Source organism: Archangium minus (assembly GCF_044360475.1).
GTDB classification, from domain to species: domain Bacteria; phylum Myxococcota; class Myxococcia; order Myxococcales; family Myxococcaceae; genus Archangium; species Archangium minus.
In genome coordinates this window covers 7,633,599-7,691,269 of the sequence record NZ_CP043494.1, presented here as the reverse complement: position 1 = coordinate 7,691,269, position 57,671 = coordinate 7,633,599, and the positions used below count along the sequence as shown (strand labels likewise).

At 66.8% G+C, this 57,671-nt stretch carries 44 protein-coding genes and 1 tRNA gene (1 of these 45 only partly in view); 24 read left to right on the top strand and 21 right to left on the bottom strand.

Annotation, left to right across the window (positions count from 1 at the left end):
• Positions 1 to 48: 48 nt before the first annotated feature.
• The 7 genes from F0U60_RS31240 to F0U60_RS31210 form a co-directional block, all read right to left on the bottom strand.
• Complete coding sequence (locus F0U60_RS31240; RefSeq protein WP_395805239.1) at positions 49 to 1,038, bottom strand: hypothetical protein; 990 nt, start codon at positions 1,036 to 1,038, stop codon at positions 49 to 51.
• A gap of 149 nt (positions 1,039 to 1,187) precedes the next feature.
• Positions 1,188 to 2,273, bottom strand: coding sequence for a hypothetical protein (locus F0U60_RS31235; protein ID WP_395805237.1), 1,086 nt, complete (start codon positions 2,271 to 2,273; stop codon positions 1,188 to 1,190).
• Between the two features lies 1 nt (position 2,274).
• The gene (locus F0U60_RS31230; protein ID WP_395805235.1) at positions 2,275 to 3,147 is read right to left on the bottom strand and encodes a PEGA domain-containing protein; all 873 of its coding nucleotides are present in this window, start codon (positions 3,145 to 3,147) and stop codon (positions 2,275 to 2,277) included.
• Between the two features lie 7 nt (positions 3,148 to 3,154).
• Positions 3,155 to 4,681 carry a serine/threonine-protein kinase gene (locus tag F0U60_RS31225; protein ID WP_395805233.1) on the bottom strand — a complete coding sequence of 509 codons (1,527 nt, stop codon included), beginning with the start codon at positions 4,679 to 4,681 and terminating at the stop codon, positions 3,155 to 3,157.
• A 28-nt stretch (positions 4,682 to 4,709) separates the two neighbouring features.
• Positions 4,710 to 6,050: a sigma 54-interacting transcriptional regulator gene (locus tag F0U60_RS31220; RefSeq protein ID WP_395805231.1), complete on the bottom strand. Its 1,341-nt coding sequence runs from the start codon at positions 6,048 to 6,050 to the stop codon at positions 4,710 to 4,712.
• A 65-nt stretch (positions 6,051 to 6,115) separates the two neighbouring features.
• Positions 6,116 to 7,123, bottom strand: a complete 1,008-nt coding sequence (locus F0U60_RS31215; RefSeq protein WP_395805228.1) for a serine/threonine-protein kinase — start codon at positions 7,121 to 7,123, stop codon at positions 6,116 to 6,118.
• A gap of 58 nt (positions 7,124 to 7,181) precedes the next feature.
• Positions 7,182 to 7,547: a DUF6184 family natural product biosynthesis lipoprotein gene (locus tag F0U60_RS31210; RefSeq protein WP_395805226.1), complete on the bottom strand. Its 366-nt coding sequence runs from the start codon at positions 7,545 to 7,547 to the stop codon at positions 7,182 to 7,184.
• Positions 7,548 to 8,153: 606 nt separating this feature from the next.
• Here F0U60_RS31210 and F0U60_RS31205 point away from each other — a divergent pair.
• The 7 genes from F0U60_RS31205 (at position 8,154) to F0U60_RS31175 (ending at position 17,087) form a co-directional block, all read left to right on the top strand.
• Positions 8,154 to 9,164, top strand: coding sequence for a DUF2169 domain-containing protein (locus tag F0U60_RS31205; protein WP_395805224.1), 1,011 nt, complete (start codon positions 8,154 to 8,156; stop codon positions 9,162 to 9,164).
• Complete coding sequence (locus F0U60_RS31200) at positions 9,161 to 10,213, top strand: hypothetical protein (protein WP_395805222.1); 1,053 nt, start codon at positions 9,161 to 9,163, stop codon at positions 10,211 to 10,213. The genes F0U60_RS31205 and F0U60_RS31200 overlap by 4 nt, the downstream gene beginning before the upstream one ends.
• A 60-nt stretch (positions 10,214 to 10,273) precedes the next feature.
• Positions 10,274 to 11,512 carry a DUF4150 domain-containing protein gene (locus tag F0U60_RS31195; RefSeq protein ID WP_395805220.1) on the top strand — a complete coding sequence of 413 codons (1,239 nt, stop codon included), beginning with the start codon at positions 10,274 to 10,276 and terminating at the stop codon, positions 11,510 to 11,512.
• Positions 11,509 to 12,270: an SMI1/KNR4 family protein gene (locus tag F0U60_RS31190; protein ID WP_395805218.1), complete on the top strand. Its 762-nt coding sequence runs from the start codon at positions 11,509 to 11,511 to the stop codon at positions 12,268 to 12,270. Before F0U60_RS31195 ends, F0U60_RS31190 begins: the two co-directional genes overlap by 4 nt.
• A gap of 627 nt (positions 12,271 to 12,897) precedes the next feature.
• The gene (locus F0U60_RS31185) at positions 12,898 to 14,925 is read left to right on the top strand and encodes a kelch repeat-containing protein (RefSeq protein WP_395805216.1); all 2,028 of its coding nucleotides are present in this window, start codon (positions 12,898 to 12,900) and stop codon (positions 14,923 to 14,925) included.
• A 117-nt stretch (positions 14,926 to 15,042) separates the two neighbouring features.
• On the top strand, positions 15,043 to 16,200 hold the full coding sequence (locus F0U60_RS31180; protein WP_395805214.1) for a right-handed parallel beta-helix repeat-containing protein: 1,158 nt from the start codon (positions 15,043 to 15,045) through the stop codon (positions 16,198 to 16,200).
• 38 nt (positions 16,201 to 16,238) lie between these two features.
• Positions 16,239 to 17,087 (top strand): MOSC domain-containing protein, encoded by an 849-nt coding sequence (locus F0U60_RS31175; protein ID WP_395805212.1) that lies wholly within the window; start codon positions 16,239 to 16,241, stop codon positions 17,085 to 17,087.
• Here the strand turns inward: F0U60_RS31175 and F0U60_RS31170 are convergent.
• The gene (locus tag F0U60_RS31170; RefSeq protein ID WP_395805210.1) at positions 17,063 to 22,780 is read right to left on the bottom strand and encodes an AAA family ATPase; all 5,718 of its coding nucleotides are present in this window, start codon (positions 22,778 to 22,780) and stop codon (positions 17,063 to 17,065) included. The two genes, F0U60_RS31175 and F0U60_RS31170, sit on opposite strands and share 25 nt — an antisense overlap.
• 277 nt (positions 22,781 to 23,057) lie before the next feature.
• Positions 23,058 to 24,713 (bottom strand): hypothetical protein, encoded by a 1,656-nt coding sequence (locus F0U60_RS31165; protein ID WP_395805208.1) that lies wholly within the window; start codon positions 24,711 to 24,713, stop codon positions 23,058 to 23,060.
• 98 nt (positions 24,714 to 24,811) lie between these two features.
• Here F0U60_RS31165 and F0U60_RS31160 point away from each other — a divergent pair, with 98 nt between their 5' ends.
• From F0U60_RS31160 to F0U60_RS31150, 3 genes are read left to right on the top strand one after another with little or no spacing between them, the layout of a single operon-like run.
• Complete coding sequence (locus tag F0U60_RS31160; protein WP_395805206.1) at positions 24,812 to 26,119, top strand: hypothetical protein; 1,308 nt, start codon at positions 24,812 to 24,814, stop codon at positions 26,117 to 26,119.
• Positions 26,120 to 26,167: 48 nt separating this feature from the next.
• Positions 26,168 to 26,305, top strand: coding sequence for a hypothetical protein (locus F0U60_RS31155; protein WP_395805204.1), 138 nt, complete (start codon positions 26,168 to 26,170; stop codon positions 26,303 to 26,305).
• Position 26,306: 1 nt separating this feature from the next.
• Positions 26,307 to 27,200 (top strand): alpha/beta fold hydrolase, encoded by an 894-nt coding sequence (locus tag F0U60_RS31150; protein ID WP_395805202.1) that lies wholly within the window; start codon positions 26,307 to 26,309, stop codon positions 27,198 to 27,200.
• A gap of 60 nt (positions 27,201 to 27,260) precedes the next feature.
• Here F0U60_RS31150 and F0U60_RS31145 read toward each other — a convergent pair whose 3' ends face one another.
• The 5 genes from F0U60_RS31145 to F0U60_RS31125 all read right to left on the bottom strand — a co-directional run bounded on the left by F0U60_RS31145 (position 27,261) and on the right by F0U60_RS31125 (position 30,752).
• Positions 27,261 to 28,295, bottom strand: a complete 1,035-nt coding sequence (locus tag F0U60_RS31145; protein ID WP_395805200.1) for an aldo/keto reductase — start codon at positions 28,293 to 28,295, stop codon at positions 27,261 to 27,263.
• A gap of 194 nt (positions 28,296 to 28,489) precedes the next feature.
• Complete coding sequence (locus tag F0U60_RS31140) at positions 28,490 to 28,648, bottom strand: DUF1427 family protein (RefSeq protein WP_395805198.1); 159 nt, start codon at positions 28,646 to 28,648, stop codon at positions 28,490 to 28,492.
• On the bottom strand, positions 28,645 to 29,085 hold the full coding sequence (locus F0U60_RS31135) for a XapX domain-containing protein (RefSeq protein ID WP_395805196.1): 441 nt from the start codon (positions 29,083 to 29,085) through the stop codon (positions 28,645 to 28,647). Before F0U60_RS31135 ends, F0U60_RS31140 begins: the two co-directional genes overlap by 4 nt.
• An 18-nt stretch (positions 29,086 to 29,103) precedes the next feature.
• Positions 29,104 to 30,012, bottom strand: a complete 909-nt coding sequence (locus F0U60_RS31130; protein ID WP_395805194.1) for a DMT family transporter — start codon at positions 30,010 to 30,012, stop codon at positions 29,104 to 29,106.
• Positions 30,012 to 30,752 carry an iron-containing redox enzyme family protein gene (locus F0U60_RS31125; RefSeq protein ID WP_395805192.1) on the bottom strand — a complete coding sequence of 247 codons (741 nt, stop codon included), beginning with the start codon at positions 30,750 to 30,752 and terminating at the stop codon, positions 30,012 to 30,014. The genes F0U60_RS31130 and F0U60_RS31125 overlap by 1 nt, the downstream gene beginning before the upstream one ends.
• A 601-nt stretch (positions 30,753 to 31,353) precedes the next feature.
• On the opposite strand from F0U60_RS31125, the gene F0U60_RS31120 reads away from it, so the two are divergent.
• Positions 31,354 to 31,938, top strand: coding sequence for a Uma2 family endonuclease (locus tag F0U60_RS31120; RefSeq protein WP_395805191.1), 585 nt, complete (start codon positions 31,354 to 31,356; stop codon positions 31,936 to 31,938).
• On the opposite strand, the gene F0U60_RS31115 is transcribed toward F0U60_RS31120, so the two are convergent.
• A complete protein-coding gene (locus F0U60_RS31115; protein ID WP_395805189.1) occupies positions 31,931 to 36,319 on the bottom strand; it encodes an AAA domain-containing protein in 4,389 nt (1,462 codons plus the stop codon). The genes F0U60_RS31120 and F0U60_RS31115 overlap by 8 nt on opposite strands.
• 41 nt (positions 36,320 to 36,360) lie before the next feature.
• A complete protein-coding gene (locus F0U60_RS31110) occupies positions 36,361 to 37,389 on the bottom strand; it encodes an AraC family transcriptional regulator (RefSeq protein ID WP_395805187.1) in 1,029 nt (342 codons plus the stop codon).
• Between the two features lie 207 nt (positions 37,390 to 37,596).
• Here F0U60_RS31110 and F0U60_RS31105 point away from each other — a divergent pair, with 207 nt between their 5' ends.
• The 3 genes from F0U60_RS31105 to F0U60_RS31095 all read left to right on the top strand — a co-directional run bounded on the left by F0U60_RS31105 (position 37,597) and on the right by F0U60_RS31095 (position 44,236).
• Complete coding sequence (locus F0U60_RS31105) at positions 37,597 to 38,799, top strand: hypothetical protein (RefSeq protein WP_395805185.1); 1,203 nt, start codon at positions 37,597 to 37,599, stop codon at positions 38,797 to 38,799.
• Positions 38,800 to 39,110: 311 nt separating this feature from the next.
• Positions 39,111 to 41,084, top strand: a complete 1,974-nt coding sequence (locus F0U60_RS31100) for an Ig-like domain-containing protein (protein WP_395805184.1) — start codon at positions 39,111 to 39,113, stop codon at positions 41,082 to 41,084.
• Between the two features lie 206 nt (positions 41,085 to 41,290).
• Positions 41,291 to 44,236, top strand: coding sequence for an FG-GAP-like repeat-containing protein (locus tag F0U60_RS31095; RefSeq protein WP_395805182.1), 2,946 nt, complete (start codon positions 41,291 to 41,293; stop codon positions 44,234 to 44,236).
• A gap of 55 nt (positions 44,237 to 44,291) precedes the next feature.
• Here the strand turns inward: F0U60_RS31095 and F0U60_RS31090 are convergent, their stop codons facing one another.
• A complete protein-coding gene (locus F0U60_RS31090) occupies positions 44,292 to 44,714 on the bottom strand; it encodes a hypothetical protein (RefSeq protein ID WP_395805180.1) in 423 nt (140 codons plus the stop codon).
• A gap of 296 nt (positions 44,715 to 45,010) precedes the next feature.
• Here F0U60_RS31090 and F0U60_RS31085 point away from each other — a divergent pair, with 296 nt between their 5' ends.
• Complete coding sequence (locus tag F0U60_RS31085; RefSeq protein WP_395805178.1) at positions 45,011 to 47,377, top strand: PKD domain-containing protein; 2,367 nt, start codon at positions 45,011 to 45,013, stop codon at positions 47,375 to 47,377.
• Positions 47,378 to 47,457: 80 nt separating this feature from the next.
• Positions 47,458 to 47,691: an SMI1/KNR4 family protein gene (locus F0U60_RS31080; protein WP_395825532.1), complete on the top strand. Its 234-nt coding sequence runs from the start codon at positions 47,458 to 47,460 to the stop codon at positions 47,689 to 47,691.
• Positions 47,692 to 47,968: 277 nt separating this feature from the next.
• Here the strand turns inward: F0U60_RS31080 and F0U60_RS31075 are convergent, their stop codons facing one another.
• Positions 47,969 to 48,145: an AbfB domain-containing protein gene (locus tag F0U60_RS31075; RefSeq protein WP_395805176.1), complete on the bottom strand. Its 177-nt coding sequence runs from the start codon at positions 48,143 to 48,145 to the stop codon at positions 47,969 to 47,971.
• A gap of 22 nt (positions 48,146 to 48,167) precedes the next feature.
• The gene (locus F0U60_RS31070) at positions 48,168 to 49,160 is read right to left on the bottom strand and encodes a hypothetical protein (RefSeq protein ID WP_395805174.1); all 993 of its coding nucleotides are present in this window, start codon (positions 49,158 to 49,160) and stop codon (positions 48,168 to 48,170) included.
• A gap of 130 nt (positions 49,161 to 49,290) precedes the next feature.
• Here F0U60_RS31070 and F0U60_RS31065 point away from each other — a divergent pair, with 130 nt between their 5' ends.
• From F0U60_RS31065 to F0U60_RS31050, 4 genes are all read left to right on the top strand, one after another.
• Complete coding sequence (locus tag F0U60_RS31065) at positions 49,291 to 49,875, top strand: TetR/AcrR family transcriptional regulator (RefSeq protein WP_395805172.1); 585 nt, start codon at positions 49,291 to 49,293, stop codon at positions 49,873 to 49,875.
• A gap of 619 nt (positions 49,876 to 50,494) precedes the next feature.
• On the top strand, positions 50,495 to 51,343 hold the full coding sequence (locus F0U60_RS31060) for a helix-turn-helix transcriptional regulator (protein ID WP_395805170.1): 849 nt from the start codon (positions 50,495 to 50,497) through the stop codon (positions 51,341 to 51,343).
• Positions 51,344 to 51,519: 176 nt separating this feature from the next.
• Positions 51,520 to 52,545 (top strand): aldo/keto reductase, encoded by a 1,026-nt coding sequence (locus F0U60_RS31055; RefSeq protein WP_395805168.1) that lies wholly within the window; start codon positions 51,520 to 51,522, stop codon positions 52,543 to 52,545.
• Between the two features lie 211 nt (positions 52,546 to 52,756).
• Positions 52,757 to 53,746 (top strand): aldo/keto reductase, encoded by a 990-nt coding sequence (locus F0U60_RS31050; protein ID WP_395805165.1) that lies wholly within the window; start codon positions 52,757 to 52,759, stop codon positions 53,744 to 53,746.
• 161 nt (positions 53,747 to 53,907) lie between these two features.
• Here F0U60_RS31050 and F0U60_RS31045 read toward each other — a convergent pair.
• A tRNA-OTHER gene (locus F0U60_RS31045) sits at positions 53,908 to 53,996 on the bottom strand.
• Complete coding sequence (locus F0U60_RS31040; RefSeq protein ID WP_395805163.1) at positions 53,954 to 54,469, bottom strand: OmpA family protein; 516 nt, start codon at positions 54,467 to 54,469, stop codon at positions 53,954 to 53,956. Before F0U60_RS31040 ends, F0U60_RS31045 begins: the two co-directional genes overlap by 43 nt.
• A gap of 203 nt (positions 54,470 to 54,672) precedes the next feature.
• Between F0U60_RS31040 and F0U60_RS31035 the strand changes: the two genes are divergently transcribed.
• From F0U60_RS31035 to F0U60_RS31020, 4 genes are all read left to right on the top strand, one after another.
• A complete protein-coding gene (locus tag F0U60_RS31035) occupies positions 54,673 to 55,476 on the top strand; it encodes a hypothetical protein (RefSeq protein WP_395805161.1) in 804 nt (267 codons plus the stop codon).
• Positions 55,477 to 55,546: 70 nt separating this feature from the next.
• On the top strand, positions 55,547 to 56,701 hold the full coding sequence (locus tag F0U60_RS31030; RefSeq protein WP_395805158.1) for a protoglobin domain-containing protein: 1,155 nt from the start codon (positions 55,547 to 55,549) through the stop codon (positions 56,699 to 56,701).
• A 23-nt stretch (positions 56,702 to 56,724) separates the two neighbouring features.
• Positions 56,725 to 57,447, top strand: coding sequence for a response regulator (locus tag F0U60_RS31025; protein WP_395805155.1), 723 nt, complete (start codon positions 56,725 to 56,727; stop codon positions 57,445 to 57,447).
• Positions 57,444 to 57,671, top strand: partial view of a sensor histidine kinase gene (locus F0U60_RS31020; protein ID WP_395805153.1) — the 5' end (the start) only. The gene runs 882 nt beyond the window's last position; the window shows 228 of its 1,110 coding nt (coding positions 1–228); it begins with the start codon at positions 57,444 to 57,446; its stop codon lies beyond the right edge, outside the window. The genes F0U60_RS31025 and F0U60_RS31020 overlap by 4 nt, the downstream gene beginning before the upstream one ends.

The window sequence follows — 57,671 nt, the reverse complement described above, 5'->3', positions numbered from 1 at the left end:
CACCTGCGAGAGCTGACGGGGCGTGGGACCCACGCCCCGCCATGGGCCTCAGCGCGTGGAGTAGGACGCGCCGATGATGGCGCAGTCCGTGGACTCGCTACCCCAGCGCAGCTGGGAGGCCACGTTGCCGTCCATGAAGGTCGAGCGGAAGTTCGTGTCCCAGCACTCGTTCATCGTGACGGGGCTGGCGAGATCGCCTCCGGTCGCACGCACGTCCGCGCGGCCCGCGCCCGTGGCCGTCCAGCGGCTCTTGATGCTCCAGCGCTCCAGGGCGATCCGGGTCGGATCGAACCAGTGGATGTTGGAGTCGACGGCGAACTCGAAGGAGCCCTCGCCCCCGGGCACCTGGCTGTAGCGGTAGGCGGCCGTGTCGGGCACGGAGGCGTCGTTGACGAACTCCGCGAGGTCCACGTCCACGGTGACCGCGGCCGTGGGGTTCGGCCGGTTGTAGTGGAAGCTCACCCGGCCCTTCTTGCTGTCCTGGTGCGGCAGCCGCGCGGCCTTGTCGTAGTCGATGTCGAAGCGGCCCTCACCGTAGCCCTTGATGGCCTTGCCGTTCTCGTCCACCGCCACCGTGTGCGAGCCGGTGATGACGGCGGCGTACTCGCTGTCCGCGGCGCCCCGGGCCTTGGCCTCCAGGGTGTAGCGGAAGGCATTGGGCGCGGTGCGCACGGCCGTCAGCTTCCAGGTGGTGCCCTCCCACTCGTTGGTGTGTGGACCCCACACCGCCGTGGTGCCGTCATCCGAGGTCGGCTCGAAGCCCGCCACGAAGTTGAGCGAGCCGAGCGTCCACAGGGTGACGCCGTTGACGGAGAGCACCGTCCCCCCGGTCACGAGCCAGGTGCGAGAGACATCGCCCCGCAGCGTCTGCTCCACGTGGGCCAGGCCCTGGTGGATGCGCTGCGTGCTCTCGGTGGGGACCTCCAGCTTCGCCATCTCCTGGGAGGGCAGGCCGTCCTTGAAGGACACCGTTTCAATCTCGGGGCCGCCGCAAGCGGCGAGGGAGAGCGAAGCCAGGACGCCGAACATCTTCTTCATGGTTTTTCCTCGGGTGGGAAGTTGTGCCGTCCCCATGAGCAAGGGGCAGACCAATGCCAAACCCGCGAAACCACGAGGTGCCCCCGCCGCGCCTAGAGGCCGCACCCTACAGGGGGCACCCGCGCTGTAGGGCGCACCCTACATTCCACCTACTGGCACCAGGTGGCGACGCAGACCTTGTTGTGGCAGGAGCCCAAGGGGCCGCAGTCCACGTCGAGCAAGCAGGCCTCTCCGGGGGCGACGTACTGCTGGCAGACCAGTTGGCCGAAGGCTCCGAAGGCGCACCGGCTCCCGAGGCACAGGGCCAGCTCGGCCGTGCCGTCCGGGTTGAAGCACGTCTGGCCGAGCTCCCTCCATGGGCGGCAGCGCGCGGAGGCGGCCTCGCAGTAGAGCAGGCCACCGCACTCGAAGGCCCCGGGCGTGCAGGGCTCGTCCAGGCCCCGGGCCGGGCGGCACTCGCGCGGGGCGGTCGCGCCCGACTCCAGCTTCACGCAGGCCTGGCCGGGCGCGCACTCGTCGGCGCTCGCGCAGGCGCCGGCCTCCTTGCGCACGACACACACATTGTTCACGCACGCGGCGTTGGCCTCCGGCGCGCAGCGCACCCCCCAGGCACAGGACTCCCCCAGGTTCGCGTACGCGCGGCACACGTTGAGCGAGCAGGTGGAGCCGGGCTGGCACGGGACGCTGCCATCACATCCGCTCCCCGCGGGCACGTAGCGCTTGCACACGCCGGGACAGCTAGCGCTCGTGTCACACCAGCCGTCCTGGCAGTCCATGTTGCCGCCGCAGGAGCCGCCTTCGGCCACCTGGGGCGCCAGGGCATCGCAGCGGGCCAACAGGTTGCCCTGGCTGAACTCCTCGAGCGTCAGCGCGCCACAGGGCAGGTCGCGCAGGCGGCGCACGCACGCGCCGAACTGTTCTGGGAGGAAGCTCTGCCGGCTCGTCTGGACGCTCGCCACCACCGAGGCACACACCGATTCGGTGTCCACCAGCCGCTGGTAGCTGTCCGGCGGCCCGCCGTAGCACTGGTTCGCGCGCCGGGCGAGCGTCTCCATCGCCGTGCGGCAGGACTCCAGCAGGTGCTCCCCGGAGCGGGCGCCCGCCACGCAGTGCCCCTCGGGGGTGCAGCGCTGGGCACTCGGGCACTGCAGGTCGTCCTCGCAGGGCGCGCCGGTCACCTGCACGCTGCAGCCCGCCAGGGCCACCATCATCACCACCGTCAGCCAGGCGCGCACGTCAGAAGCTCCCCTCGAAGAAGAACAGGGCCGTGCCCGCCAGCAGGGCCACGCCCGCGGTACCGGTGAGGATGTTGGAGGCCCGCGCCCGGCCCTGGGCCGAGTCGTGCAGCCGCTGCGCCTCGGCGCGCTCGTGCGGCCGGGCCAGCAGCTCCCGCGAGTCGGAGCGCGCCAGCAGCCCGAGCGTCACCGCCCCCGCCGTCGCCACCCCCGCCGCGCCCGCGGCCACCCACGTCCAAACGCGCTTCCTGGGTTGTCCCGGGTGGCCCTCGACCGCCACTCCGCTCCTCGACAGGGGCGTGAGCATCAACTGGAGCTCGAGGGGCTCACCCGGCCGTAGCTCCACGTCGCGCCGCAGCGGCTGGTAGCCCTCGCGTGTCACCTCGAGCCGGTGCGGGCCCACCTCCAGCTTGTCGCTCCAGGGCGTCACCCCACGCGCCTCGCCATCCACCTGGACTCGCGCCCCCGCGGGCTCGCTGGAGACGGTCACCTGGGGACGGCGCTCCTCTTCGTAGCGCCTCTCCAGCCGGGCGATGAGCGACTCGACGAGTGGCCGATCCTCCGCGTCGGGCACCATGCGCAGGTAGTCGCGGTAGTAGCCAATGGCCCGCTGGAGATCGCCGAGCTTCTCGTAGCACTGGCCCAGGTTGTAGAGGACCACGCCGTTGGCGAGCGTCTGGTAGGCGGCCTCGAAGGCGGCGGCGGCCTCGGCGTAGCGGCCCTCCTGGTAGAGGGCGGTTCCGCGCTCGAAGTGTCTGCGAGCGGCGGCGCGGGCGGGTCCGGGCTCGGTGGCGCTCGCCCCCGTACCTCCCAGGGCGAGCAGCAGCGCGACGAGGAGCGCCGGGAAGGACATGCGGCGGTGGCGAGGGGTCATCGTCGGTTCAGAAGGGGTTGGGCTTGAGGTCCTGGACCTTGCCCTGGGCCTTGCCCGTCCGGGGCTTGTCGGGCCGCACGCGCGGCGGTGGGGGTTGCTTCAGCGTGACTTCCAGCCGCTCGCCCTCGGGCAGGCGAGCGAACACCTCGGGGGCATGGCCCTCCAGGGTGAGGCTCAGCGGGCCGGCGTCTCCGTCCGGGCGCTCCAGCTCCAGGGGCGTGACTCCGAGCACCCGCCCGCTCAGTGTCACCGTGGCGCCCTCTGGTTGCGAGGTGATGGCCAGGCGTGGACGGGCCGGGGCCGGTGGGGGAGCGGACTCCTTCGGGGGCTCCGTGGACACGGGCGAGGAGACAGCGGGGGACTCCACGGCCGGGCCGCGCGAGGTGACCGCCCACAGCCCCACGCCGCCGAGGAGCAGCAGCGCGCCCACGCCTCCCACGAGGAGCCCGCCGCGCCTGCGACGGTGGACCGACTCCAGGCTCCGGGTGGACACCAGGGTGGGTTCGAGGGGCTCGGCCACGGCAGGCGGAGCGGGCGGTGCGACGGGCAGGAGCGCGGGCACGCGGACGGTGGCCATGGCCGGCGTGAGCTGGAGGGGCGAGCGGCCTGGGACGAGGGACTCCAGCCCGGCGCGGAACGTCTCCAGGGTGGGGCGAGCGGCCGGGTCCTTGGCGAGCGCGCTCAGCACCAGCGCGTCCAGCTCCGGTGGCAGGCTGAGGTCCGGGCGGCGCCGGCTGGGGGGCTCGGCGGTGGCCTCCAGGTGCTGCAACATCGTGGCGAAGGTGTTGTCCCCGCGGAAGGGGAGCGAGCCGGTGCAGACCTCGTAGGTGAGCACACCCACCGAGTACACATCCGCCCGGGCATCCACCGTCGCACCCGCCGCCTGCTCCGGGGCCATGTAGTTGGCGGTGCCGAGGATGGCGCCCGCCTCGGTGAGCCCGTTGCCCGGCTGCCCCTGCATCACCTTGGAGATGCCGAAGTCCACCACCTTGACGAAGTCCGCTTGCCCCTGGCGCTGCAGGAGCATCACGTTCTGCGGCTTCACGTCCCGGTGGACGATGCCGCGCGCGTGCGCCGCCTCGAGTGCCCGGCACACCTGCGTCAGGATCGGCACGGCGCGCCACAGCGGGAGGAAGTGCTCGCGCAGCAGCAGCGCCCCGAGGCTCTCTCCCTCCAGCAATTCCATGACGTAGAAGAGCTCACCGGCGGGGGTGCGGCCCAGGTCCGTCACGTTGACGATGTGCTCGTGGCCGATCTGGCTGGCGGCGATGGCCTCCTGCTCGAAGCGGCGGGTGAAGGTGGGGTCTCTCGACAGCTCACCGCGCAGCAGCTTCACCGCCACGCTCTTGCGCAGGCCCAGGTGCTCGGCGAGGTACACCACGCCCATGCCTCCCGCGCCGAGCTGCGACAGCAACCGGTAGCGGCCCTCCAGCACGGCGGGTAGCAGCGCCGCGCCGTCACGGGGACAGTACGAGACGTCCTCCGCGTACTCGCTCTGGCACGTCGGGCAGCGCGGCTTGGGAGCTGGGTTCATGGCACGGGGGGAGGGGAGGTCATGGACGTCAGCGCACCGCGTGCTTGCGTAGCAGCTTGATGACGTGGGCCCGATCCACCTCGGCCTCACGCGCCATCTGGCTCACGTTGCCGCCCGAGGCCGCCAGGCGCTGGCGCAGGTACGTCTCCTCGAAGTGGGCGAGCCAGGCCTCCTTGGCCTCCTTGTAGGGCAGCTCCACGCGCACGGTGGGGGCCCCGGACGGCGCCGCCGGGGCGCTGGCCGCCTGGAGGAACGAGGCATCCAGCGCGCCGGAGAGGGCCACGCTGCGCTCGACGAAGTTGCGCAGCTCGCGCACGTTGCCGCGCCAGGGCAGGGTGGAGAGCTGGTGCAGCGTCTCGGGGCTGGGCGCGGTGAAGGGCCGGGGCGGCAGGCCGAGCGAGCGGAACGTCTCCGTCCACAGGTGCTCCAGCAGGTGCGGCAGATCCTCCAGGTGCGCGCGCAGCGGTGGCACGCGCACCATGCCCACGGCGAGCCGGAAGTACAGGTCCTCGCGGAACTGCCCGCGGTTGACGGCCTCGCGCAGGTCGCGGTGCGTGGCGGCCACGAAGCGCACATCCACGCTCCGATACCCATCCGCGCCCACGCGCTTGACCTGCCGGCGCTCCAGAGCGCGCAGCAGCTTGGGCTGCACGGCCAGGGGCAGCTCGCCCAGCTCGTCCAGGAAGAGGGTGCCCCCGCTGGCGGCCTCGAAGGCGCCTCGGCGCTCGTGGGTGGCGCCGGTGAAGGCGCCCTTCTCGTGGCCGAACAGCTCGCTCTCCACCAGCTCGGCGGGGATGGAGCCGCAGTCCACCACCACGAAGGGGCCCGAGGCTCGCGGGCTGGCCTGGTGGAGCGCCTCGGCCACCAGCTCCTTGCCGGTGCCGCTGTCGCCCTCGACGAGCACCGTGGCGTCCGTGGCGGCCAGACGCGCCAGCTGGGCGAACAGGGCCCGCATCACGGCGCTCTCGCCCACCAGCCTGCCGAAGCGGGGCTCGGGGTGCAGGGGCAACACGTCCCGCGTGGCCACCAGGGAGAAGCGCACCGTGGTGCCGCCGAACGTCAGCGTGGAGCCGTCCGCGACATAGGCGTCCTGTACGCGCACGTGGTCCACCCGCGTGCCGTTGGTGCTGCCCAGGTCCTTCACCCGGTAGCCGCCGCGCTCGCGCACCAGCTCGGCGTGGAAGCGCGACACGGTGGGGTCGGTGAGCACCAGATCATTGCCCGGGGCCGAGCCGAGGGTGAGCTTCTCGGCGGAGCTGCTCACCGTGGTGCCCGCGTCCGGACCGGCCGACACCTCGAGGTTCACCCTCTGGACGGAGAGCCCGCTGGCCGGATTCTGCGCGGGGATGAGCTCGGTACGCCCTGACATGCCAGCCGTGCATAGCACCTTCCGTCCGGGAGGGCACGCGGCGAGGACTCAGGGGCACGCTGGCGTTACGCCTCCTCGTCCCCCTGGCCTTCGAGTAGGGCGGCGGAGAACGGGCTCGCGACCCTCTTCCCAGGCTCGGAGGCCCCCGGGGTACGTCCGGCGGCGAGCGTCTCCGCCACCAGCCCGGCCACGTGCCAGGGCTGCTCCGCCCCGGAGCCGGTGTCCACGTCCAACAGGGCGCGCGCCATGTCTCCCGCGGAGGCGAAGCGCTCGGAGGGGTGGGGGCGCAGGGCGCGCTGGAGGACGCCCGCCAGGGCCGGCCCCGCCTGTTGCAGCAGGTGCTCGGCGGGCTCCAGGCGCGCGTCTCGCACAGCGAGCAGCAGCTGCGCGTCCGTGGCCGCGGCGAAGGGGTTGCGGCCCACCACCGCCTCGTAGAGGAGCACTCCGAGCGAAAAGAGATCGGCCCTCGCGTCCAGGGGGCCGCCGCGCACCTGCTCGGGGGACATGTAGCGCAGCGTGCCGCGCGTGCTGCCGGGCGCGGTGCGCGAGGGCGTGCGCAGCCCCTTGGCGATGCCGAAGTCCCCGAGCTTCACGTCGCCGGTGTGCCCCAGCAGCACGTTGGCGGGGCTCACGTCGCGGTGGACGAGCCCCAACCACTCGCCCCGGGTGTCGCGCAGGCCGTGCACGTGCTCGAGCGCGCGCAGCAGGCACAGGCCCAGGTGCCGCACGAGCGCGGGCGCCAGCGGTCCTCGCGAGGCGAGCGCCCGGGCCAGGTCCACTCCCTCCACGTACTCCAGCACCAGGTAGGGCGCGCCCGCCTCCAGCCCAAAGTCCAGCACCGAGACGACGTGCGCGTGGCCGAAGGTGGCCATCAGCCGCGCCTCCTGGGCGAACATCTGCCGGTAGGCCTCCTGTCCGGCCAGCTCCGGCAGCAAGCGCTTGATGACCACCGGCTTCTCGAAGCCCTCGGGCCCGGGAAGGACGCCGAGGAACACCTCCGCCATCCCTCCGCGCGCCAGGCGGGACACCAGCCGGTAGCGGCCCATCGAGCCTGCCTCTCCTCCCTGCGTCATGGCGCCACTATAGCGGGCTGCCGAGAGGAGCGATCCGTCGGGCCGCTCCACCGAGCGCTCAGTCCTCGACGTCCTGGCAGACCGAGCCCGCGCCACAGACGAGGATCGCGGTGTTGAGGAAGTCCGTCGCACTCGAGCACGAGGTGGTGCCGATGCGCTCCAGGCACGTCTCGAAACCTTTCTCGTTGATGGCAGGGCAGTTGTCCGCCGTCCACGCGACCTGGAAGAAATCGCGGATCTTCACTTCACACTCGCTCCGGTCCTGGAACGTCTTGCCCTCGCCGGAGCCGATTTCCTCACACGCGTCGTAGTAGTCGCAGGCGGAGTCGGTGGCCTGGTCGTGCGCATCGGCGCGGGAGGTCGGGCCACACGCGGGGAGAAGGAGAAGCAGGGACAGCAGGGAGAGGGAGGAAGAGATACGCATAGGGGTGATTCGCGAAGCGGGTTGAGTGTTGAACACGACGACGTGCGCCCCCATGAGCAAGGGGCGGACCAACGCCAAACCCGCGAAACGATGAGGCGGCGGTGTGGGGGTTGTAGGCTCGAGACTACAGAGGGCGCCGGATCTGTAGGCTGCGGCCAACACCGGAGGTGAGGCACTGCGGCCCTGGAATTGCCCACGCAGCGTGGGAGGCTAGCCCCGGCACGGGGGCCAGCTCAGAGCGTGTGGTGTGTGGAGCCCGGAGCAGTGATTGTCAAAACGCCCAGCCCCCTGCCTCGCTGCTCAGTAGACAGGAGGCCTCTCTGGCTGCCCTGCGCGCAGAACCGATACCGTTGCCACACCAGCTCACGCAGTCCGGCACGGGCTGATGCGCCACAGCGCTCGCTCCTGCATGTCTTGGGCTGACAGGGCGCTACGGTGGCTGTCGCACTTCGGTGAGCGCCCCTTCATTCCCTTCGCTCGTCGTCAAGTCTGCGATGACAAGGCTCGGCGAGCATTTACGCTGCACTGAATGCTGCTGAATTCGCGCTTGAAGCGCAGCAGCTCTATGATTGACGCAATTGTCTAGGGCCTCCTATCCTTCGCCTCATGTGGGGGTTTAAGAATCGCACAGCCTACGCTGCGGAGCGAAACTGGACGCGCGACAAGGACGGGGTCCACTGGTGGCTCGTCGCGGTCAAGGCGACGTTCGACATCACACCGGGGGGGCGGCTCATGCTGGCGGACGAGCAACCGCCTCCTGTGCTCATGCCAGAGTATTTCGGCGAACCAGGCCGGTCGAGCTTGCGTTACGACTCGGATCTCCTCGCGATGAAGCCAGGAACAGACGTGCTGGTCATCGCGCACGCGCACGCGCCCCATGGCAGACTTGCTCCGACCGTGCCGGTTTCGCTCCGAGTCGAACGGCTCCACAAGGAGCTGCTCGTCCACGGAGAACGCCTCTACGAGTCGGGGTGGCGCAGCGTGACGGTGACTCGGCCGCGGCCATTCACCTCGCGCCCGATTCGCTACGAATTCGCGTTTGGTGGCTGCGATCTGTCCGACCCGGATTCAAAGCAACATCGCATCGACGAGCGGAACCCCATCGGGCGCGGCTTCGCGCGACGGCCTGCTCACGTCATTGGAAAACTGGCCCACGCTGTCGAGTATCCACGAGGTGAGCCAGCGGAGATGGGGCCGGCGGGGTTCGGCCCGATCGATTCCTCGTGGATGCCGAGGCGCAAGCTCGCGGGAACGTATGACGCACGGTGGGAGCAGACGAAGAAGCCGCTGCTCCCCGATGACTTCGATCCCGCCTTCGCCCTGAGTGCCCCCTCGGACCAGAGGACCGACAAGCCCCTCGTCGGCGGAGAGCGTGTCGAGCTCCTGAACATGACTCCCGAGGGGGCCCTGCGCTTCGAGCTCCCGCGCATTTCGCTCGGCTTCACCACGCGCATTGGCAAACGGCGCGAGCAGCACGGCTCGCGTCTGACGACGGTGCTCGTGGAGCCTGAAGAGAAGCGGCTCTCCCTGGTGTGGCAGAGCGTGCTGCGCGTTCGAGCCCCCGAGGCGGACTATCTCGACGAGACGGAAATCATCGAACAAGGGAGCGCGACGTGACCGCCCAGGTCGAGGTGGTGGCTGTCGCCGCGAGAACACCTGTTGGGCTCACCGCGGAGAGCAGCGCGGCGTCCGTGCGCGCTGGCATCTGCCGGTATGCCGAGTATCCCTTCATCGACCCACGGGGCGAGCCGGTCGTGGTCGCCGCCGACCGGTTGCTCGAGCCCCGGCTCGAAGGCCGAGACCGTCTGGTCGCCATGGCCGGGAGTGTCCTTGAGGAGATCGAGGCCAAGATCGATCAGAAGATTCTCTTCGGGGGCAGACTTAGCGTGCTGCTCGCACTTCCAGAAACCCGCCCGGGGTTTTCCGAGGAAGACGCGGCCTGGGTTGCGAGTTCCCTGGGTACGCGCTTGAGCGCGAAGACGTCTAGCGCACGTGTCGAGATCGCCGGACGCGGGCACGCCGGGGCGATTCGTGCGGTCGAGCAGGCGGTACGGGAGTGCTCCGAGGGCAGAGACAATCTGTTCTTGGTCGTTGGCGTCGACAGCTATCACCATGCGGACACGTTCGTCTGGTTGGAGCACAGCCGCCGGTTCGCGCAGCCGGGGATTCGCGGCGGGTTCACCCCGGGAGAGGGCGCTGGATGCCTCGCACTGATGAGCGCGGGGCTGCGCCGTCGCCTGCGCCTCCCCCAACTGGCCATTGTGCGAGGGGTGCGTACGGCACAGGAGCGGCTCCTTCGGGACAGCGACACGGGGTCGTTCGGCGTCGGAATGACGCAGGCAGTTCAGGGCGCAGTCGCCGGGCTCGACCTTCCGCGCGAGGGGGTCGATGATCTGTACACGGATATCAATGGCGAGCGTTACCGCAGCGAGGAGTGGGGCTTCGTCGCGTTGCGTACGCCATCGGTTTGGAAGTCGCCCGGGTACAAGGCCCCGAGTGACTGCTGGGGAGACATGGGCGCCGCGTTTGGGGCCCTCGGGGGCGTGCTGGCGGTCCGGGCGTTCGCGCGGGGCTACGCGCGAGGCCCACGGGCTCTGGTGATGGCAGGTTCCGATGGTGGGCTGAGAGGGGCGATGCTCCTGCAAGCTCCGCAGCAGGTGTCATGAGGCGGGCTCCGAGGCGCAATGCTGCTACAGGACCCATGGATGTCGAAGGAGTAAGTACGAATGACCAAAGTCTCAGTGAATGCGCCCAAGACTCCGGTGACCGAAGGAAGCAGCGGCATCGCCGCAGCGACGCTCCCCAACGTGTGCAAGATGCCAGGACCGCCAGCGCCATTCGTTCCGACGCCGCTGCCCAACATCGGCAAGAGCGGAACGGACCCGAAGGGCTACTCAAAGAGTGTTACCATTGAAGGGAAGAAAGTCGCTATCAAGGGCGCCACCTTCGGTTCTATGGGCGACGTAGCCAGCAAAGGTACCGGCGGCGGGCTGATCTCCTCGAATGTAGAAGGGCCTACGAGTTTCGTGGGGCCTGGGTCTATGGACGTGAAGATCGAGGGGAAGAATGTCCAGTTGCTCGGCGACCCGATGTTAAACAACTGCGGGCCGAGCGGCAGCCCGGCCAACGCGGCGACGATGATGGGCCTGATCCAACAACCAAGCGGGTTGGTCACGTACGTCACCGGAGAAGAAGAATGCCCTCTGTGTAAGAAAACACATGGTTCTGATGCCGCGCTGGAAGAGACCCAAGCAACGAAGGACAGCGCCAAACGCCTGGTCGATGCTCTCTCCGAGAAAAAGTATGACAATGCTACAATGGTCGGCGTAGTCCAGTGCAAGTGCCCGGAGCGCTATTATGCAGACCACTCGGGGGCCTACGCAGGTAAGACGGAAAATAGATTCCACGCCTGTGTCAAGGATCTTGGATGGCACGGCCCTCTGAGTGAAGATGGTAGAAATGCTGGGAGCGCCCCAGAAAACGAGAATGAGCCCAAGGATCACCCGGTGAAAGCGTTCCTCAAGGATCGCTTCAAGGAGCACAAAAATTACGAGGATTACAAGGTCGCCGTGGACGAAAAATGGGAGGACGCCGCTAAACTCAACAGAAACTACAATGCTAACAAGAGCCTGCCTGCCGCGTACGTGCCGGGCAGTTGTGCTGCACCCAGGGCGCTTGTGCGCATCATGCAGGATAACGGTTATCCTGCCAGCATCAGTGAGAAATGGTTTCACAGACGGGGAAAGAACAATCCGACCGGCGGGAAGGGTGAGGACAAGGCGGACATAGGGAAGATCAAATACGACGAGCAGATCGGTGCGGTTCGTAAAAAAGGAGAGACAAGAAAGTTTGACCATGGCGAGACCGTCCCTCCGTGTGAGGCCTGCAACATCATCCTCCCTATGTTTCTCTGTCCTGAAGGACAGGTAACGAAATGTCAGCATGGTACCAAGGAGACGAAATGACAGAATCAGGAACAGAGGTTGAACTGGGAATAGACAACCTGCTCTTCAGCATCGTGCCAGGACTCGCCGAGCAGTGGCAGGGCAGTACGCCCGAAGAGATTGCGCAGATCGAGCGGATTGCAGGCCGTCCCTTGCCTTCATTCTATCGCTGGTTCCTGAGTCGCATGGGCCGAAGCATGGGTCCTCTGGCATATCCGACCCTAGACTTCTCGGCACAGACCGTACTTGCCTGTTATGCCGATGGGTTGGTCACGCCTCATCCTCGGTTCTTGCTCATCGCATATGAGTCCGATGAAATGATGTCCCAACATCTCTTCTATGACTTCAACGCATCGACGCGAGAGGATGCACTGGTAACAAAGCGCGATGCCGAGGGGGGAGAGCTTTTTGATATGTTTGGGACTCTGCGCGAGATGTTGGCGCGGGATGCTCTCTTCAGGTTCCGAGTTTGCAAAATGCCGCAGCAATGTGAAGGCGCGGTCAAAGGCAACAATCCAGACTTCCTTTCGCGCCTCGACTCGGTCATGAGTAGTCTTGGATTCACGAAGCCGATTTCCACCGGGCGCCGCTGTCGACTGTATGACCGGCCTGATGCGGCCATGATATGCGACGGATTGCCAAGATCAGGGCTTGATAATAGGTTGAATTTCACGCTTGGGAGCGGCAGCGCTGGCACGCTCCGGAAAATCCTGGGTGAAATAGCAACGGAGTCCTCGCTGGAGGTCAAGGTCTTCACCTGGACTCCAGTGCTCCGATGAAGCGCTCTCAGCACAGTTCGGCGAGGACCAAGGTGGGGATTCGAGCAGGAATTCTGTCTGAGATATTCCGCATGGTGCTGGGGTTGCTGAGGTCTCAGCGGTTGCCACCTTTGATGCTCTCGTAGCCCACCTCTCGCCAGTAGAGCGCATCGAAGCGACAGTCCATTTGATAGTACGCAATTGGTACTTGATCGGCCGGTCTCCAGTGAACGCAGGTGAATGCCCGCGTCCAGTACTTTCGGGACTTAGCCGCTCTCCTTCGAGGACCGAGGGGCCTTTCAAAGGTTAGGAAACCGCCGTCCCGACATCGCGGTAGCCCATGCATGGCAGCGCCCGGCCAACGCGGATGGAAGCCTCAAGCGTATCGACGCGACGAACAAGGAGAGCATTGTGGTGTTCGTCATGTCGCGCACGACGACCGGCTGGCGGATTCGCGTCGGCCAGAATACGCGAGTCGCGTGACCGAGACGAACTGCGCGTTGGACCGGAGGCTTTCGCGGGCATTCAAGTACGGCGAAGGCAGAAGGTCCCTCAACCCACCCCCCCTGCACGGGGACGGTCGGTTTGTTCTACAATGCGCGTTGCTTCGCTCCACGCGCGAGCCCTTCCTCCAAAACAGGAAATCCCTTGTCCCTGCTGCGTCTGTCCGCGTTCCTTCCGCTCGTGCTGGCGGTGCTCGCCGGCTGTGGCTCCCCGCCGCCCTCCTCTGGTCCTGCCCCCACCGGCGCGATGCGGCTGACCGTCCAAGCGCCCACGGCCGTGCCCAGCGACGTTTCGCGCGTCACCGTGACGGTTTCCGGCGCCGACATGGCCTCGCAATCCACTGACCTCGTGCTCACCGATGGGGTGTGGGGCGGCGTCATGGGCGACATTCCCGCGGGCTCCAAGCGCACCTTCCTCGCACAGGCCTTCACCGCCGCCAGTGTCTTGCGCTACGAGGGCCGCGCCGAGGACGTCACCGTCACCGCCGGCTCCACGGGGCTCGTGTCCCTCACCCTCCAGGAGGTCTCCGGCGCTCCACCCTTCACCAACGAGGCGCCCGTGCTCGACTCGCTGGTGGCCAACCCCCTCACCGTGGTCCCGGGAGGCACGGTATCCCTCTCGGCCATCGCACATGATCCCAACGCGGGCGACACGGTGAGCTACGCGTGGACGGCGCCCTCGGGCAGCTTCTCCGCTCCGGCCCAGGCGAGCACCACCTGGACGGCCCCTGGCACCCAGGGAGTGGTGCGCCTGACACTCTCCGTGAGCGACTCGCGCGGCGCGGCCCTCTCCGTGTTCCTCGATGTGAGCGTCTCCGCTAGCAGCGGCGCCTCCGAGGTGAAGGTGGGCTTCAACGCCGCGCCCAGGGTGATGGGCCTGACCTCCTCCCAGTCCTATCTGGACGTGGGCCAGCCGACGACCGTTTCCCTCTCCGCCACGGACACGGATGGCGACGCGCTCAGCTACCAGTGGAGCGCCACGTGCGCGGGCAGCTTCTCGGGAGTCACGTCCGCGAGCGCCACCTTCACCCCCTCGGCCCTGCCCACGGCGGCGTGCAACAACTGCCAGTTGAACGTGGTGGTAGGGGACGGCCGGGGTGGACAGAACACGGGCAGCCTCGCGCTGTGTGTCGCCAAGAGCCCGGTCTGGGGCGCCCCTTCTGTCTGGACCCCGACGGGCGCCATGACCCTGGCGCGCAACACGCATACGGCGACGCTGCTACCCAATGGCAAGGTGCTCGTCGCGGGGGGACAAAACAGCAGTGGCATCTCGAGGACGGCGGAGCTGTACGATCCGGCCACCGGCACCTGGAGCCCCACGGGCTCCCTGTCCGCTCCGCGCCAGGTCCATACGGCGACGCTGCTGCCCAACGGCAAGGTGCTCGTCGTGGCGGGATACGGCCCTCCCACCCTGGCGACGGCGGAGCTGTACGACCCGGCCACCGGCACCTGGAGCCCCACCGGATCCTTGTCCAAGGCGCGCTATTGGCATACGGCGACGCTGCTGCCCAATGGCAAGGTGCTCGTCGCGGGGGGCTACAACAGTGGCGCCCACCTGGGGACGGCGGAGCTGTATGACCCGGCCACGGGCACCTGGAGCCCCACCGGCTCCATGGCCACGTCGCGCTACGACCATGCGGCGGCGCTCCTGCCCGATGGCAGGGTACTCGTCTCGACGGGGGACCAGGGCAATGGCAGCTACGTGCTGACCTCCGAGGTGTACGACCCGGCCACGGGCACCTGGAGCGCCACCAGTTCCAACAGCGCGCGCTATCACCATTCGGCGACACTGCTCGCCACGGGCAAGGTGCTCATCACGGGGGGCTACGCGGGGAGCCCCCTGGCGCTGGCGTCGCTGTACGACCCGGCCACGGGCACCTGGAAGTCCACCGGCTCCATGACCGTCGCGCACCGCCTCCATACGACGACGTTGCTCGCCTCGGGCAAGGTGCTCGTCACGGGGGGACAGAGCAGCGGGGGCTATACGCCGGTGGCGGAGGTGTACGACCCGGCCACGGGCACCTGGACGGCCACCAAACCCCTGTCAGCACCGCGTCGTTACCATACGGCGACGCGGCTGCCCGATGGCAGGGTGCTCATCGCGGGAGGCGGAGACCCCAGCAGCGGGTACCTGGCGACGGCGGAGGTGTACGACCCGGCCCTGGGCCCCTGATGCGTACGACGGTTTGCATGGGGGCGTGCGCCACCCGGGCGTCGAGCGTGTCCCTTCTTGTGCACGTCGATGCGAGAGGAGCATGTGGCTCCTCTTGGACGCGCCTATCCGGAGACCATGCACACCTCCTCCCTGTCCTCACACCTGGCCCGAGGTTCCCTCCGTTCGCTGCTGTCGAGGCTCGTCCCATCGCTCGCGGTGGTTCTGCTCCTCCCGCTTCCCGGCCTCGCGGCGCAGGTACCGGTGAGCTGCAACAACACCGTCAGCGACGACGAGACACTGAATGCCGCCGTCGCCTCCAGCTCCGTCGGCGATGAGCTCGTCATCTCCGGGCCGTGCCTCATCAACTCGACCATTCGCCTTCGCGGGCAGCGGGCGTACCGGGGGGGAGAGCCCTCGGGGACGGTCATCCGCCAGGCGAATGGCGCCAACCTCGCGGCGCTGATGGCGAGCGACACGTGGCTGGATGCGCAGACCTACACGGGCGACCCGGTCAGCATCAAGAACCTCACGCTGGACGGCAATGCGTCCAACAACACCGGCCGGGCCACGGATGGCATCGTGCTGATGTCGTGGAACTCGACGGTGGAGAACACCCGCATCAACTTCATGCGCGGCTCCGGCATCCGTCTCACCAACACCAACAGCGCGGGGAAGGCCATCGTCAACACGCAGGTGAACGGGCGCATCGTCCACAACTTCATCAGCGATTCGGGCCTCCATGGGGTGTACGTCCAGGACTCGGGCAACTCCGTCACGGACTGGGACCTCATCGACAACTGGATTGCCGACTCCGGTGCGAGCGCCATCCGCATGGAGAACTCCGCGGGCTGGAAGGTGCGTGGCAATCACCTCTACGGCGTGGGGCAGACGGCCATCGTCGCGCAGCGCCTGTTCGGGACCACCCTCTCCGACAACTACATCGAGGGCTTCGGCGAGGGCGCCACCGCCGGCACGTGGGCGGGCATCGGCGCCACCGTCCAAGGGGACGCGGCGTCGGTCATCTCCGACAACAAGATCTTCAACTTCGGGGGCGAGCCGAACACCGCCTCGCGCTACCACTACCTGTCCATCAGCCAGGTCAACTACGGAGCGGGCTTCGTCTCGGTGACGGGCAACGCCATCCGAGGCATCGGCTCCACGCGCAGCACCGGCCTCAACTACGAGAAGGGCGGCGGCACCTCGCTCACCGTCGTGTCCACGGGCAACCTGGTGACGGGCGTGGCCACCTCGCGGAACGTGGGCACGGGCGTCACCATCACCACGGGGCAGTGATGCCCGCGCGGCGTATCTCAGCCCAGTAGAGGATGCCCATGACTGAAGCAGCCTTCTCCTCTGCCCTCCAACTTGTCAGCCTGTGGATCTACCCCATCAAATCCTGTGCGGGGATTCAGGTCTCGTCTGCTCAGGTCACCCCTCAGTCCGGTCTGACTGGAGACCGGGAGTGGGTCATCATCAACCGTGAAAACCAACAGGTCTGGATGGGTGAGATCCACCGGATGGCACTGGTTCAACCCAGGTTTGAAGGTGAAACCATGGTGCTTCAAGCCCCAGGGGTCGGTGTTCTGAAGGTCCCTTATCATCTGCCAGAGAGTCCCTGTCAGGTGAAGATCTGGAATGATCAAGACAAGGTCAATGAAACATTCTCCGGTCAGGATGCTGGAGACGAAGCCAGCGAATGGCTGACTGCTGTGCTGGGTCAGCCTCTGCGCCTGGTTCGCCTCGGACACAAGGGCCTGACCCGCAGAGCCCTGATGCCCTTGCATGTCCTTTCCCTGGCTTCACTCCGGCGACTCAACCAGCGGCTCGCGGAGCGGGGGCATGCGCCGGTGGAATATGAGCGTTTCCGCCCCAATCTGGTGGTGGAGCATGCAGAGCTTGCACCTTTCGCTGAAGAGGGCTTTTCCAGTTTGCAGTGGAGTGAGGGGGCTCCAGAGATCCAGTTCTCAGGTCACTGTATTCGCTGCATCATGCCCAATGTCAGTCCAAATGATGCCACAGCAGGCCATGAACCGCTGGTTGCGGTGGCTGCTCTCAGCAGGGAGAGACAACAAAAAAAACCCATCTTGGGGGTTTATGGTCGAGCTCTGTCCGAAGGAGTACTGACTGTGGGTTTGCGCGGTAGAGCATGGAGCGCTCACATGGCAGACGCGGGCTCGTAGTCCATGGCTTGACCCGCGCCGAGCCCTTCCGCGCTGTGCGAGGGCCCGGCGCGTGGGAGCTGGACGGTGAAGCGGGTACCCGCGCCTGGCGTGCTGTCGACCCGGATGGTGCCGCCGAGAGCGGAGACGATCTCACGGACGATGTAGAGGCCAAGTCCGAGGCCGCCGTATTCGCGCGCGGAGACGGCGCGCTCGAAGCGCTCGAAGATGTGGGGGAGCTTGTCCGGGGCAATGCCAATGCCGTGGTCCTGGACGGTGAGGAGTGCGCTGTCGCCTTCGGTGCTGACGGAGAGCTCGATGGGCTTGCGGTTGCCAAACTTGATGGCGTTGGCCAGGAGGTTGGTGACGACCTGCTCGATGCGAATCCTGTCCCAGCGGCCAATGACGCGGGGGGGAGCGTTGAGCAGGAGGCGGGAGCTGGAGTGGGCGGAATCCTCGCTGAAGTGCTCGACGATGTCGCGGGTGATGGCGGCGAGGTCGACCTCTTCGAGCTGGAGGTGCATCGGGTTGAGCTGCAGGCGTGAAACGGAGAGGAGCTCGTCGAGCAGTCGCCTCAGGCGGCGCATCTGGCGCCAGGTGTTCTGGAAGACACGGGATGTGACCTCGGGCGACGCGGTGGCAGGGGTGCGCTCGAGCCGTTGCAAGGAGAGCTGGAGGGAGGTGAGCGGTGTGTAGAGCTCGTGGGAGGCGATGGAGAGGAATTCGTCGCGCAGGTGGATGGCTTCCTGGGCATCGCGGAACAGCCGGGCATTGTCGATGGACATGACAGCGCGGCGGGCCAGTTCGTGGGCGAGCGCGAGGTCCGCGGGGCCGTAGCGGTGCTTGCGACTCATGCGGAAGAAGCTGATGGAGCCGATGCTCCCAGCCCCGGAGAGCAATGGCACGGCCATGCAGGAGCGGATGCCCAAGGAGCGCATCAGCTCCCGGTGCGCATCCTCCTGGCTGAAGGTCAGCAGGTGCTCGTCGGAGACCTCCGGGATGAGCTGTGACTCGCGCGTGCGCAAGGCCACCACTCCAGGTGTCTGTGAGCCCCAGCACGACGGATATCTCCGCTCGCTCTCGCGCAGGAGCGCCTCCTTCGGGGGGGTGGCGCAGGTGAGGGCGGCGCAGCGAACCGATTGAGGCTTGTCCTGCATGAGAACCATGCAGCAGTCGGCGAGGAAGGGAACGGCGATTCGGGCGACGCGGGCCAGGGTCTTCTCGTAGTCCAGGGACTCGGCCAGGGCCATGGAGGACTCGGCGAGAAAGCGGACGGCGCTCTCGGCGCGCAGACGCTCCTCGAACAGGAAGCTGTTCTCCAGGGAGATGGCCATTTGCGAGGAGAGAAGCTGGAGGACCTGGACGCGGTTGGGTGCGAAGGCGCGGGTGGCGAGGTTGTTCTCCAGATAGAGCACGCCGACGGAGCTGGCCTTGCGGCGGATGGGAACGGCGAGGGCGGACTTGAGCGCGCGGGATGCGACGTAGGGATCCGAGGCGAAGGGGCTCCTGCTGGCATCGGCGAGGATGATGGCTTCCCCGGAGCTGTAGGCCCGGGCCAGCATGGAGCGGGGGACGTGCTGCGAGGACTGGAGCGGGGTTCGCTCGAGGGAGACGGGCTCGGAGGTGGTGCTGACGGCGCGAACGAAGAGCGCGTCCTCCTCGTGAAGGAGCAGGGCCCCGCGCTCGGCGCCGGCGACTTCGAGGCAGATCGTCATGAGCTTCTCGAGGAGCCTGTCGAGCACCACCTCGCTGGAGAGCGTCTCCGCGGCCTTGAGGATGCTGAGCAGATCGAGCCTGATGCCGCGGGCCTCTTCGCCCTCGCGTGTGGCGGGAAGCTTCCAGGGCAAGGCCTCGCCCAGGGTGAGGTCCGGGAAGGTATCCTCGAGTGCCGCGGACTTGGCCCTGGCGCCCCAGCGAGCGAATCCCCTCATGGCGGCCTGGAGATAGAGGGAAGCGGTCCGGCGGTGACCCAGCGAGCGGTAGAAGCAGCCAGCCAGGTTGTTGGCGAGCGCCTCGTCCTGGGGGAACTCGTTCTGGTGAGCGGCGTCGATGGCCGAGTCGTAGAGAAGCATGGCCTCGCGGTGGCGGCCCTCGAGGCGGGCGAGCTCCGCGGCGACCAGTTGGTGCTTGTGGCGGAAGTTCTCGGGGCAGTCCTGGGCCCACGTGTCGAGGAGGTGCAGGTGCTCCTCGAGCTGGCTCAGGACGGAGTTCTTTTCGGAGGAGGGGGCCTCGGGATGGTACGCCGCGAGCGTCAGCGCCGTGTAGAAGATGTAGTCGATCCCCATGAGGAACGGCCGCACGAGCTGGAAGTTCTCGCCCACGACACGAGACAGTTCCAGGGCATCCGCGATCTCTCCCAGCAGGTAGGACGTCTGGATGCGCAGGACCTGGTATTCGCAGACCACCAACGGACTCTTGCGAATGGACTCGAGGTACTCCTCCTCGGAGAACGTGTCATCGTCGAAGCCAGCCCTCTGGTGCGTCCGCGCCTGGAGGCACCGGATGGCCTGGCGATAGGCGAGGAGGGTGGCCTCCATGTCCCGATGGCCGATCTTCTGGATGAACACCAGACTGTTCTCGGTCTCGGTGAGTGTGACGGAGAGCTCGGTGCCCATGTGGTACTGGATCATCGCGATGAACGTGACGGCATAGCTGCCGAACAGAAACTCATTGCCCGCCAGCCCGAGCGCGATGGCCCGCCGCGTCAGCGGAACACTCGTCCGGTAGGGGGCGCGCCAGTGGTTCAGGAAGCCCGAGAACATCTGCAGACACCGGCACTCTTCCTTTTGATCGCCGTAGCGTCGGCTCAGCTCCACTCCGACCTCACCGAGCATCACGCCGGTGCGGGAGTTTCCTGTGGTTGTCACGAGAACGCTCCCATGGCTCACGTAGGCATGCGTGGAATAGAGACTGTGGCCGCGCTCGAGCGAGAGGTGGACCATCCACGCCTCGAGGAAGAAGAACAGGGGCTGATCGACGAACCAGGCGGCCATGGAGATGCTCGACACGAGCCGCATGAGAGCAATGAGCTGCGGATCCTCCGTGGAGGGCCCGGCCAGGAGCTCCTCCCGGGTGCGGTTCTTCAGGTGTTCGTTCACGGCGGCGGCCTCGTCCGCGAACGCCTGCTCGAGGTTGCGCGGCAGTTCCTCTCCGAGCAGCCGCAGTCCTGCTCTTCCCCAGCGGATCGCCTCTGGGTAGTTCCGGGCGAAGATGTAGGCAACGACGTGGATCTCGTAGAGGCTCAACTCCTCGAGATCCGAGGCGACGTGGGGCCGTGCGGCCTGGATGAGCGCCTCGGCGAATGCATGATCGCCGATGATATGGGCGCACTGCGCCGCTTGGAGGTGGAGCTGGAACGTCAGCTCATGGTGGGACTGCCACGCCTCTGGCGTGAGGAGCGCCAGACCCTGCCGCAAGTAGATGAGCGCGGAGCTGAAGGCGGAGGTCGCCTCGGCCCTGCTGCCGGCCCGGAAGTACAGCCCCGCGAGTTGGAGGCGCTCTGAAGGTTCCAGGAGCCGGCTCGACTCCCTCCCCATGTCGAAATGGTCGACCACCTCGAAGATTCGCTCGTCGAGTTCCTGCTCGGAGATGCCCTTCAGCAGCTGGTGTCCCACCCTGCGGTGGATGCGGCGACTCTCCTCGTCGGAGAGCAGCGAATACACGGCCTGCTGGATGCGGTCGTGCGCGAAGCTGTAGGTCGCGCTGTGCGTGGGGAGATGCTGAAGAGTTCCGCTCTTCCCATGCGCGAAGCGGGGGCCCTGACTCTGCGCCACGAGGAGCCCTTCCTGGACGGCGCTCCAGAGGGCCCCGGCCGTGTCCAGGACGGACGTTTCCGCCACGGCTGACAAGAGCCAGAGGTCCACCCGGTCACGGAAGCACGCAGCAACCTTGAGGAGCTGCTGCGTGAGCTCGGGGAGCCGGCGGATGGCTGGGAGCAGCAGCTCGACGACATTCTCGGTGACTTCCACCTGCTCGATGCGTGCCAGCTCCCATCTCCATGCATGCTGTTCGGCGTCGAAGGTCAGGAGCCCGGCCGCGTGGAGGAACCGCAGGAGCCTCTTGATGAAGAAGGGATTGCCCGCCGTCTTGCGGAGCAGGAGCTCCGCCAGGGGCCCGACATTTCCGGGCTCGGCCTGAAGGATATCGCTGCAGAGCTGGGTGAGCGCGGGCAGGCCCAGCGGGGGCACCTCGAGGGTCCGGGGGGCCGCACCCGCGGAGTGCAGTGCCCCGAGGACCTGGGGCAGGGGATGGTCCGGCCCCACCTCCCTGGAACGATAGGCGCCGATGAACAGCACGTGGCGGAGATCCTTCGCCGAGGCCAGGCTTCGAAGCAGATGGAGCGAGCCCGTGTCCGCCCATTGCATGTCATCCATGAAGAGGACGAGAGGACACTCGCGGGTGGCGAAGACCTGGATGAAGGCCTGGAACGAGAGCTGGAATCGGCTCTCCGTGATTCCCTGTGGAGCGGCGGGAGGCTGCTCGCCCAGGATGCGCGCCAGCTCGGGAATGAAGCGGGTCATGACGCCGCCCTGGGGGCCCAGCGCGTCTTGCAGACGCTGACGCCACGAGAGGATGGCAGGGGGAGGCTCGCGGCGCAGGCTGTTGACGAGTCCTCCCAGCGCCTTCTCCAGGGAGGCATAGGGCACGTTGCCGTGGAGTTGGTCGAACTTGCCGAAGAGGAACCGAGCGCCTTGTTCGTGCTGTCTGCGCATCTCGTGGACAAGCGCGGATTTGCCGGAGCCGGCGTCGCCCGTGACGAGGATGACCTCACTGCGACCGCTGCTGACGCGCTTCAGGGCCCTGCGCAGCTGGGACAGCTCCTGCTCGCGTCCGTAGAGCTTGTCGGGGATGACGAGCTCGCGCGCCCTATCATGCAAGGCGAGCACGAAAGGAGCGATGGTGCCGGAGTCCTTCCACTGGCGCTGAGCCTCGCGGAGGTCGAGCTCGAGGGACTCGGCACTCTGGTAGCGCTCCTCGGGCATCTTGGCCAGCAGCGTGAGGACGATGTCGGAGAGGACCTTGGGAACGGACGGGTTGAGCTGGCTCGGGGGAACGGGCGGCCTGGCGAGCTGCGCGTGGATGAGCTCCACGGGGTCCGCCGAGACGAAAGGGGGCACGCCGGTGAGCAGCTCATAGAGGGTGGCGCCGATGGAGTAGAGATCGGCGCGGTGGTCGACGAGCCGGTTCATCCGTCCCGTCTGCTCGGGCGCGATGTACGAGAGTGTTCCCTCCGAGGCTCCGACAATGCCCGTGGCCTTCGTCGCCGTTCCGAAGTCGATCAACGTCAGCGTCCAGGTGTCGGGCCGCACGACGAAGTTGGACGGGTTGATGTCCCGGTGGATGACATTCTGCTGGTGGAGCGCCTGAACGATGCCGACGACCTGGATGGCCAACTCCAGGAAGAGCTCAATCTCCAGCTGCTTCTGACCCAGGTGCTGCTCGAGATCGAGGGGGCCGGCGTCCTCCAGGACGAGCGCTGGGGCTCCCGCCACCTCCTCCAACTTGATGGGCCGCACCACTCCCGGAATTTCCAGTCCGCACAGCAGTGCGTGCTCGTGGAGGAGCGTGGCGGTCGCGTGGGACTCGGAGGGCCCTTGCTGGATCGTCTTGATGACGAGAGGCCTGCCCGAGCGCTCCTCCCGGGCTCGAAAGACAGCGTACTGGCGCCCGTGGTGGATCTGCAGAAGGTCGTGGTAGCCAGGAATGTGGAGCAACGCGCCCCTCCTCCCTCGAACGAAGGGACTTCGAGACGTGCCCCTCTGGCTCAAGATGAAGGTGAGCGGGATTCTCCAGGAGCATCGGGCGGGAGAGCCATCGATCGATCGGATGCTGGACGACACGGACCCGCGTCACTCCCAAGCCGTCACACCGTCAACCCACAGTGCACCCCCTCCCTCGCCCTCCGGGAGAGGGTCGGGGTGAGGGTACCCGGGCCTATACTCCCACCCGTGACCCGGAATAGGGCCACGGGTTCCCAGCACGCGCCGCAACTCAGTGCTGTACCGCGAGCGACTCGCGCATCAGGTACTGGCGAGAGGATTTGATACCCGGCTCGGGCTCGAACGACGGTTCCGGCTCGAAGAGGGGTTCCGGCGCGAGAGCGAGACCCGCGGGAGCGGAGAGAACGCTGCTCACCGTGCCCGCGCTGGCGATGTCGACGAGGGACTCCAGGACATAGGGCTGCGTGGCAAAGGATGCGCTGGGGGTGAGGTATGCGGAGACGTTGACGGCGTACTTCTGGCCAGGCTGCAGGATGCCCGGAGGAACGTCGACGAACGTCGAGGTCGTATGGAGCGTGGCCACGATGTACGGGTCGGTCCGCGTCCCGCTCACGGCGAGCCGGGAGATGCGGACCTGGTAGGCGGAGGGCGTGCCCACGAGGGGGGCCTTCCAGGTGATGCGCGGGGTGAGTGAACCAAGCGTGAGCGCCTGCTGGGCGCTGCGCCCATCCACGGCGAGGTCCCACGGTGGGGTGATGCGCGGGGCGATGGGGCCGGCGGTGGCGACCGACAGCGGCCGTGTATCGGACAGGACGCCATAGAGGCCGCCGGTGGTCGTTCCGGGCAGGAGCGTGGCGGTGACCTGGAAGCGGTGGGAGATGGTGGCCACGGTGCCCCAGCTGAAGGGGTAGGGATTGCCGTAGGTGATGTTCGCGACGAGGTCGGTGATGCCCGAGAAGTTGCCGTACATCAGCTCCCCCGAGTAGCCGTACCAGGAAGTCGAGGACCAGGGCGTGGGCGAGATGCTGAGCCACTGGGCGTAGGGGCGCGACTGCGGGTGCACCTGGACCTGATAGGCCTCGAAGCGCGAGCGCCACCACTCGAAGCGCGCCGTGTACTGGGGCGCCGGCTGGAACGTGCCGCTCAGGTCGGTGCTGACGGTGGGGCTCAGGGAGAGGGGGCCCGGGGTGAAGAACCTGTCGAGGGTGGTGTAGCTGAAGGTGCCAGCGTCACGGACGGCGAACTGGTTGACGTACAGGCGGTCGCCTCGCGACGCGTCCACGAGATACGGCTCCGTGGAGATCATCGAGGAGTAGTCCATGGGAAGTTTGTCCACGGCCGTCGTGCCCTCGGGGACGTAGGTCGACAGGCTCGCCGCCGAGCCGAGGTTGGAGCTGATGGCCTCCAAGTAGAGGTACTCCTCTCCGGGCTGCCGGGGCCCGATGTTGGACGCGGAGACCGTCACCGGGATGGAGGAGGCGCTCACCCGATCCCGGCGGCCGAGGTCATAGCGGTCGAGGTTCATCGTGCGCGAGAAGGACACGACATAGAAGGTGCCGAGCTGCAGGTAGTAACGGCCTGCGGGAGCGTCGGTGACGCGGAAGGTGCCGTCTGGCGACGTCTGCACCGTGAGTGGACGCGTGCCGCCGTCCGAGAACGTGAAGGCCTTCAGATTGGGCGAGAACGGATCCATGGGCTCGGTGAAGTCGCCGATGTCGACGCGGTAGTGCATGACGCGGCTGCCGCGCACTTCATACGGGTTGCCGCCATCAACACCGCCGTCCGCGGCGAGGCTCGTGTCCTCGGGGAAGACGATGGGGTCACGCTCATCATGGAACTCATCCGCCTGCCCAGCGGCGCCGGAGCCGCAGCCCACCAACGCCAACGAGGACAGCAGGACGGAGAACAACGACCGTTTGAGAGACACGAGGCACCCCCCTTGGAAGCATGAGTGAAGCTCCTGAATCTACTCCGCGCGCCACGATAGGACGAGACGGGGCCTGGAGTGTGTTTCACTGCCTCCCCATGCGCCTCCCATTCCTGACAGCTCTCGTCCTCGCCTCCGTGATGCTCGCCTGTGCCACCCGGGGTTCGACACCCGCGCCTTCGAAGCACCTCTCGCCGCTGGACTCCGCCGCCGAGCAATACGTGAAGCTCGTCCTCGCGCTGGGCCAGCATGACGAGCGCGACGTGGATGCCTATTACGGACCGGAGGAGTGGGCACGGGAGGCCCGCGCCGCGCGGCTGCCCCTGACTGAGATAGGGCAGCGGGCCGCCGCGGTGGCGAAGGCGGTGGAGGCCGTGCCCGTGCCTGGCGATGCGCTCGTGGCGATGCGCCGCCGCTTCCTGCTCACCCAGCTCTTCGCACTGTCCACGCGCGTGCGGATGCTGTCGGGGGAGCAGCTGACGTTCGACGACGAGAGCCAGGCCCTCTACGACGCACGTGCGCCGCACTACCCGGAGTCGGAGTTCGAGGACGTGCTCGCGCAGCTCGACCGGCTGGTGCCCGGGCCCGGTCCCCTGAGCGAGCGGGTAGAGCGCTTCCGCCAGCGCTTCGTCATTCCCGCGGACAAGCGCGAGGCCGTCTACCGCGCCGCCATCGACGAGGCTCGTCGGCGCACGCTCCAGCACGTGGTACTGCCGGCCCATGAGCGCTTCACGCTGGAGTTCGTCACGGACAAACCCTGGGGGGCCTACAACTGGTTCAAGGGCAACGCGACCAGTGTCATCCAAATCAACACCGAGCTGCCGGAGGTCATCCGACGTGCCATCCTGACTGCCGCGCACGAGGGATACCCCGGCCACCACGTCTACAACTCACTGCTGGAGCAGCACCTGGTGCGTGAGCGTGGGTGGGTGGAGTTCACGGTCTACCCGCTCTTCTCCCCCATGTCCCTCATCGCCGAGGGCAGCGCCGACCATGGCGTCGAGCTGGTCTTCCCCGACGCCGAGGCCTATATGCGTGACACGCTCTTCCCACTCGCAGGGCTAGACCCGAAGCAGGCTGGCACGTACATGCGGCTGGAAGCGCTGCTCGAGAAGCTCTCCTATGCGAACAACGAGGTCTCGCGCGCCTACCTCGATGGGCGGGTCAGCAGGGAGGCGGCACGCGACTGGCTGATGCGCTACGCGATGCTGTCCTCCGAGCACGCCGAGCTCAGCGTAAAGAGCATCGAGGCCAGCCGCTCGTATGCCATCAACTACAACGTGGGACGCGACCTGGTGAAGCAGTACGTGGAACGCCGCGCCGGACCGGGCGCCACCCAGGAACGGCGCTGGGAGGTGTTCCTCGACCTGCTCGCCTCGCCTCGCCTGCCCTCGGACCTGCGCTGACCGATCGCCCTGAAACGATTCTGGCTGCACCCCGCCGGGCGGCAGCTCATGCCTTTGCTCAAGCAGGCCACCACCCGCATCAACGCCCGGCTCACGGCCGGCTTCAGCGACGAGGGACTACAGACCGTGGCCCGCTGGCTCACTCACGTGAAGCAGCTCGACGCCTCCAACGAGAAGGAGTCCTGAGATGTCCACCTCCTCTTCCACCCAGCCCGTCATGGAGTCCGTCGACCTCGTCTGCCAGGACGGCGTGCAGCTCAAGGGCCACTTCCTGCCCGCCTTCGGAGGCCGCCAGGCGCCCACCGAGCGCCCCGTGCTCCTGTGTCCGGCCACCGGCGTGCGCCAGCACTTCTACCTGCGCTTCGCGGCCTGGCTGGCCGAACAGGGCCACGACGTCCTGGTGTTCGACTACCGGGGCATCGGCCTGTCCCTGCAGGGGCGGCTGAAGGACTGCCGCGCCACGCTGGTCGAATGGGGGCAGCAGGATCAGGTCGCCGCGCTCGACTGGCTGGTGCGTCGCACCGGGCAGGAGCAGGTGCTGCTGCTCGGGCACAGCGCCGGCGGCCAGATGATCGGGCTGCTGCCCAACCACCGGCACATCGCCCGCGTCGTGGGCGTGGCCACCTCCACCGGCTGGTTCCGGGGAATGCGTCCGGGTTTCCGCTTCACTGCCCGCGCCGTGCTGCGCGGCGTGATTCCGCTGGGCATCCGCCTCAAGGGCTATGCACCGAGCTCCAAGGTCGGCCTGGGCGAGGATCTGCCCGCGACCGTCGCACGCCAGTGGGGCCAGTGGTGCGCCGCCGGGGGCTATGCCACCAATGCCGTCAAGGGCCGCCCGCAGCAGGATTTCCACGCCGACATCCGCATCCCCATCACGGTGCTGCACGCCACCGACGACGACATCGCCACGCCTGCCAACGTCGCCGACCTGATGCGCACCTACCCCGCGGCCCGCAAGCAGGTGCGGCACGTAGCTCCGCGTGATCACGGCCTGAAGGCCATTGGTCACATCGACTGGTTCCGCACCTCGCATCAGGCCTTGTGGCCCCTGCTGGCCCAGGCCCTGCGCGAGCCGGTCTGAGCGCCCCCGGCAGGCGGGGGCGCACGTGCTTGAAGTTCAGCTACGAGTGAGTACGCGAGCTCAAGACTTCAGGAAGGTATTTTTCTCGTCGAACCGCTGATGGTGCCAGTAGGGGTAGGCGAGAGGCGTGGCGCTCGCCGCGTCGAGCTTCGCCACCTGCTTCGGGGTGAGGTTCCAGCCGATCGCGCCCAGGTTCTGGCGCAGTTGCTCCTCGGTGCGTGCGCCGATGATGACGTTGGCGACCGTCGGCCGCTGCAGCACCCAGTTGATGGCCACCTGCGGCACCGTCTTGCCGGTCTCCGCCGCCACCTCGTCGAGCGCATCCACGACCCGGTAGAGGTACTCCTCGGGGATCTCGGGGCCGCCTGCGGCCGTCTGGGCGTTCTGGAGCCGGGTGCCCTCGGGCAGGGGCTGGCCGCGGCGGATCTTGCCCGTCAACCGGCCCCAACCCAGCGGGCTCCAGGCGACCGCGCTGACCTTCTGGTCGAGCCCCAGAGGCATCAGTTCCCACTCGTAGTCGCGCCCCACGAGCGAGTAGTACGCCTGGTGGGCCACGAAGCGCGCGAGGTTGTGGCGCTCCGACACGGCCAGCGACTTCATGAGGTGCCAGCCCGGGAAGTTCGAGCAGCCGATGTAGCGGATCTTCCCGGCACGCACGAGGTCGTCGAGCGTGTTGAGTGTCTCCTCGACGGGGGTGATGGGGTCGAAGCCGTGGAGCTGGAAGAGGTCGATGTAGTCGGTGCCCAGGCGGCGCAGGCTTCCCTCGACCGCGCGGATCAGGTGGTAGCGCGACGAGCCCGCGTCGTTGGGACCGGAGCCCGCGCGGAGGGTGGCCTTGGTGGAGATGATCACCCGCTCACGGCGGCCCTTGATCGCCTGGCCGAGGATCTCCTCGGCCATTCCGCCCGAGTACACGTCGGCCGAGTCGAACATGTTCAGCCCGGAGTCGAGTGAGATGTCGACGAGCCGGGTGGCCTCCTTCACGTCGCTGCTGCCAAAGCCCTTGAAGAACTCGTTGCTTCCTCCGAACGTCCCCGTGCCGAGACTGAGGACGGGAACCTTGAAGCCCGAAGCGCCGAGTTGTCTGAATTCCATGGAGTAGACCTGCTTGTTGGGGGCCCGCATTCGTGCGGAGCCGCCCCCAAGCTACCCAAGCGAACGGGGAAGACTCCAGGGCACGGCAGTAGACTCACCGCCTATTTGGCGAAGGGGCCTCAGGGGCTGGGCGCGAGCCACCCGCGCACCTCGCTGCCCCGGAACGTGGAGAGGGTGGTGTCGGGCGTGTCACCTCAGCCCAGGAGATGATCGCCGAGCAGATAGCCGACGGTCATTGCCAGCACCAGCAGTGCGCCTTGCAGTTTCGGTGGGGCGGGCAAGGGAATGTCGAGCAGGCGGCAGCCGGCACCGATGGCCAACGCCAGGACAGGACCGACCAGGAGCTGCATCATGTGCGCGTCTCCTTGGTATCACCGCTAGGCCCGCCGCAGTTGTGGCGATGATGCGCGGGGTGCGTCGCGATGAAGTGGTCGGCCAGCAGGTAGCCGCTCGTCATGGCGACAACGAGTGAAGCGCCCACCAGCATGGGCGGTGCGGGGACCGGAATGCCCAGCCAGCGGCAACCAAAGCCGATGGCGAGACCGAGCAGCAGGCCAACACAGAATTTCCAGCTCAAAAGACGTTCTCCATCACCGCGGATCAAATGGAGGTGATTGTCGGTGATGCCAAACAAACTAGAGCGCCTGGAGTTGATGGAAAACACCCGAAAGCGCATGAAACGGCTCACCCGAAAGAGGGAGCGAACGCCCACCGGCCCATTGATCGGGCCGCGGGTGCTGGGCTCTAGACCGTGACCTACCGCGGCGAAGAAGGTGAGCAGCAGGGCCAATCCAACACCTGCACCTGCTTATCTTTTCAACCCCCATCCCTCGGACTCTGAAGCAGGCCTGGCGGGTGCTGGGGAAGAAGCCTTCACGAGACCAATACCGAGGAGCACGATCCCTCCGCCGACAAAGGCCGCGGGTCTTGGGGTCTCTCCGAGTACGAACCAGGCAATGAGCATGGCTGTCGGAGGCACCAAATAGAGCAGGCTCGAGGTTCGTCCTACCGGGAGCCGTGCCAGAGCATACGACCAGGTGAGATAGGCCAAGGCGCTCGGAAAGATACCGAGATAGACCAGACCCAGGGTGGACCCCAAGGGCGCGTGCAACACGCTATCGACCAGTCCTCTTGCGAAAAGAAACATCAATGCCGTCCCGCTCCAGACCGCGTAACAGGTCAGTTCCAGAGGGGTGTACCGCTCGAGGAGCGGTTTCTGGAGGATGAAGTAGATGCTCCATGAAATCGCGGCCAGCACGACGCATAGGGCCGTGGGCTGGAAACGAAATTCGGATGAATCTCCAAGCACGACACACGCGATGCCCGCGAGGCCCAGGAGAAGCCCTGCCCACCCCCCACTCCCCAGATTCTCCCTGCAGAAGATACTGGAAAGGATGGCCGTGAAGAGGGGGGTAGACTGCGCCAGCAGGCTCGCGGCTCCAGCACTGATTCCCTGCTGTCCGAAGTTGAGCGCGATGTGATGCAGGGTGACGCCAAAGATTCCGAGTGCGGCAAGCTGAGGGACATCGCGCAGGAGTGGCATCCGGATGCCACTCCATGCCGCGTACCCGCACATGAAGAGGGATGCGATCACGAATCGCATCAACGCAACATGGATGGGGCCATAGCCGGTGAGCCCTATCCTGATGCCAGTGGGTGAGGACGCCCAGCACAGGATCGTGAGCGCGATGGCCGCTACAGTCTTGCGCTCCATCATCAAGCCGCGGTCCGGACCTTGCTCATCTCTTCGTGGATGCCGCGCCAGAACGCAGCCGTTATGCCCAGGAACTTGTCAAAGCCATTCTTGAGCTCTGCAAGCTCCTCATCTGTCCGGCACACCCGGTTTGCTGACACGATCGCCTGCTCCTTGTGGTCCTTCTCCGCCTCACCAATGTGTACGTAGAAGTACTCACAATTCTCGTGGAATTCGTCCAGGGTGCGGAACAGGTGACGGTAGTTGCGAGCTCCCTCGTAAAGACGCGTTAGCATCGAGTAGGCGAGCCACTCCTGGGCGAGCAGGGTACCGAGAACCATCCTCTCGTTGGAATGGGTATAGAGCTGTCGCTGTTCGACGACGAATTGCGATGTGGTCGGAAGGATCGGCAAACGCTCCAACTCGGAGAGCTGATAGCTCCTTCCCGCCAGACGCGAGAGCAACTGCGTCAGGAACCCCTCCAGGAGGACGATGTGAGCCTTGGCAGGATTCCCGTACCCGAATTCCGAGTGCAGATTCTTCACGATTTCGACACGGGCCAGCACATCCGCGGTGCTCAAGAATGACAGCGCCACCATGGTGCTGGTGTTGTTTGTACGAACCAGATAGTTCCGTGCGAAAATTTCCACACGAGGAAGATCGAGTGGCCCTGCCATCCAGGCAGTATAAAAATTGTTATTGAGCGCTTCGTGCGAAAAGACGCTTTCAGCCAGGTTGGAAATGAATTCTTTTACATTTCGCATGACGCTCTCCTTGCTCACAGGTGGTGCTGCATCACGACACATCAACAAGGCTGTATTTCTGGGGGGGGGAGCAAGCAGACGTCACCTGCTCGCCCAGCGAGATCGGGCATACAGATAGGGCCAGATAAATCAGTCCGTCAAGGCATTATTTGTGTCCAAAATATATGGAAAATTCTGACCTCCTCTACTGCATCAGACGAAGGTTATTCGCATTCGAACGCAAGATGAGAAAGGCAGATGAGCTGTTTCAAAAAGCAAGAAGGCAGGTAAGTGTTGTGAAGCGGCCGTAACGCTTCTTCTGTGATTGTCAGCGCGCTTCTGTCTTCACAAGCGCTCCTTCCCCGAGTACCAGCATCCCCCCACCGATTGGCCCGAGCGCCAGGGCAACGCCACAAGCTGGCGCCACTTCAAGCAGCTCGTAGACAGCGGGCAGTACAAACCCTCCTGTCCGTAAATCCCACAGGCGACCGGACCTTCGAGAGCGACCCGGTGGCTCCCAAGGCTTGCTCGGCCCAACCTGATATGTCAGATGGTTGGGTAGACTGCTGGAGTTGGGATGGGGAACCGTCCCGCGGGTGTTGGAACCACCAGGAGGCGACAAATGGGGAAGGGGAAGAAGCCGGCGACCTACGAGGACCTCGAGGCACTGCCGGTCGGTTGGGTGGGGGAGATTCTGGAGGACGAGCTGGTGGCCTCGCCGAGGCCCGCCATGGGGCATGCCCATACCGCCGCCAGCTTGCACCTCGTGCTGGGAGCACCCTTCTCCCTGGGGAGCGGAGGGCCCGGTGGTTGGTGGATTGTGTATGAGCCGGAGCTGCACTTCGGCAGGGATGTTCTCGTGCCGGACCTCGCGGGATGGAGCCGCGAGCGCCTGCCGGAGCTGCCGTCTCCAGACGAGCCGTTCATGACGCTCGCTCCGGACTGGGTGTGCGAGGTGCTCTCGCCCGCCACCGTGCGCATCGACCGGACGCGCAAGCTGCCCATCTACCACCGCGAAGGCGTGGCGCACGCCTGGCTCGTGGATCCACGCGCGCGCACGCTGGAGGTGTTCCGGCACGAGCCCGCGGGCTGGCTCCTCACCGCGAAGCATGGAGACGGAGACGTGGTGCGCGCCGAGCCCTTCGACGTGGTGCCGCTCGGGTTGGGCGCGCTCTGGTTGGGAAGCGTTCCGCCCCGGCTCAGTTGAGGACGCGGCGCAGCTCTCCCTGGGCCGGGGTCTCCGACACGGGGGGTTGGCGGGCAATCTGCTCGCTGGCGGCCTGGAGGACCTTCTCCCGGGCGCCCTCGGGATCTCGGAAGAAGTGCGGCGTCCACAGCCGCACCAGCTTCCAGCCCTGGCCCTCCAGGATGGCCGTGCGGAACAGATCCCACTCCACCGGGTCCGCTGCCTTCGGGTAGCGCGTGCCATCGCACAGGACGCCTACCGTGACGTCCCCAGCGCGCCGGGGATGGTGCAGGGCCACGTCCACGCAGAAGCCATCATTGCCCCACTGCACGTCCGAGGAGACGCCGTGCGTCCGCGCCAGCTCCTCCGCCAGCGCCCGGGCGAAGGCCGAGCCCGCTTCCGTCTCGCGCTCGCGAACCACCGGCTCTGGCCGCTCCCGCGCCTCCTCCGTCTGCCTGGACCCGCGCTCGTAGTCCTTGGCGAGCCGCTCGGCGTATTGCAGGTAGGCGAAGAGCAGCCAGCCCCCGTTTGGCTTGCGGCCCTGCTCCACGGGAGGCAGCGCCGAGTACACCTCGCGCGGGATGGACGTCACCAGGTGCACCTGCTGCCGCGCCCGCGTCACCAGCACGTTCAGCCGCCGCCCACCGCCCGCGCTCCCCAGGGGCCCGAAGCGCCGGTAGAAGCGCCCCTTCGCGTCAGGGCCGTACGTGGTGCTGATGATGATGTGATCCCGCTCGTCACCCTGGACGTTCTCCAGGTTCTTCACGAAGAGCCCCTCGAAGGAACCCTCGCCGCGCCGCGCCCGAGCTGCCGCCAGCTTCGCCGCGAAGTCCGCGTCCGCCGCCGCCAGCTCCTCCAGCACCTCGGTGATGGCATCGCGCTGCGACAGGTTGAAGCACGCCCCCCCGATGGACGGCGGCTCTGGTTGCGAGAGCAGCTCCTTCACCAGCGCGCCCACCGCCCGCGCCTCCACCACGTTCACCCGCTTTTCGTACAGGCCCCCCGCGTGGATGAGCCGCAGTGGTGCGTGCTCCACCCGGTTGGACGGGTGCCCCGGAATGGCCTGTAGCCGCGAGTCATAGAAGTGCTCGTTGCTGAACCCGATGAGATCCGCATTCTGAGAGCGGTAGTGCACGTCCAGGTAGCACTGGTCGATCTCCAGGTTCAGCGCCGCTCCGAGCAGATCCTCCACCTCGGCCTGCTGATCCTCGAAGAGGCCCTGCTCGTCCTCGGCGTCCAGCTCCTCCTGGCTCTGCACCACGGCGGTCTCGAAGAAGCGCGTGGGGGGCAGCTGCTTGGGATCTCCCGCGATGACCACCCGCTTCGCCCGCGTCAGCACCGGCAGCGCCTCCTCCAGCCGGCACTGAGAGGACTCGTCGAAGATGACCACGTCGAAGAGCTCCCGGCGGGGGAAGATCTGCGCCACCGTCTGGGGGCTCGCCATCCACACCGGCCGCATGTCGAAGAGGGGATCGCCCCCCTCGACGTTTGCGCCCGCGGCGATGACCTGGCGCACCCGCAGCGCGCGCTCACCCCGCAGCAGCAGGCGCCGGCGCAGCTCCGCGCCCAGCCCGTTGAGTCGTCCTCCCGTGGCCGCCAGCAGCCGCTCCCGCTGGCGCTCCGTCCAACGGTGGAAGATGACGTCGCGCACCAGCTCGCGCTTGCGTGCCTCCAGGGCCCGGTAGTGCGTCTGGCTCGCGTGGATACGGTCCGCGTCGATGTGCTGGAGCACCGGGTTCTCCTTCACCCGTGCGGACACCTCGGCGGCCAGCACCGCCTTACGTACCGCGCGCCAGCCGTTCTCCACGTCCGCGCCGGCCAGGGCCAGCTTTTCGGCCGCCGTGCCGAGCGCCGGAGGCAGTCCCGCCACCAACGCCTGGATCCGCAGCAGCCCCTCCACGCTGGACAGCCGCGCCGCGAGGGACGCGACGAGCGGCTGCACCTGCTCGCCCGCGCGCAGCGCCCGGCTCCGGGCCACGCGCCAATCGGAGGAGAAGAGGCCCACCTCGGCCAGCCGTGACTCCAGCCGGACCACGGCCTCGCTCCGGGCGACGGACTGGCGCAGGCCCGCGAGCAGACGCGCCCGCGCCGCCTCGTCGGCCTTCAGCGCGTCTCGGACCGCCTGCCGGCAGGATGCGAGGACCGGGCGCTCCAGCTGCAACAGCACCTCGAAGAGCGCGGCATGGGTTCTCAGGCCGCGGGCGAGCGCCTCATCCGTGAGGGGCTCGTTGGGTCCGGGCGCGAGGACGCCATGATGGAACTCGGTGAGCAGCAGCCGGGCACGCATGCCCGTGAGGAAGCGGGAGACGCGCTCGGCGGTCTCGGCCCCCACGGTGAGCCCGAAGCGCCGGAGCACCTCGGCGGCCTTTGCCCGGCGGGTGAAGAAGAAGAGGAAGCGGTACCACTTGCGCGCTACCAGCAGCCAGGACGCCAGGAACGCCAGGGACTGACCCAGGGCACCCAGTCCCTGGGGCTCCGAGCGGTGCACGAGGGCCAGCTCCGTGTCGAGCGGACCCTCGTTCAACACCTGCACCTGCGGCGCCAGCCCCTCGAGTTGGGTCTTCGTCGCCTGCACGGCCTCGGACATGGACGAGGCCCAGCGCGTCAACCATTCGGGACGCGCCTCTCCCAGCACGCGCTCCAGCTTGTCGGCGAGCTCCGCACGCGCCCGGCCCTCGGCGGCCACGTCTCCCGTGGGAGAGAAGGCCGGGACGTCGGGTGAGGCCTGGGCGTCCGCCTCGCGCGCGGCCTCCACGGCGGACGCCATCCGGTCGCGGTACGTGGCGAGCGGCGTGGACAGGTAGTCCTTCAGCTCGGCGCCGAGCGAGGTGCGCCAGGGGTTGTCCGGGTAGCCTTCCTTGCCGGCGCGCTCCAGCACCTCGCGCACCTCGCGCTCGTAGGGACGCGATTCGGCCAGGCGGAAGGAGCCGAGGGACTCCGTCGCGCCGGCCAGAGACGCCGGGGCCTGCTGGCCGAACCACTGGCCCACCAGCTCGTGGAAGGAGGGCTCAGTGCCTCCGGCGGGGCGCTCGGAGAGGGCGCGCTCGGCGGAGGACAGCTCGTCGTGGAGCGACTGCATCTCAATGTCCACGCGGGAGAGCTCGGTCCTGGCGGCGGGGTTGAGCCTGGACTCGGTCAGGTTGTCGAGCTGCTCGCGGATGCCGAGATAGAGCTCACGCTGGTCCCTCTGCGCGTCGTGCACCACCGCGCACAACGAGCCCAGCCCGAGGTGCTCCAACCGGTGCTTCACCACATCGAGCGCGGTGCGCTTGTCGCAGACGAGGAGGACGCGCTCCCCGCGTGCGAGGTGGTCGCCAATGGCGTTGGCGATGGTCTGCGACTTGCCCGTGCCGGGAGGCCCGTGGACCACGAGGCCGCGGCTGCTGCGCGCGAGCCGCACCGCGCGCGACTGGCATGGGTCCGCATGGGAGACGAGCCGGTCCTCGCCCGCGCGCCAGGAGACCAGGGCCGCCGCGTCCGTCTTGGGCGAGTGCTGGGCACCCAGGGAGACGCCCACGCGCAGGAAGCTCTCAATGGGACCCTGGACGGGCTCGCCATCCACGAGGGCCCGCATGTCATCCACGAGGCTCTGGTTGGACAGGGGATAGAGGCCGAGCACGGCACACGGGAGGAGGGTGGCCCCGGCGGCGGTCTCGTCCTCGGAGCGCGGGGTAGGGGAGAGGAGCGTCTCCGGGGTGAAGGGGGTGGGAGGGGGCAGCTCAAGAGCCGTGGCCACGGCGGTGGATAGCTCGTTGAGCTCGCGCCAGGGATTCCGACCTTCCTCATCGACGAACAGTTCCCCGAGACGCTTGCCGGTCTGCCGCTCCACCCAGGCGATGAGGGCGGTGTTGGGCATGACCCGATCCGCGCCGTCGGCGGCGGACTCGAGCTCCAGGCCCGGCGTGCGGCCCTTCTTGAGGGTGAGGCGCACGGGGATGAAGGCGATGGGAGCCAGGACGCGCTTGGTGCTGGCGAAGCCCCGTGAGTCCTTCGCGCCTGGGGGCAGGTGGAGCAGGGGGAAGCCGACGTGGAGCACCTGGGCGCCCGTGTCCTGCTCGAAGGTGCGGGCATCCTCGGCGATGGTGTTCAGCTTGCGCAGCAGCGCCTGCCGCTCGTCGTCCTCACGCCTGGCCGGAGCGTCCGCGGCATCTTTCGAGGGGCTCGTGGCGCGCACGGAGAGCTTCACCGAGGCTTTCTCCCCGAGGAGCCCCGCCAGGACGGAGTGGGAGGGGGTGCCATCCAGACGGCTCAGCAGCGTGAGGTCCACGCGTTGGCGGCTGTTATGGGGACGGCAGTTGATGCTCGGGCCCGACGCGAGCGAGGCGTACAGGCGATCGAGCATCTTCTCGAGGAAGCGGTTGCGGGGCTCCGACGACAGGGCACACCTCCTGGGGTGGGACACTTCCTATCACAACGGGGGTTCCACCCTTTCGAGCGGGGGCATTACCCGGCGGCATGGGCACGGCGGAATTCGGCGGGGGTGGTACCGGTCCAGCGGCGGAAGGCGCGGTGGAAGGCACTCACCTCCGAGAAGCCGAGCATGAAGGCGATGTCGATCGTCTTGCGGTCGGTCTGCTGGAGCTGGGCGAGGGCCAGCTCGCGGCGGACCTCGTCGATGAGGGCGGAGAGGCTCGTGCCTTCATCGGCGAGTCGGCGTGCCAGGCTGCGCGTGCTCAGGGAGAGCCCGCGTGCGACGTCGGGGGCTGTCGGCACGCCCAGCCGTAACGACTGGAGAATCTGCCGCCGCACCTCGTCGACGAAGCGCAGGCCGCTCGGAGCCCGCGCCAGCAGCTCGTCGGCATGGCGCGCGACGACGCGGTGGAGGAGCGGGTCCGCGCCGTGCACCGGGCGGTTCAGCAGGCTGCCGTCGAAGGCGAGCTCATTGACCTCGGCGCCGAACTCCGGCTCCACCCCGAAGAACTGGCGATAGGCGCGCGTGTCTCCAGGCGGCAGGTGGCGCAGCCGGACGGAGTGCGGGACCACCGCCACCCCCGCGAGCCGCCGCAAGCGCGTCAGCATCCCGCCCAGGATGAAGTCCTCGAGCTCGCCGGGCATCGAGCCCCCGGTGCTCGCGCGGGGCGGAAGGATGATGAAGCGGGCCTCATCGCCGTCGATGACCAGGGACAGCGACTGGAAGCTGAACAGGAGTCGTTGGTAGCGGATGCCGGCAGCGAGCGCCTCGCCAACGGTGCGCGCGCTCTCAACCACGTAACCGACCACGTCGAACATCTTGAGGTCGTACTCGGCGGCGAGGCGCAGGCCGAGATGCGGCTTGCCCAGGCGGCCCATCTCGCGCCAGATGTCATAAGCGAGAGCGAGCGGCACGCGTGCCTCTGGGTCGCGCAGGTGCGCCGGATCGACGTGGTGCGCGGCATAGAGGTCGTCGAGTGGAACGCCGTGCTTGCGCGCGATCTCGATGTGTGAAGCGAGGAGCAGGCTCGTAACGGTCAGTGATGCGCGTTGGCGAGACATGGGACGAGGAGCATATGCCACCGTGAGACCACCGGCTGCGCCCTCGACCTGGCCTGCCGGGCCAATCCTTTGGCGCCTGGGGTCATCGTTCGAGCGGGCCCCGGTATGTACCTTCATTCCCGCAAGCAGCCGAACGCTCGACGCTCCCGGCGCTCGTGAGCTGCTTGCCTGAAGACCCTCAATGCGCACTCACGAAGGAGAGCTGTCTTGCGTCTGAATACCCCTCTCATTCTTCTCGCCACCCTGACGTTCGCCACGGCCTGGGCGGACACTCCGGCGGTGAGCTCCAACAACCCCATTCCCCTGGTGAACGGCTCAGATGTGCACCTCTTCTACCGGGCCACCGACCAGAACCTCCACCACATCATGTGGAGTCCCACCCTGACCTACCAGGACCAGTTGAGCGGGAACGGGACGACCCCTGCTCCATCCCTCACGGGCTCGCCGGTCTCCATGCTCTACACCTTTGAGGGCACGCCGCAGACACACGTCTTCTATCGAGGCGCGGATCTCAACATCTACCACATCTGGGATACGAACAACTGGGACCAGTGGGCAGGCCCGGGGAGCCCGCTCGGCACCGCTCAAGCCGCGGGAGACCCGGCCACCATGGTCACCGTCACCAACAACATCCGGCAGGCCCACATCTTCTACCTGACTTATGCCAACACCATCATGCACGTCCGGTGGGATCCCATCTCCTCCTTCGTGTCGGATGTGTGGAACGGCCCCCACCCTCATGCAAAGACTCACGCCCCTGACGCGGCGGGTAACCCGGCGACCATGGTCTATGGCGTGAATGGGGAGGAGCAGCACATTTTCTATCGGGGCGCTGATAACAACATCTACCACGTGTGGCACGCCTCGGGTGGTTACTACTGGGATCAGTGGGCCGGCCCCGGAGGACGGACCTCGGCGCCCGCGGCTTCCGGCGATCCGGTGACCCTCGTGTATACCAATCCCAGCAACGTCCAGGAGGCCCACATCTTCTACCGGACCGTGAACAACAACATCCATCACATCGTGTGGAGTCCGGTGAGCGGCTTCCACCATGATGTATGGAATGATCTTTCGCGTCCGAGCGCGGGCAAGCCCACGGTGGTGGTGGACGGCCAGACGCAGCACATGTTCTACCGAGGCACCGATACCAACATCTACCATGTCTCGTGGGACCCCTCGAGGGGCTTCCTCCGGGAGCAGTGGACCGGTCCCGGCGCGCCAACCGCGGCCCTGCCCGCCAGTGGCGATCCCGCGGCCATGCTCTACCTGTTCAACAACAGTGACCCGGAGGTCCACATTTTCTACCGGGACATCGACGGTAATGCCAGCCACATCTGGGATCGTACGAAGTTCGATAGGTGGACCGGTCCGGGAGGCCTGACCGACGCACCGCCGATCGCGAGCAACTAGCCTCCGTGGCCCTTTCCGTATGGGAAAGGGCGCGGACTGTGACGAAGATGCGACCCGCGTGGCTCGTAACCGATACGCGGGCCCTGGTAGTGAATATCTATACAAACAAGCAGGTGGAGGGGCCGCGCAGCCACCTTGGGGTACACGCTCACCCGCACGCCATCACGAGAAACGTACACCGCCATGGTCTCTCCCGGCGCAATCCTTTGACCGGGTGATGTATTATTGGAAGTGATTGACTGATTTTGATTTCAAGGGCTAGATGGTCCGCCATCGCTGGCGTGTGGCCGGCGCATGAGGGGAAAGCCAGAATGAACACCCGTGACGCGGTGCGCGTCCAGGCGGTGAGCGCCACGTGGGCCTCCGTCTGCGCCGTGCTGTTGCTGTCAATGGCGGTCCATGCAGCGAGCTCGAACCCGAAGCAGGAGCACGAGAGCCAGGAGTTGCCCGTCGCCGCCACCGTGCCGACGGACGAGGCGGTGAGGGTGCGGCCGGATACGGCCGTCTCCTTCCAACTCGATACACAGGCGCCGGAGTACCTCGCGTTCCGCCAGCAGTTGGAGAGCGGGCGCTTCGCCATCCAGGTGGAGGATGGCACCACCTCGCAGCTCTTCGTGGGTGAGCCCCAGGACGCCTCCGCGGGCGAGGCCACGTTCGATGCCGAGACGAGCACCGTGTCCACTCCGGCGCTGAGCCTGCGCCGCTACACCACGTATACGGTGACGCTGGCCGTCAACGCGGCCTACGAGGCGTTGCTGCACGGCGAGCCGTTGCCGGGCAATGACTCCTTCTCCTTCGCTTTCATCACCGGCTCGGCGCTGCACGAGCCCACGCACTACCAGCTCGTGGTGGAGGACACCGCGCCTCGCGTGACAGGGCAGGCGCGGCTGACCGTGGTGGCCACCGACGACTACGGCAACCCGGCCTGGGGCTCCCTGGTGTCCGTGCGGCTGGAGGAGGACGGCACGCGGCTGGCCTCCAGCGCACGGGTCACTCCGGCGGAGGCCATGCTTTCCGAGCCGGGGGGCTCCGTCTCCTTCACTCTCACCAACACCGAGGCTGAGGGCGTGCGGGTGAGCCTCCAGGCCACGGGCCCGGCTCCCGAGAACACGTGGAGTGGCACGGCCGCGCTGCGCTTCCGCCCGGGGACGCCCGTCCAGGCGTTGCTGAGCGAGCTGCCCGCGCAGGCGCAGGTGGCCACGCAGCTCACGGTGAAGGGCTCCGTGGTGGACGTGTATGGCAACGCAGTGGAGGATGGCTCGAAACTCCTCATCATCGTGAACAGCGTGCTGGACGTCACCACCCAGGGGGGAGCCTTCAGCGCGACGTACACCCTGCCGACCCGCGCCTCCACCTACACCCTGCAGGTGATTTCGCCGGAGATACCGGAGGTGCCGCTGCTGGCCTCGGCGACTCTCCAGCTCCTGCCCGGAGAGCCAAAGGGCATCAACATCAATGTCTCGTCCATTCCTCCTTCGCTGGTCGTGGGGAGCAGCGTCAACGTTTGCGGTACGGTGGTGGATGCGTATGGCAATCGTGTGCTCGATGGCACCCCGGTAACGGTGAACGGCGGGGCCACCATCACATACAACGGGAACTACTGTGTGCAGGTCACCGCGCCCACCAAACCGGGCACCTTCTCGGTGGTCATCAAGGCCGGTTCCGTCACCCACACGAGGTCCACCGAGGTGCGCAGCGGTCCCCTGGCGGCCATCAAGCGCATCTCGGTTCCCTCCTCCGTGGAGACCAACGCGTCCTTCCAGGTCTGCGCCACGGCGATGGACGCCTATGACAACCCGATTCCCGCCCTGGCGATCGTGGAGGGAGGGGTTCTGGCCCCGGTGCATACGCTCGCCACGGCGGGCCGGTTCTGCGCCAACCTGAAGGCGCCCAACTACCAGTCGGTCATCAACATTACCCTCACGGCCACCGACCTCGTCTACGACACCACCAAGCAGGTGACGGCCAAGACGGGCACGATCGCCAACGCGCCGGCCCCGGCCTTCATGTCGCTGTCGTTCACCCCGTCGAGCGACTCCGTTCCGGCCGATGGCTCCTCCACCTACACCTTCACGGCCTACGTGACGGATAAGGCGGGCCAGCCGGTGGCGGACAAAACCCTCGTCACCTGGTCCTTCACAATGGGCGTTCCGAGCAGCCAGGGTGTCTGGACCGTGGGGGGCGTGGCCACCATTACGCTACGCTCCTTCGTGCCGGGGACGGCCTCGGTCACCGCCACGGCGGGCAGCATCAGCCAGACGGCCTCCGTGACCTTCGTCCCGTGAGACAGTCGGGGCGGGGGGTGGAGTCCGGCCACCCACGTGTGTTGCGAGGACCGCCCGCAAACAGGAGCTGATACGGAGGAGTGAAATGTTTCATCTCTCGGAGTGAAGCGTTTCACAGGCGCAGCGCGAAAAACATGGCAGGTCGGGATGCGCCGGGGCTCCTAGGGGCCCTGGAAACCCAGCGTCTTTCACGGAGCGCATCCTTCTTGAAACTCACGTCTCGAATCATCCTGGCCGCCGCCCTGCTCTGGGCCGCGGCCTGCAACACTCCCTCCCCATCCGAGCCTTCGGCCTCGTCCACCGGAGCGCAGGGCACTGCCCGGCTGAGCTCGTTCGACCCGCTGCCGCGGGGCTTCGACTGGTCCATGGAGGATCGCTTCCCCAAGGACACGGATGGAAACGGGGTTCGCGAATTCAGCTATGAGACCTACGTCAACGCGAAGTCCTTCGCCGTCCAGCTCGACGGCTGTCCCACCACGGAGGCTGGCTACAGCTACCGGTGGAACATGAGCGGCAAGAGCTGGACCGGTGCGGACTGGCAGGCGACGTACCTGGATCGCGGCTGCCGCTTCTCCTTGTACTTCCCCGGGCAGGGCGATTTTTCGGTGACGTTGACCATCCAGGCCCCGTCTGGCGAGTCGCGGGACTACACGCAGACGGTGACGGTGAAGGACCTGCTCATCGTCGGGCTGGGTGACTCGTACGGCTCCGGCGAGGGCAACCCGGACATTCCGGCGAACGAGTCCTGGGACGGCAAGGCGAAGTGGGCCGACCCCCGCTGCCATCGCTCCTTCAAGGCCAGCTCCGCGCTGGTGGCCCTGCAGCTCGAGGAGGAGGACCGCCGCACGTCCGTCACCTACGTCTCCCTGGCCTGCTCCGGTGCCAACATCAGCCGCGAGACGTTCGTCCAGGGACCCTTCGAGACGTTCAAGACGTCGGGCAACAGCCAGGGCTCCGGCCTGCTGGGGCGCTACATCGGCATCGAGCACCCCTACCCCGAGAATGGACCGTGGAGCTCCTCGCAGTTCCTCGAGCCGCAGATCGAGCAGTTGCAGCGCATCTCCCAGGGGCGCCGTATCGATGCGCTGGTGATCAGCGCGGGCGGAAACGACATGGGCTTCGGGGACGTGCTCAAGCACTGCGTCGTCACCTCCACCTGCCACGGCGCCGACTCCTGGGATGGGCGGCACCTGGAGGCCAACGTGCGAGGGCTGAGCAACGCACTGCCTGCGCGCTACGTGGAGCTGGCCGACACCCTCCACTCCCGGTTGAACGTGGCCAACGTCTTCCTCACCGAGTATCCCGACCTGTCCCGCGATCAGAACGGAGAGACCTGCTACGAGCTGATGGACGACATCTCCAATGACCTCGGCATCCGCTTCGATGGCATCCGGCGCTCGCAGGGCGAGCCCCAGTGGATCCAGCAGAACTTCCTCGCCCCACTCAACCAGCACATGAGGAACGCGGTCCAGACGCAGCAGCAGCTCAACCGGCCCTGGCACTACGTGGGCGGGGTGGAGGAGGAGTTCCGCAACCACGGGATGTGCGCTGGCTCCGCGCGATGGTTCCGGTCGGGACCGGAGTCGGCGGTCCTCCAGGGGCCCCTCAACAACATCTCCGAGACGACGGGGACGGCACACCCCAACGAGGAAGGGCACCACGCCTACGCCCGCCACATCCTCGCGTCCCTGCGCGCGACGGATCCCCGCTTCGCTCCGGACGGCACGCTGCTGCGTGTCTCCGGTACTGATACTGTCTACCTGGTAGTGGGGGGAGCCAAGGTGTACGTGCCGAGCTGGGACTTCCTGAGCAACTACTACGGCCTGGGCGAGGCCCACGTGCGCGAGGTGTCCCAAACGACCCTGGATGCCTTTCCGAGCATTCCCCGGGAGGGGACGGGGCTCCGGGAGGAGAATCGCGACACGGTGTATGCCATGTACGGTGGCCAGAAGTACCCCTTCGCGAGCCCTCTAGCGGCCATCACCTCAGGGTTCCCGGCGGAACGGGTGAGGGTCGTCCCGTCGGGCGCCTTGTCACGCATTCCCACGGGCCGGGTGTTCGAGCAGGTGGATGTGAATGGCGACGGGTGTACGGACCTCGTGCGCACCTTGAACACGCAGGGCCTGCTTGGCTTGAGCGTGAGCCTGTCGGACTGCGCGGGAAGATACCAGGCTCCCTGGACCAACCTGAACATGGGGGCCGGTTCGGGCGCGGTGGAGTGGCTCACCGGTGATGCGGACGCCGATGGCCGGACGGACCTCTTCCAACTGTGGGACAACTTCGGCTCGCTCGGACTCATCGTCTGGCGCTCCAATGGCACTGGCTATGAGGCGTTCGCGGACACCTCGGGGGTCCAGATGGGTGTGGGGGCCGTGAAGTTCCTCGCCGTCGATGTGAACAAGGACAAGCGGACGGACATCGTCCAGCTGTGGAACAACAACGGCACCCTGGCCATGAGCCTCCACCAGTCCTACGGCAACCGCTACACCACCAGCTGGACGGCGACGATGCCCGCGGGCGTGGGCGCGGTGGAGTGGCTCACCGGTGACGCGGACGCCGATGGCCAGACGGACATCTTCCAGCTGTGGAACAACTTCGGCTCGCTCGGACTCATCGTCTGGCGCTCCAATGGCGCGGGTTATGAGCCGTTCGCGGACACCTCGGGGATCGCCGCGGGCGTGGGCGCCGTGAAGTTCCTCGCCGTCGATGTGAACAAGGACAAGCGGACAGACATCGTCCAGCTGTGGAACAACAACGGCACCCTGGCCATGAGCCTCCACCAGTCCTACGACAACCGTTACGCCACCAACTGGAGTGGAGTGATGCCCGCGGGAGTGGGCGCGGTGGAGTGGCTCACCGGTGACGCGGATGCCGATGGACAGACGGACCTCTTCCAGCTGTGGGACCACTCCGGCTCGCTCAGACTCATCGTCTGGCGCTCCAATGGCACGGGCTATGAGTTGTATGGGAACACCGCGGGGATCGCCGCGGGCTCAGGCGCCTTGAAGTTCCTGGTGTCGGACATCAACCACGATGGCAGGACGGACCTCCTCCAGTGCTGGAACAACGCCGGCCAGCTCAACGTCCTCGTCCATGCCCAGGACTCTGGTGCCTTCTCCACCACCTGGAATGGGAACATGGGCCGGTTGTAGAGCAGCCCAGGGCCAGGACCGGGAGACGGGTTCATCACCTGTCTCCCGCTTCGCGCTACTTCCTCTGCCGCAGCGCCTTCCAGGCACCGGTGGACCACAGCGCCCACCCCATCAGCACGGGCTGGAAGAACAGCCGGACGAAGCGCTGGGTATCGGTATTGAGACCGAACGCGGAAAGGCGCTTGGCGTATTGGTGCAGGTTGCCGGGAAAGACCAGCGCGTAGAACGCCGCCAGGCCCAGTCCCATGGGCACCTTGTGCCGCGTATTGAGAAGCATGGACAGGCCGAGGGCGATCTCGACCACGCCCGAGAGCAGGACCACGGTGTCCTTGTCCATCGGCACCCAGTCGGGCACCTGCGCCTGGAAGGACTGCCGCGCGAAGGTGAGGTGGCCCGTGCCGGCTCCGAGCATGAACGTGCCCAGCACACCGCGGCCCACGTCCTGCGAAGTTGTTGTCTGGGTTTCGTGCAAATTCAAAAGGCCTTCCATCGTCCTCGTCTCCCTCCAGGGGGTTGACGATGGAGACGCCTCCCCTGGGGTCGCAAGGGAGGCGTCCTACGCTCCGCCGCTCGCTGGGCAGGCGCATGAGCGAGCCTTGGTTCTCGCCGCATCCAGTTGGCTTCAAGCGTTTGGCTGCGCGTGAAGCCCGGCCTGGTAGCGAACCTGAACTTCGGCGTGGTGGCCTGCGTGAGGTGGCCTCCCTCCTGTGAAATTCGGGAGCCAGGGGGTTTAGAGTCGGGGGGCCGCTCCTGACGAACCCTGGAGGCCGTACCGTGAAGCGATGCGTCGCCGTGTGGTTGGGTCTGTTCCTGCTCGCTCCGGTGAAGGCCTTCTCCTTCGCCACCGGCAAGGACGTGACGTTCGTCAGCGTGGAGCTGCTCGAGTCCACGGGGACGGTGGACTCCTGTGATGATGATGGCGTGCTCGACACGGGTGAGACCGCGCTCGTGCGCGTCACCCTGCGCAACAGCGGCACCGAGCCGCTCGCGGACACGCGCGTGAGACTCGCCAGCGACGACCCGGACGTCTCCTTCCCCAAGGAAGAGACGCCCTTGCTCGCCTCGAAGCCGGGCGAGGAAATCAAAGCGGAGCTGGCCGTGAAGCTCTTGGGCTCCGCCAGGCCGCGCGATGTCACCCTGCGCATCGACTACCGCGCCACCGAGCAGGATCCCGAGTACAAGACGCGCACGGCGGTGTACCGGGTGGACACGGACGAGCTGCCGGAGACGAGCACTTCCGAGACGGTGGAATCGCCCCATCACAAGTGGACCTTCTCGCCCAGCTCCAAGGGCCTCTCGTGGTGGGAGCGTCATTCCGATTCGGCGGACACGGGCTGGTTCTTCCGCGGACCGAACAACGCGAAAACCGGAGAGATCGTGCTCGTCTCGCCGCGCCTCCAGGTGTCGGAGACGGAGGCGTTTCGGTTCACCTTCCAGCACCGCTACGACTTCGAGAAGTTCAACACCGCCTTCTACGACGGCGCCGTCATCGAGCTGCGCGAGGGTGAAGGGGGGACCTGGGAGAACATTGGCACCGCGGTGACCCCCACCTACAACGCGACACTCGAAGCATCAGGAGAGAATCCGCTCAAGGGTCGGAAGGCATATGGAGGCCAGAGTCCCGGGTACCCGAAGTTCGCTCCGGCCACCGCCGACCTCGGTACCGCCTACGCGGGAAAGACGGTGTACATCCGCTTCCGCATCGGCACGGACCTCGACACGGGCGCCACGGGCTGGGACCTGGATGACCTCAAGTTCGAGGGGCTGGTGAACACGCCCTTCACCTCGCTGGTGGCGCACCGGGGCGAGTGCCTCGATCGGGTGCCGGTGGCGGACGCGGGCCCGGACCAGATCGTCAACGAGCGGCGCCTGGTGACGCTCTTCGGCAGCGGAAAGGACCCCGAGGGCCAACCGCTCACCTACAAGTGGACGCAGACTGGGGGCCCGCTCGTGACGCTCAGCGACCCGAGCGTGCCCAACCCCACCTTCGTTTCCCCCAAGGTGCTGGCGGACACGGACTTCCAATTCGAGCTGATTGTGCACGATGGGGAGAAACCGAGCCTGCCAGACGGGGTGACGGTGCGGGTGCGTGATCTCCCCGAAGGCAACCACGCGCCCACGGTGGAGGCCGAGCCGGAGCTGAGTGTCTTCGAACTGGAACCGGTGACCCTGGAGGCCTCGGGCACGGATGCTGACGGGGACACGCTCAGCTACCAGTGGACGCAGGTGGGCACGCCCAGCGTCACCCTGGAGGGGGACACCACGGCACGGGCCTCCTTCGTCGCGCCCAAGGTGACGGAGCCCCTGGTGCTCACCTTCCAGGTCGTCGCCCATGACAGCGAGGCGCCGAGCGCCCCGTTCACCGTCACCGTGAAGGTGAACAACATCGAGCATGCGCCGGTGGCCTCGGTGAAGCCGGTGGAGGCGGTGGACGAGGGGACGCTCGTGACGCTCGAGGGGAGCGCCACGGATGAGGATGGAGAGACCGAGTTCGTCTACACCTGGAAGCGGGTGGAGGGCCCCGCAGTCACCCTGAGCGACAGCAAATCGGCCTCGCCCTCCTTCACCGCGCCCGACGTGGATGGGGAGACGAAGCTCACCTTCCAGCTCGTCGTGGGTGATGGAAAGCTGGAGAGCGAACCGGTGAGGGTGACCGTGCTCGTGCTGGACACGTCGCTGGTGGCCCGGGCGGGTGCGGACCAGAGCGTGCGCGAGGGCAGTGGGGTGACGCTCAACGGCTCGGGCTCGAAGGGTTCCGGCCTGAGCTACACCTGGACCCAGGTGGACGGCCCCCCGGTGAACCTCATGCCGGCGGGCCCGATGGCCATGTTCAACGCGCCCGAGGTGGACGGGGAGACGGCGCTCACCTTCCAGCTCCAAGTGACGGACGCCCGCGGACAGCGCGGCGAGGACACCGTCACCGTTCGCGTGACCGACCGGCAGCCATCGCCCGTTTCGAGCTCGGGCTGTGGCTGCGCCGCGGGCCAGGAGGGCGGAGGGCCCACGGCGGTCTTGCTGCTGCTCTCGGCGCTCGGCTTCGCCCTCAGAAACCGTGCATCCAGCCGCCGGGCCGGTGGCTTTGGGCACTGCATCGTGCGCCGGCAGTTTCTTCGCCATGGCGCGCCTGAAGAGATTCGGTAACTGCTCGCCGGGCACCGGCCTGTCGCACTGCTCAAGCGGCCCCTGTCAGCGGTCCCTCCTCGGCCCTCCGCCCCTGCCCGCTGCCCCTCAACAGACCTTCCCTCCTTTGGTACGTCGTCTGCGACACAGGGGATGGCGACTACGTCGCGCTCGATACGAGCACGACCGAGAACGGGTACTACCCACTGCTCGATTGCTTCCACGAGACGTTCATGGAGTCAGGGAGCAACAAGCGCATCGCCCACTCGTTCTCCGACTTCCTCGAACGCGCCCTGCGCAGCGGTGGCCGCCTCTACTGGCTGAAAAGGGACTGAGTCCTCCACAACTTCTCGTGAAGCCGAAGCGCAGGGGATTCCCTCGACAGGTATCGAACAGCATCGCCGAGCTTACCTCTCCACTGGCGCACTCGCCGCTGCAACGTGCGCAGATGCCCCGGCTTGTAGCGGCGAGCGCGGCCTTGTTCATCACCAACTCCTGGCACTGGGTCCAGTTGTTACCAAGGTCTTGCCAATAGCCGTGCGATCGCGATCGGTTTGAACTACCCCGAACCGGCGAAAGACGTGTGCCGTCGCTGGTTCGGGGTGCCTCGACTCAGGGAGCCCAGGCGGACGTCACGTCCCAGCTCGCGTCCTCTATGAGGCTGGCGGTGCGGTTACTGCCGCTGTCTGCCCCACCGGCCGCGAGCCAGACCTCGGCGTTGGAGTGGCGCAGGTAGTTGCCTGGGAAGTTATAGAGATCAAGTGCCTCGAGTTGGTGGCGAAGCTCCATCCCAGACGCCACTGGATCGCATTCAAACATCGCCGACGACTTGAACGCCGAATTGTTTGAACCGTACGAGCGCCTCGTCAGGATCCACGAGCGTTTCAGGGAGATGCAGTCCGCCACCGGCGGCGGGCCGACCGTCCAACCCCAGGACGCGCTCGATGGCGACCAACACCCCCAGGGCCGTGAGATGCGCATTGCCAGAGGGGTCGGACACCACCGTCCGACGACTGGCCCGCTTACCGTCCCGCAGGAGCCCCTCAATGTCGATGTAGAGGTCATGGGAGGCCTGGCGTCCGGCGCGAGTTCCGAGGGACTCGCCTTGCAGGAAATCGAAGCGGACGTTCGCCGCGCCGGTGATCGCCGCGAGGCTCGGCACGTCGAGTACGGACATCGGAACACCCTGCACTACGCTCTCCTCCGAGAGACGAACGTGTCTCGCGTGCCGCGTAGCGTCAACCCAGGCCCAGTTTCCGGCTTCACGCAGCAGCGCCCGGCCGACGAAGTGCTCGACATCGCCAGTGGTCATCGGGCCAATCGGATCGCGAGCGTCGAAGAGCCCCGCCACCTGGATGGAGTCGACACGGCTGAACACTTCGGCTGCCTTCCTCGCAACGAGGGTCAGCACGCCCGCCTGCCAGTGGCCTAGCAGAACGATGGGACGTTTCGGGGGCGTTCTCAATGCCGTGAAGGTGATGGGTGCAATGTCCTCGGCCAGCTTCGTGATGCCAATGTGGGCGATGCCCTGCGCGAGAGCGGCGTGGATGAGACTGTCGCCCGGGTCCTGCAGGGCAGCGACGATGAGGTCGATGGGTCCCACCTCGCGCAGTCCCCGCGCGGAATCCGCCACATCGAGATGGGCCGTCGTGGCACCGCCCAACTCCTGGGCGAGCGCCGCTCCCTTCTCGGGATTCCGCCCCGCGAGGATGAGTTCGACGTCCTTGCTGACCTTCCTGACGTGCCGCGCGATGGTGCTGCCCACGAGCCCGTAACCGCCTGCGATGAGAATGCGTGACTTCATGACAACCCCCTGTCACCTGCTGGTTACTAAAAGTAGGTTACCAGTAGTAATATGGAGGGTGGGTGTCCGGGTCAAGCAAACCTCTTCGATGACCCGGAAAGCCCGCGAACGAGAGGTGCACACATTGGCCATGGCGAAACGAATGGCGAAGGAGCAGCGAAGGCGCCAACTCCTGGAGACTGCGTCCGAGATCGTCCGGACCGAGGGAACCGAAGCGCTGACGCTCGGCTACCTGGCCGAGCGCGCCGGCGTGACCAAGCCGATCGCCTATGAGCATTTCGGCACACGAGCCGGACTGCTCATCGCCCTGTATCGAGACTATGACGAGCGACAGATCCTGGCGATGCGTGCCGCCCTGGAGGCCAAGGGACGGACGCTCAAGGACGTCGTGGAGATTGTCAGCGCTGCCTACATCGATTGCGTCCTGACTGCCGGACCCGAGTTCGGAGCCATTTCCGCGGCCCTCTCGGCCACTGAAGAAATGGAGGACTTCCGGCAATCCTTGCGAGACTCCTATGTCGCCGAGTATCGCAAGGCATTCGCGCGCTTCATGAAGCTTCCCCGCCAGGAGGGTCAGGTGCTGATGGAGGGCATCCTCGGCGCCTCGGAAGCCCTGGCGCAAGCCGCCGCCTCGGGGCGGACGTCGCGAGAGCAGGCTATCGCCGCCCTCTCGCGCATCATGATCGGGGCGCTCAGCGCCCCGGACCGGCCGTGACCCCTCTCTGTTGGAGTCCAGGAAGCTTCTAGTGGAGGATGCGGGAATCGAACCCACGCCGGGCGGTGCGAAACTCCCAGCAGAATCGCGCCCTTATCTCGCACCCGCCCGGAATGCTGGGGAGTCGGTATCCCGCCGCGTCCTGTCCTGTCCCGCCCCATTCCAGTCTATTCCGCAGGCTCCTGCGACATACGTGCAACACGGCAGGCCCTCACAAGAGCCGGTCGGCCTCCTCCTGCGCAACACGAGATGTGCAAGGTTGGGTGGAGGCAGGCGTCGGGTGCTGGCGGACGTGAAGGCAGGGGGTGGAGTGCGAGCGATTCTGGAGCGCCTGGGCCTGGCCACGGCAGGTGCGGAGCTGGCCCCGGCGCGAGGGCCCCCCAGACCACGTGGTGTTGAGACTCAATACGTCCCAGCCAAGAGAGCCAGTCCCCTACCGCGCACCTCATGGGATGGCGGCCTGGGCTGGGCGGGCATGTGTCTGCTGGATAGTGGAGTGTCCGCGAAGTTCTTGGACACAGTCGTCGAAGGCCCAGCGCCCGGACTCCTGCGCCGGGAACAGTACGGGCTCCGCGACCATGTCCAACTATTTGCCGGACATTCCACTAGACTGCGGCCCGTGACCGCCGCGTCCCTGTCGTCTCCGCGCTCCGAGCTGGGGCACTTTCTCCGGACCCGCCGGGCGCGGCTGCGGCCGTCCGATGTGGGGCTGCCCGAGGGCGCGCGGCGGCGCACGCCGGGGCTGCGGCGCGAGGAGGTCGCGCAGCTCGCCGACGTGGGGGTGAGCTGGTACACGTGGCTCGAGCAGGGGCGCGACATCCATGTGTCCGAGCCGTTCCTCGAGCGGCTGGCGCAGGCGCTGCGGCTGACTCCGAGCGAGCGAGCGCACCTGTTTGCGCTCGCCCAGGGGCGGCCGGCGGCGAGCCCGCTGATCGCCCCGGCCGGCGTGAGCGAGGCGCTGCAGCGGGTGCTCGACGTGCACCCGTTCCCGGCGCTCGTGGCCACGATGCGCTGGGATTACCTCGCCTGGAACACGGCCGCGGTGAGGCTCTACGGAGATTTCTCAAAGCTCACGCCCGCGCTCCGCAACGGGCTCTGGAGACTGTTCGCCGACCCGGATAGGCGCCGCATGATACCCGCCTGGGAGCAGATCGCGCGAGCCAGCGTGCAGCGCTTTCGCCTCGACGCGGCGCGCTCGGCCGACCGCTCGGCCTTCGACGAGCTGGCGGCCGCGCTGTCGCGGGTGAGCCCCGAGTTCGCCCGCTGGTGGGGCGACCATGACGTGGTCGAGGTGGGCGAGGGCTCGAAGGAGCTGATCCATTCGGACGTGGGGCTCGTGCGCTTCGAGTACGTGACGCTCACGCAGGCGGAGCCCGACGGGCGCGTGCTTCGTGTCACGTTCTACTCACCGCAGGCTGGCGAGAGCGAGGAGCGCACGAGGCGACTCTTCGGGCCGATCACAAGGTGAACGGCGCGCCGCGAGGACCGCGGGCTCAAGAAGCCCTCAGCAGCTACGCCTTCAGGCTGGTGGTGGCGGTCCCAGGATAAAGTCTCCCTCTGGCAACCCTTCACGCCGGTCGTATCGTGAGCGCCGTGAGCAGGCCGACCGGGGCGTCCGGTGGCCTGCGTCAAGGAGAATTGCGCATGCGTTATAGACTGTTCGGCCGCACTGGCCTTTACGTCTCGGAACTCTGTTTCGGAGCGATGACATTCGGCGGGAAGGGCTTCTACGAGCCCATTGGTAAGACGGCCCAGGCCGAGGCCGACGAGCTCGTGTCCATCTCGCTCGAGAGCGGCATCAATTTCTTCGACACCGCTGACGTCTACTCCGAGGGCGAGTCCGAGAAGATCCTCGGCAAGGCCCTCGGCGCGCGCCGCAAAGACGTCGTGCTCGCCACGAAGGTGCGCGGCAAGGTCGGCACGGGTCCGAACCAGCAGGGCCTCTCCCGCGCTCACATCATGAGCGCCATCGAAGGCAGCCTGAAGCGCCTCGGGACCGACTGGGTCGATCTCTACCAGATTCACGGCTTCGACCCGGTGACCCCCTTCGACGAGACGCTGCGCGCCCTCGACGACGTTGTCCGTTCTGGCAAGGTGCGTTACGTCGGCTGCTCGAATCTCGCAGCATGGCAGCTCGCCAAGGCCAACGGCATCGCGGCGCGCCATGGTTGGGCTCGCTTCGAGTCATTGCAAGCCCACTACACGATCGCCACCCGCGATCTCGAACGCGAACTCGTGCCTCTACTGAACGACGCGCAGATGGGGCTCATGGTATGGAGCCCGCTCTCCGGGGGCCTGCTGTCCGGAAAGCATGGTCGTGACGGCAAAAGTCCTGACGGCTCGCGCCGAGCCAGCTTCGACTTCCCGCCCGTCAACAAGGACCGCGCCTTCGACTGCATCGACGCGATGCGGAAGATTGGCGACGCCAAGGGCGCGAGCGTCGCATGCGTCGCGCTTGCGTGGCTGCTCGCAAAGCCCCACGTCTCCGCGATCATTGTCGGCGCGAAGAACGAGGAGCAGCTCAGGGACAACCTGAAGGCGAGCGACTTCGTGCTCGACCCCGCCGAGATCGCCGAGCTCGACAAGGTGAGCGCACTGCCCGCCGAATACCCGGGCTGGATGATCGAGTTCCTACGCAACCAAGGCAGAGCGCCGAAGAACGCTCGCTAACGTCAACTGTTGCCGTCTGGCGAGCCCGCATGCCCGCATGTCGTTCACGCCGTGGGCGACCATGCGGGCTCGTCGGAGGCATTCAAGCGGTCAATGAGATAAAGGGCTTGTGCGTCGGCCCCGCGTGCGGCTCATGGGCTCCTCGTCCGTGTCCCTCGCCTGGGCTTGTCCGTCCTATCGCCCTCGCGCGACACACAAAGGAGAATCGTAAATGCAAAAGCGCAAACTTGGAGAACTCGAAGTCTCTGCCATGGGCTTGGGCTGCATGGGTATGAGCTTCTTTTATGGCTCGCCGCCCGACTCGACAGAGATGACACGGTTGCTGCGCGCTGCAGTCGATCGTGGCGTGACTTTCTTTGACACTGCCGAGGTCTACGGCCCATTCCTCAATGAGGAGTTACTCGGTTCAGCGCTAGCGCCTGTACGCAACCAGGTTGTGATCGCAACGAAGTTTGGTATCAAGCACGGCGAGCACGGGCCAAGCCCGCTCTCGGGCGTCGACAGCCGACCCGAACAGATCCGTCGAGTGACCGAAGCGTCGCTCAGGCGTCTTGGAACCGATTGCATCGACCTGCTTTACCAGCACCGTGTCGATCCGAACGTGCCTATCGAAGATGTAGCCGGGACAGTCAAAGACCTGATTACAGAGGGCAAGGTCAAGCACTTCGGTTTGTCAGAGGCCGGTGCAACGACCATTCGCCGTGCCCACGCCGTGCAACGTGTGACTGCGTTGCAGAGCGAATACTCGCTGTGGATGCGAGAGCACGAGCTGGAAATCATTCCAACGCTTCAGGAGCTGGGTATTGGGTTTGTACCCTTCAGCCCGCTCGGCAAGGGTTTTCTTACTGGCAAAATGGACTTCACCACACCGTTGGCCGACAACGATCTACGCCGTCTGCTGCCCCGCTTTGCGCCCGAAGCTATGCGAGCGAACCAAGCGCTAGTCGACTTGCTCCAGCACATTGCTACCGCCAAACAGGCGACCCCGGCGCAAATCGCGCTTGCTTGGGTGCTGGCGCAGAAGCCGTGGTTTGTGCCGATCCCCGGCACCACCAAGCTGCATCGACTGGAAGAAAATCTGGGCGCTATCGACCTTGAGCTGACGTCTCGAGATCTGCAGAGCATCGAGGAAGCAGCCGCGCACATCCAGATCCAAGGAGCGCGCGTCCCAGAGAGCCTGCAGTCCCAATTCGGCCGATAGAGCGACAGAGCTATCTGCCAGTCCATACCCTGCGATTGCCCACGTCGGACCCCCTCCGTTTGGTCCTTCTTTGGTCCCGAGGAGCCCGATTTGGTCCCCAAAAGCAAACCGCGCTCCCCTGCCAGCAGAGGGCGAGGCTCACAGCGGCGGGTAACTTCATGTGGAAGCGGCGGGAATCGAACCCGCCGCTCCAGGTGACTGTGCCGGTCAGAGCCGGACCTGGATCTCGTAGCGCCGGTTCTTCGCCTTCTTGGCCGGCGTGTTGTCTGGCTTCACCAGCGGCTGCTCCGAGCCTCGGCCCACGGCGATGATCTCCGAGCGCGGCACGCCTCGTGCGATGAGCTCCTTGACGATGACCTCGGCGCGCTTCTCGCTGAGCTCCTTGTTCTTGGCCGCGTCGCCGCTTGAGTCGGTATGTCCGGAGACCTCGAACTTGTAGTTCGTCACCCCGCCCGCATCGAGCTGCTTCTTCGCCGCGATGAGCGCGCTGGTGAGGTTCTTGAGCTTCTTGTCGCAGCCGGGCTCGAGCACGTCCGTCCCCGACTTGAAGCTGCACTGGTTCTTGCGCGCCTCTTCCGTCAGCTTCGCGTTGACGCGCTTCTCGATGGCTCCCTTGCCCGCGTCACCCGCCGACTTCTTGAGCTGCTCAAGCGGGTTCTGCGCCAACGAGACCGTGGGGACCGCCAGCAGGGACAGGGCGATGCACAGCGCCTTCATCTTCATGGCTCTCTCCTTCGTGGGACTTCGAGGAGCCCAGGCTGCATGGAGGGTCCCGGAGGCGTCCAGCTTCATGAAGAGGTCATGGGGGCTGCAAAGACTGCGTGCCCACCCGCCCGGCCGCAAGGCTTGCGCCCCTTCGGGCCTCTTCTCCAGGGGGCCCACCCTGGCGTGCTTCTTGCCCTGCAAGTCCTGAAGAAGGCGCCATCATGTTCCACTTCCCCAGGGAATTCCTCGTCGTCCTCGCGCTCCTGCTGACGGGTCCCGCTCGTGCGGTGGAGCCGGGCAGTCCTCTTCGCATCCAGCCGCCGCCCCGGCCTCGCCCAGTGGTCACGCCACCCGCGTCCAGGCCCAGGCCCGTTGAGCTCGCCCGTTTCCTGGAGTCCCCCGGGCGCGAGGAGGCCTCCGTGCGGCTGTGGCTGCGTTTCAACCGGGAGGCGCAGGGGATCGCGCAGGGCACCCGAGACTTCCTCGACACGCTCGGGCGCTTCAACGCGCAGGCGCCCCAGGAGGTTCTCCTCGCGCATGAGCACGTGCGGCTCGATGCCGAGTTGATCGCCACGAATCACGAACTGGTCGCGCTGGCAGAGGCGCGAAAGCTGCTGCTCGACGAGCTGGGTCGGAGCGATCCGGACAATGCCCTCCTCGATGGCGAGCGCCCGCCGCCCTGGTCCCCGGATGGAACGCTCGAGCGGGACGCGCTCGTGGGGCCGCTCTCGCCAGCCGTGGATCGTCTGCTGGCCCGCCTGGCCTCGGTGGATCGGCTCTTGGCCTCCCTGGAGGAGCAGCTGCTGCCCGCGGCCGAGGAGTCCCTGGGTTCCGCGCTCATCTCACTCTCCTCGGGTGAGGCGAGCCTCCTGGAGGTCCTCGAGGGCCTGCGATTCCTCAACCGGCAGCAGCGGGCCCACCTGGAGCTGCGCACGCAGCGTGAGCTCCTGCTCCTGGAGTTGGCCCGGCAGCTCGGTTGCTCCGTGGAGCAGCTGCCCTGGGCTTCTGCTCCCCCGCAAGGTTGATTTCCGTGCAGGGGAGGGGTGGTGACCCGGTGTTTCTCGAATTCGGGCGCGCTAAGACGTTTACCTACGAATGGCGGAGACCTTGTTCGAAGAGTTGAAGCGTTACGTGGGCTTTGGACCCGAGGATGAGCAGGCACTCCGGGCCCTGCACGAGGTGGCCCAGCCCGAGTTCCCGGCCATCGCGGAGGTCTTCTATGCTCGCATCCTGGAGCACGAAGGCGCTCGCAGCGCCCTGGCCGGCGAGAGCCAGGTGGGGCACCTCAAGGTCACGTTGCGGGCCTGGATGGAGCAGCTCCTGCGTGGGCCGTGGGATGAGAACTACTACAACCTGCGCTGCCGTATCGGCCGCATGCACGTGCGCATCGCGCTGCCCCAGCACTACATGTTCGGCTCGATGAACACCCTGCGGCAGGAGTTCAACCGCATCATCGACGAGAACTATGCCCGCCAGCCGGAGGTGCTGCGGGCCGCACGCGTGGCACTCGGGAAGATCCTCGATCTCGAGCTGGCCATCATGCTGCACACCTACCGGGAGGACCTCCTCGCCCAGCAGGCGCGCAACGAGCGGCTGTCCACCTTCGGCCAGCTCGTGGGCTCCATTGGGCACGAGCTGCGCAACCCCCTGGGCGTCATCGAGACATCGCTCTTCATCCTCAAGGGTCGTCCCCTGGCCTCCGACGAGCGCGCCACCAAGCACCTGGAGCGCATCGGTGAGCAGGTGACGCTGGCCAATCGCATCGTCTCGGACCTGCTGGACATGATCCGCGACAAGCCGCTCAAGCGCGAGCCCCTGCGGCTCGACGAGGTGTGGAAGGACGCGCTCACCTCGGTGCAGGGAGCTCCTGGTGTGTCCATTCAGGCGGAGGGGTTGGAGGGGCTCCCCACGCTGCAGGGAGACCCCGGGCAGATGCGCCAGGTCTTCGTCAACCTGCTAGAGAACGCCGTGCAGGCCTTGGGTGAGACGGGGACGGTGACGCTGTCGGCCTCGTCGGGCCCGGAGGCGGTGGAGCTCATCCTGGAGGACTCGGGGCCGGGCGTCAGCGAGCCCATCCGGCGCCGGATGTTCGAGCCGCTGATGACCACCAAGGCCCGGGGCATCGGCCTGGGCCTGCCGCTCGTCAAGCGCATCATTGAGCGCCACGGTGGCTCTATCGTCTACGCTCCTCGCGAGGGCCGGGGCGCGCGTTTTGTCCTGAAGCTCCCGCTCCCCACCTCTTCCCTGTAGTAGGGAAGGACCTAGGGAATGGCATGAGGAACTACCTGCTGCTCGATGACAACAAGGCCTTCGCGGAGAACCTCGCGGAGATCCTCAGGGATGCGGGGGACGAGGCCACGGTGGTGACGGATGGGGCCCAGGCCCTGGAGTTGGCGCGTACCCAGCGCTTCGACGTGCTCCTCACGGACATGAAGATGCCGGGCATGAGCGGGGCCGCGGCGGTGCACCACATCCGCAAGGTGGATCCGGGACTCGCCGCCGTGGTCATCACGGCCTATCCCGGAGAGGATGACCTCGAGACCGCTCGGCGCGAGGGGTTGCTCGCGGTGCTGCCCAAGCCCGTGCCCATTCCCACGCTCGTCTCGTTGTTGTCCGAGGCACGTCGGGACGGGCTGGTGGCGCTCGTCGAGGACGACCTGGCCCTCAGCGACAACCTCACCGAGGTGTTGCGTTCCCGCGGCTTCTCGTGTGTCACCGCGCGCTCGGTGCTGGACGCGGAGCAACTGGCCTCGGTACAGCCCTTCGCCGCGCTGGTGGACCTGCGGCTGCCGGGTGGCCCAGATGGAGAGGCGCTGCGCCGGCTGAGAGCGCGCTTCCCCGAGCTGCCGGTCTTCGTGATGACGGCCTTCCCGGAAGTGGTACCCGAGGCGGCCATGCCGGAGTACGCGGGCATCTTCCCCAAACCCTTCGATACGGCCGAGTTGCTGAACGTGCTGGAGCGCGTCCACGCTTCGCGTCGTCAGCAGGTGTCATGAGCCTTCCCCATTCATCTCATCGTCCTCGGGTACTCGTCGTCGATGACAACGCGGCCTTCCTCGACAACCTTCAGGAGTTGCTCGGCGACGCGGGTTACCTGGTGGAGGGAGCGAGCAGTTGCCGCGAGGCGCGCGAGCGGGCCGGGGACGGCTTCGACGTGGCGCTGGTGGACCTGCGGTTGCCGGACGGGGAGGGGACGGCGCTCGCCCGCGAGCTGAAGGAG

Bases quoted from the DNA above. Each gene is read 5' to 3' on its own strand.
- F0U60_RS31195 (WP_395805220.1), top strand. From the start codon at position 10,274: ATGACCAAAGTCTCAGTGAATGCGCCCAAGACTCCGGTGACCGAAGGA.
- F0U60_RS31220 (WP_395805231.1), bottom strand. From the start codon at position 6,050: ATGTCAGGGCGTACCGAGCTCATCCCCGCGCAGAATCCGGCCAGCGGG.
- F0U60_RS31180 (WP_395805214.1), top strand. From the start codon at position 15,043: ATGCACACCTCCTCCCTGTCCTCACACCTGGCCCGAGGTTCCCTCCGT.
- F0U60_RS31230 (WP_395805235.1), bottom strand. From the start codon at position 3,147: ATGACCCCTCGCCACCGCCGCATGTCCTTCCCGGCGCTCCTCGTCGCG.
- F0U60_RS31055 (WP_395805168.1), top strand. From the start codon at position 51,520: ATGCGTTATAGACTGTTCGGCCGCACTGGCCTTTACGTCTCGGAACTC.
- F0U60_RS31050 (WP_395805165.1), top strand. From the start codon at position 52,757: ATGCAAAAGCGCAAACTTGGAGAACTCGAAGTCTCTGCCATGGGCTTG.
- F0U60_RS31040 (WP_395805163.1), bottom strand. From the start codon at position 54,469: ATGAAGATGAAGGCGCTGTGCATCGCCCTGTCCCTGCTGGCGGTCCCC.
- F0U60_RS31160 (WP_395805206.1), top strand. From the start codon at position 24,812: ATGCGCCTCCCATTCCTGACAGCTCTCGTCCTCGCCTCCGTGATGCTC.
- F0U60_RS31150 (WP_395805202.1), top strand. From the start codon at position 26,307: ATGTCCACCTCCTCTTCCACCCAGCCCGTCATGGAGTCCGTCGACCTC.
- F0U60_RS31225 (WP_395805233.1), bottom strand. From the start codon at position 4,681: ATGAACCCAGCTCCCAAGCCGCGCTGCCCGACGTGCCAGAGCGAGTAC.
- F0U60_RS31035 (WP_395805161.1), top strand. From the start codon at position 54,673: ATGTTCCACTTCCCCAGGGAATTCCTCGTCGTCCTCGCGCTCCTGCTG.
- F0U60_RS31145 (WP_395805200.1), bottom strand. From the start codon at position 28,295: ATGGAATTCAGACAACTCGGCGCTTCGGGCTTCAAGGTTCCCGTCCTC.
- F0U60_RS31025 (WP_395805155.1), top strand. From the start codon at position 56,725: ATGAGGAACTACCTGCTGCTCGATGACAACAAGGCCTTCGCGGAGAAC.
- F0U60_RS31075 (WP_395805176.1), bottom strand. From the start codon at position 48,145: ATGGAGCTTCGCCACCAACTCGAGGCACTTGATCTCTATAACTTCCCA.
- F0U60_RS31215 (WP_395805228.1), bottom strand. From the start codon at position 7,123: ATGACGCAGGGAGGAGAGGCAGGCTCGATGGGCCGCTACCGGCTGGTG.
- F0U60_RS31070 (WP_395805174.1), bottom strand. From the start codon at position 49,160: ATGAAGTCACGCATTCTCATCGCAGGCGGTTACGGGCTCGTGGGCAGC.
- F0U60_RS31110 (WP_395805187.1), bottom strand. From the start codon at position 37,389: ATGTCTCGCCAACGCGCATCACTGACCGTTACGAGCCTGCTCCTCGCT.
- F0U60_RS31100 (WP_395805184.1), top strand. From the start codon at position 39,111: ATGAACACCCGTGACGCGGTGCGCGTCCAGGCGGTGAGCGCCACGTGG.
- F0U60_RS31125 (WP_395805192.1), bottom strand. From the start codon at position 30,752: ATGCGAAATGTAAAAGAATTCATTTCCAACCTGGCTGAAAGCGTCTTT.
- F0U60_RS31065 (WP_395805172.1), top strand. From the start codon at position 49,291: ATGGCGAAACGAATGGCGAAGGAGCAGCGAAGGCGCCAACTCCTGGAG.
- F0U60_RS31030 (WP_395805158.1), top strand. From the start codon at position 55,547: ATGGCGGAGACCTTGTTCGAAGAGTTGAAGCGTTACGTGGGCTTTGGA.
- F0U60_RS31175 (WP_395805212.1), top strand. From the start codon at position 16,239: ATGACTGAAGCAGCCTTCTCCTCTGCCCTCCAACTTGTCAGCCTGTGG.
- F0U60_RS31240 (WP_395805239.1), bottom strand. From the start codon at position 1,038: ATGAAGAAGATGTTCGGCGTCCTGGCTTCGCTCTCCCTCGCCGCTTGC.
- F0U60_RS31130 (WP_395805194.1), bottom strand. From the start codon at position 30,012: ATGATGGAGCGCAAGACTGTAGCGGCCATCGCGCTCACGATCCTGTGC.
- F0U60_RS31190 (WP_395805218.1), top strand. From the start codon at position 11,509: ATGACAGAATCAGGAACAGAGGTTGAACTGGGAATAGACAACCTGCTC.
- F0U60_RS31155 (WP_395805204.1), top strand. From the start codon at position 26,168: ATGCCTTTGCTCAAGCAGGCCACCACCCGCATCAACGCCCGGCTCACG.
- F0U60_RS31140 (WP_395805198.1), bottom strand. From the start codon at position 28,648: ATGATGCAGCTCCTGGTCGGTCCTGTCCTGGCGTTGGCCATCGGTGCC.
- F0U60_RS31205 (WP_395805224.1), top strand. From the start codon at position 8,154: ATGTGGGGGTTTAAGAATCGCACAGCCTACGCTGCGGAGCGAAACTGG.
- F0U60_RS31120 (WP_395805191.1), top strand. From the start codon at position 31,354: ATGGGGAAGGGGAAGAAGCCGGCGACCTACGAGGACCTCGAGGCACTG.
- F0U60_RS31210 (WP_395805226.1), bottom strand. From the start codon at position 7,547: ATGCGTATCTCTTCCTCCCTCTCCCTGCTGTCCCTGCTTCTCCTTCTC.